Genomic DNA, 43,790 nt, shown 5'->3' on the forward strand with positions numbered 1-43,790 from the left:
GGGCAAGGTCGACGAAGAGCTCAAGCGCCACTTCAAGCCCGAGTTCCTCAACCGTGTCGACGATGTCATCGTCTTCCCGCAGCTGTCGAAGACCGAGCTCGTGCAGATCGTGGATCTGTTCGTCAAGCGCCTCAGCGACCGGCTGCTCGACCGCGACATGACCGTCGAGCTGTCTCAGGCGGCGAAGGAGCGACTCATCGAGATCGGCTTCGACCCGGCGCTCGGCGCCAGGCCGCTGCGCCGTGCGATGCAGCGCGAGATCGAGGACCAGCTGAGTGAGAAGATCCTGCACGGCGAGCTGAACACCGGCGATCACGTGAAGGTCGATGCTGCGAACGGACAGTTCGTCTTCGAGATCACCGAGCGCGGCGAGAAGGTCGCCATCGGCGTCAACACGAACGGCGGCGCGATCTCTGCCAGCCCCGATTTGGCCGCTGCCTCAGGCGAGTAACGCGGTTGTCACGAAAGGGCGGATGCTTCGGCATCCGCCCTTTCGTCGTTCGCGTGCCGAATCTCAGACGGACGTGAGGCGTGTCGGCGTGTCGAGCGCCCGACACGCCGTGAGGGCCGCGAAGCATCTGAAATTCGGCACAGGCGAACACGACGTCGCTATCAGCGAGCGCCCTCGCAAGCCGATTACGCTGGACTTGTGAGCGAGTACACCGTCCGCCCGGCGCGCAGCGCCGACATCCTTGGCATCCACCACCTGCTGGAGCCGCTGGTGGAGCGACGCATCCTGCTCGGCAAGGACCTCGCGGTGCTCTACGGCGCGGTGCAGGAATTCGTCGTCGCCGAGTGGGACGGACAGCTGATCGGATGCGGCGCGCTGCACGTGATGTGGGAAGACCTGGGCGAGGTGCGCACCCTCATTGTGCGCGACGACTGGCTGCGCCGCGGTGTCGGGCGCCAGATCGTCGATGCGCTTGAGGCGCGCGCCAGAGAGCTGGGCCTGCGGCGCCTGTTCTGCCTCACGTTCGAGATGGATTTCTTCACCCGGCGCGGCTTCGCGCCCATCGGCGAGCAGGTCGTCGACCCCGACGTGTACTCGCAGCTGCTGCGCAGCCCGGACGAGGGCGTCGCCGAGTTCCTCAACCTCGCGCACGTCAAACCCAACACACTCGGCAACACACGGATGCTGAAGAACCTGTGATGACAGCGCGTCGCCGCACTGCCGCGAAATATCGTCGTCGTCGCATCGTCGTCTTCGGCGGGTTGATCGTGCTGGTCGCAGCCATCGCGGTGGGAATCTGGCTGGTCATCGCCCAGCCCTGGGCGGATGCCGCGGCCAAGGCCCCGTCCACGCCAGCGCCGACCGCATCCGACACGCCGTCACCCGAGCCGTCGGAAAGCGACAGTCCCTCACCGGAGCCGACAGAGGAAGCGGAGTCGGGGAAACCCGCGCCCTGCGAGGCGCGTGATCTCACCATCGAGGCGGTGACGAATGCTGACACCTACGCGGCCGGTGAGCTTCCTGAACTGTCGATCTCACTGACCAACAAGGGACCGGCGGATTGCACGCTCGATGTCGGCTCGGCCACGCAGACCTTCACGGTGTCGAGCGGATCCGACATCTGGTGGCGTTCGACCGATTGCCAAGAGAACCCGAGCAGCATGGTCGTGACTCTCGCGGCCGGCCAGACCGTGCTGAGTGCGGCGCCCGTGGTCTGGGATCGCACCCGCTCGAGCGTCGACACCTGCGACCAAGACAATCGTCCCCGAGCGCCCGGCGGTGGCGCCTCGTATCACGTCGCCGTGTCGATCGGCGGTTTCGATGGGCCCGTCACGCGGCAGATCCTGCTGTACTGAGCGCAAAAACCGCGGCTCAAGAGGCTGACACACGCGGGCCTTTGGGATACCATTAAGCAACTCTCGAGATTCTCGGTGGAAGCCATCCCCAGTGGCGTCGAATTCAGCGTCCCCAGCGCATCGACAATCACCGTTCGAGAGTTCGAGGGCCCTTTCGAGTACTTCAGTCCCCAATGGAGAACTCGAGAGGGCCCCAATTGTTAGGCTGTGCCAATGGCATCGAAGAAGTCAAAGCGCAAGAAGCCGGCGCCGGAGGAGTTCCGTTCTGAGGCTCTTGCGCAGGCGCTCGAGAAGCAGGACATGGCGGCGGTCGCCCTCGCGCTGCGCCACGGCACGACGGTTGTTCCGCTCATCAGTCCGGGCTCTCGCGACAACCCGCTCGACAGCGGTGAAGTCTGGACCTACCGCGATCCGGCATCCGGCGATGTGGCCCTTCTGCTGTTCAGCGACGCGAAGAACAAGCCGGCCAACCTGCCCCCGGGCGTCGGTATCTATTCCGCGGCCTGGCTGCGCTCGTTTCTGACCACGCATCGCGATACCATCACCACGGTTTTTCTGGACATCGCGGGCCCGCACCCCATGCAGGCTCCGCCGGACGAGTTGCTCAAAGCGCTCGACGCCTGAACGGGGAGAAAACATGAGCGCGGAGAACACCGACGCTCGAAACCTGAAGTGGCGCATCGCCGCCCTCGAGCGGCTCATCTTGAGCGTTTACTGTCTTGCTGTGAGCGTCCTGATCATCGTGGGGCTGTTGACCCCCTTTCTCACGGAGCACGTCGGCGAAGACAACGAGACAAGCTGGTCCGTGCTGAACTACCTCTTCAACCTGCCCACCGACGCCGACGAGGGTCCCGGCCTCCTGGCCGTCGCGTTCATGATCGGATTCATCGGGCTCACGCTGGTGTCGATACTGATCCTGTTCGCGTTCCTGCTGCCGGCTGCCCGGCGAACCCTCACCGAGCGATGGCTCATGATCGGTCGGGTGCTGGTGGCTCTCGGCGTGATCGGTGCGGCCATCGTGTTGCTTTTCAGTCTGTCGGCGCTGGGCACCGTGCGAACTGAGATGGGGGCCGGCAGCATCATTCTTCTGGTCGGGATGCTGGCGCTTGTGCCACTGCTGACCAGCGCAGCGCGTCCGTACATCGTGGATGCGACGATCCGCCCGGACTACATGCGCTGACACAGCTGAGATACGGCTGCTCAGAACGGCGGGATGTCGTCTTCGCGACGCCGGGAGGTACTGCGCGCCCGCACGTCTTTCAGCGCGGCATCCAGCGTCTTCGATCGCTCGTCGACGACCTGCTCGTAGCCCAGCCGCGCCGCCTCTGACCGCCGCTGCTTCGCCTGCGTCACCGCGCGCACCTCGCCGGCCAGACTCAACTCTCCGACTGCCGCGACCGTGCGTGGAACCGAGAACTGCCTGATCGAGCCCGCCACGGCGATCGCGATCGCCAGGTCGGCAGCCGGCTCGGTGAAGCGCACTCCGCCGACGGTCGAGACGTACACGTCGAGCTTGCCGGTCGCGATGCGCCCGCGCTTCTCGAGAATCGCCAGCACCATCGCGACACGCGCGGAGTCGAGACCCGACACGACCCGGCGTGGATTCGGAGCGGGCGATTCGACCGTGAGCGCCTGCACTTCGACAGGCAGCGCACGACGCCCCTCCATCGCGATGGCCACGCATGTGCCCGGCTCGGTCGAACCGTGACCGAGGAAGAGCCCTGACGGGTCGGGAACCTCGGCAATGCCGTCGCCGGTCATCTCGAAGCAGCCCACCTCGTCGGTCGGTCCGAACCGGTTCTTCAGCGTACGGATGAATCGCAGCGCCGTCTGCCGGTCGCCCTCGAAATGACAGACCACATCGACCAGGTGCTCGAGAATGCGCGGCCCCGCCACCTGGCCGTCTTTCGTGACGTGCCCGACGATGATCATCGGCAGCTCACGCTCTTTCGCCACGCGGATGAGAGTCGCGGCGACCTCGCGCACCTGGCTCGGCTGCCCGGCCGCCCCGTCAGACAGAGAGGATGCCACGGTCTGCACCGAATCGACGATGACCAGCTGCGGCTTCACCTCGTCGATGTGGCCGAGAATCGTCGCCAGGTCCGTCTCGCTTGCCAGATACAGCTCGTCATGCAAGGCGTTCGTGCGCTCAGCGCGCAGCCGCACCTGCGCCTGCGATTCTTCGGCGCTCGCATACAGAACGCGGCGCCCGCCTCGAGCGGCCCGCGCCGCGACCTCGAGCAGCAGCGTCGATTTGCCGACGCCCGGCTCGCCGCTGAGCAGAATCGCTGCCCCCGGCACGATGCCGCCGCCCAGCACCCGGTCGAACTCGGTGACACCGCTGCTGCGGCGCGGAGCCTCGGCCGTCGTGATCTGTGTGATCGGCCTCGCAGCACGATCAGCTGGCGGGGCGAGAGGTGTCATCTGCCGCAAGATGCCGGTCTTCGCCGCCTGCTCTTGCACCGTGCCCCACTGCTGACACTCGCCGCAGCGGCCCACCCACTTCGACGTCGTCCACCCGCATTCGGTGCAGGCGAAAGCGGGAGGAGCCGGACGACGGGTTGCCATACAGCCAGGCTATCCGCAGCATCCGACATCTCTATCGCCACCGGGTCGATTTGGTACGTATCGCCCGCGCCCACGGGCGATACTGGAGACAGCGCCAAAGACGTCTCGTCTGGGGGCCGAAACCGGCCCACTCACGGGTGCAGTTCGTGCACCTTCGAGAGAAGGAGTCCTCTGATGGAATGGCTTGACCCGCTGGCCTTGGCCCGCTGGCAATTCGGTCTCACCACGATCTACCACTACCTGTTCGTCCCGCTGACGATCGGCATGGCATTGGCAGCGGCGATCTTCCAGACCGCCTGGGTGCGCAGCGGGAAGATCCAGTACCTGCACCTGACCCGGTTCTTCGGCAAGATCTTCCTGATCAACTTCGCCATGGGCGTCGTGACCGGCATCGTGCAGGAGTTTCAGTTCGGCATGAACTGGTCTGACTACTCGCGCTTCGTCGGCGACGTGTTCGGCGCACCGCTGGCCTTCGAAGGTCTGCTCGCCTTCTTCTTCGAAGCGACGTTCATCGGCCTGTGGATCTTCGGCTGGGACAAGCTGCCCCAGAAGCTGCACCTGGCCACCATCTGGTGCGTCTCGGTCGGCAGCATCCTGTCGGCCTATTTCATCATCGCCGCGAACGCGTTCATGCAGAATCCGGTCGGTTACGAGTACAACCCCGTCACCAACCGCGCCGAGCTCGTCGACATCTGGGCGCTGCTGACCAACCCGGTCGCGCTCGCCGCTTTCCCGCACACCATCTTCGGTGCGTTCATGTTCGCCGCCGGTGTCATCATCTCGGTTTCGGCCTGGCACCTCTACCGGGGCCAGCACACCCACACGATGCGCGTCTCGCTGAAGTTCGGACTGTGGGGGATGCTCGTCTCCACCGCCGGCGTCGCCCTCAGCGGTGACCAGCTCGGGCTCGCGATGTATGCCGCGCAGCCGATGAAGATGGCCGCCGCCGAGGCGACCTTCGACACCGTCTGCGGGGCGGATGCCTCGTTCAGCCTGTTCACCCTCGGCACCCCCGACGGGACCTCTGAGCTGTTCTCCATCCGCGTTCCCTACCTGTTGTCGCTGCTGTCGACGCACACCCTCGACGCCTGCGTGCACGGCGTCAACGATCTCAATGCCGAGTACGCCGTGCAGTTCGCCGACAGCGGCATCACCGACTTCGCCCCGGTGCTGTGGATCACCTACTGGGCGTTCCGCTGGATGATCGGTCTCGGCATGCTGCACGCGTTCATCGCGCTCGTCGGGCTCTGGGTGACCCGCCGCGGGGCGAAGCGCCCGGTTGCGAAGTGGATGTGGAAGATCGCGATCTGGTCGTTCCCGCTCGCGCTCGCGGCGAACATCGTCGGCTGGGTCTTCACCGAGATGGGCCGCCAACCGTGGCTCGTCTTCGGACTCATGAGCACCCGCGACGGTGTCTCACCGGGAGTGGGCGCAGTCGAAGTGCTCATCTCGCTCATCGCCTTCACAGTGATCTACGCCGCCCTCGCCGTCGTCGAGATCCGGCTGATCGTCCGTGCCGCGCAGAAGGGTCCCGACACTACCGAGCAACCCCACGAAGAGACGGCTCAGCTGCCGTCGGCTGTGTACTGAGAGGAGCATCATGGATCTCGCCACGCTCTGGTTCTGCCTCATCGCCTTCTTCTTCGTCGGGTACTTCGTGCTCGACGGCTTCGACTTCGGCGTTGGCATGTCCCTGCCCTTTCTGGGCAAAGACGACGTCTCGCGCCGCCAGGTCATCAACACCATCGGCCCCATCTGGGACCTCAACGAGACCTGGCTGATCGTCGCGGGTGCGTGCCTGTTCGCGTCGTTTCCCGAGTGGTACGCCTCGCTGTTCAGCGGGTTCTACCTGCCGCTGCTGATCATCCTGCTCGCACTCATCCTGCGCGGCGTCTCGTTCGAATATCGGCACCAGCGCGACGACCCTCGCTGGAAGGCGCGGTTCGACCGCATGATCGTGATCGGCTCGGCCGTGCCCGCCTTCCTCTGGGGTGTCGCATTCGCGAACATCGTGCAGGGCGTCGCGCTGGACGAGCGCCACATCTTCGTCGGCAGCGTGCTCGACTTGCTCAACCCCTATGCGCTGTTGGGCGGAGCGGTCACCCTGCTGCTGTTCTTCACCCACGGCGTCACCTTCGTCGCCCTCAAGACCGACGAGCAGTTGCGTTCGGATGCGCGGCGGCTGGCCGTTCGGGCCGGACTCGCGACGCTTGTGGTCGCCGCCGCGTTCCTGGCCTGGACGGTGACGGCGCACTTCTCGGTCGCTGTGCTGGCGCTGGCCGCGCTCGCCGCCGTGTCACTGGTGCTGATGATCGTGACGAACCTACGCGGACGCGAGGGATGGTCGTTCGGTTTCGGCGCCGCGACCACACTGTTCGCCGTTGTCACGCTGTTCACCGCGCTGTTCCCGAACGTGCTGCCCTCGACGATCGATGCGGCCTACAGCCTGACGATCGCGAACGCCTCGAGCACTGAATACACGCTGCAGATCATGACCTGGACGGCCCTGGTCGCCATGCCGCTCGTGCTGCTGTACCAGGGATGGACGTACTGGGTCTTCCGCAAGCGCGTCACCCGTGCGTCGATCGAAGGGGCACCGGCTCACGCATGACCAGCCGCCGCCGTCGTGGGCGCCCCGATCTGCCGAGCGCGTCCCGATCTGCTGACGAATTCTGCAGAAACGTCGGCGAATCGGGACAGGGTCCGCAGAACGGGGCGGGCCCGACGGCCGGAGCGCGCATGAAACCCGTCGACCCTAGACTCTTGCGGTACGCGCGCGCCGCGCGGGGGTTCTTCGCGCTCTCGACGGTGATCGGTGTGCTCCAGACGGCAGTGGTCATCGCCTTCGCCTGGTTTCTGACGGATGCCGTGACCGGTGCCCTCGCGGGGCGATCTGTTGCGGCATCCCTCGTCTGGTTGCTCGCGCTCGCGGTGGCGCGCGGGCTGTTGATTGCGGCATCCGACGCCGCAGGCACGACCGCAGCGGCCCGCACCGGAGCGCAACTGCGCCGCGCATTGATCGACGCAGTCAGCAAGCTCGGACCCGGGTGGCTTGCCGGACGCAACCAGGCCTCACTCGCCGTCACCGCCGGGCACGGACTCGAATCACTCGACGCATACTTCGCGCGCTATCTGCCGCAGCTCGTGCTGACGGTGATCGCAACGCCGGTTCTGGTCACCGTGATGTGGTGGCGTGATTGGCCGAGTGGTCTGATCGCGACGATCACGCTGCCGCTGATTCCGCTGTTTCTCATCTTGATCGGCATCGCGACTCGCACAGTGCAGCGCAAGCAGTGGCAGGCGCTTCAGCGGCTGGCCGCGCGGTTCGCCGATACCGTGCAGGGGCTGTCGACGCTGCGGCTGTTCGGCCGTGATCGACGTGCGGCTGCCCAGATCGAGGTGACGGCCGAGCAGTACCGGCGCGAGACGATGAAGGTGCTGCGCTTCTCGTTCCTGTCGGGGTTCGCGATGGAGCTGCTCGCCTCGCTGGCGGTGGCGCTCATCGCGGTCACAGTGGGGTTCCGGCTGCTGGCGGGCGACATGTCGCTCGAGGTCGGACTCTTCGTGCTGCTGCTCGCGCCGGAGGCATTCCTGCCGATCCGGCAGGTGGGCGTGCAGTTTCACGCGGCGTCGGAGGGGGTCGCGGCGACGGAAGACGTGTTCGAGGTGCTCGATGCGGGTGCGGCGCGGCCGGCCCCGGTGCACAATTCAGCAAAGAACGGGCGCGGTGCGGCCGATCCGGCAGATTCCGGCCCAGAGTCGCCGGATTTTGCCGAGTTGCGCACGGCGCGGACGGGAGCTGACCTGCGGGGCCCGGAGGTACGCACGGGCCTGATCGTCAACGATCTGCGCGTGCGCGACCTGCCGCCGGTGTCGTTCGCCGCGACGCATGGCTCGATCACCTTGATCGAGGGGCCCAGCGGCGCGGGCAAGTCGAGCTTGCTGGCAGCCCTGAGGGGTGCGGTCGATTTCGAGGGTGAAACCGAGGTCGGCGGTAACGATGCGCGCACACTCGCGCCGTCCGACTGGCTCGCCTGGGCCGGGCAGACCCCCGGCCTCATGCAGGGCACAATTGCTGCGAACGTGGCTCTCGGTGATTCAACGCCGGATGCTGACGGCGTCCGTCGCGCCCTCGACTCGGCCTGCGCGGGCGACCTTGACCCCGACCAGGAACTCGGCGTGCAGGGCAGCGGACTCTCGGGCGGACAAGCGCAGCGGGTGGCGGTCGCTCGCGCGCTTTATCGGCACGCGGCAGACCCCACGCGGGTGCTGATGCTCGACGAACCGTCGAGCGCGTTGGATGCGGACACCGAGGCTCGCCTGTGGCATTCGCTGCGTGAGCGAGCGGATGCCGGAGCCACGATCCTGCTCGTGTCGCACCGCCGCACGGCGCGCACGATCGCCGACCAGGTCGTGACGCTCATGGCTCGGCCGCAAGACGGGGTGCCCGCATGAGCCAGCCCGGGTCGTTCCCTGAGCGCCGCGCCCCGCTCCTTGAGCCGGGCCCACGCGCCCCCGAGGCTCCGGGCAGCGCGGAGCGCTGGTTGGAGAGGGGCGTGGGGATCGAAGGGTCCGCCAGCCCCCGCATCCGCGAAATTCTCCGGCTCGCCCAGCCGCCGACCGCACGCTTCCTGCCCGGGCTGATCTGGGGCGTGCTTTCGGCGGGCGCAGCCGTGGCGCTGCTCGCGGTCAGCGGCTGGCTGATCGTGAGCGCGTCGATCGTCGACTCGCTCGTGCCGCTGTCTGTCGCCGTGGTCGGCGTGCGGTTCTTCGCGGTCTCGCGCGCGGTTTTCCGCTATCTCGAGCGACTGTCGGGGCACGACGCGGCGCTGCGCCAGCTCGCGCGTACCCGGTCGGACATGGTGCGCAGACTCATTCCGCTCTCTCCGGCCGGCCTCGGCAGGACCGACCGTGGCCAAGTGCTCTCTGCTCTCATCGATGACGTCGAGAATCTGCAGAACCTGCCGCTTCGAGTTGTGCAGCCACTGGCGGTCTCGGCTGTCGTCGCGCTCGGCGCTGTCGGATTCATCGCGTTCGTCTCGCCTCCGGCGGCGCTCGCTCTGGCCGGGTGTCTGATCGTCACGGCCATCGTGTCGGTCGGTCTCGGCTGGGTGTTCGGCTCGCGCGCCGAAGAGCGCGTTTCCCTTGCGCGGGCTGACGTTTCGGCATCCCTTGTCGACTATTTCGGCAGTCTGGATGTGCTGCTCGCCTACGGCGCCGAGGCGCCGGCGCGTGAGCGAATCGAACGCGCCGACCGGGTGCTGCGCCGCACGCTCACCCGGGCATCCGTTGCTCAGGCCGTCGCCGCGGGAGTCGTCTCGACGCTGGCTGGTGTCGCCTCAGTGGCGACGCTCACCGTGGCGTCGCCGGGCCTGGCGACGGGAGTGATCGATGGCCCGTGGCTGGCGGTTGTCGTGCTCGTGCCGATGGTCGTGTTCGAAGTGTTCGGCGCTGTGCCGATCGCGGCGGCGTCGTGGCGCAGCGTGCGCGCGAGCGCGCGGCGCATCGTCGACGCGCTTCCCGGCGAGCTGCCGGACGAGCTGCGATCGGATGCCGGAATCGCAGAGCCCCCGGCATCCGCTGCTCTTCACCTCCGGAACGTGCACGCAGCGTGGCCGGGAGGAACGCCGGCGTTGCGCGGCGTCGATCTCGACCTCGCCGCCGGCGAACGGGTGCTGGTGTCGGGGCCGAGCGGGGCCGGTAAGAGTTCGCTCGCTTCGGTGCTGGTCGGCTTTCTGCGTGCCGACGTGTCGCGCGCTGGAAGCGAGTTCACCCTGGGCGGGGCGGATGCCGCGTCGCTCAGCGGCCCGGCGCTTCGTGAGGTGATCGGGCTGTGCGAGCAGCATCCGCAGCTTTTCGATGAGGACATCCGTCAGAACCTCCTTTTCGCACGAGACACCGCCACCGATGACGAACTGTTCGCGGTGCTCGAGCGCGTCGGACTCGGCGACTGGGTGCGCGAACGCGGCGGGCTCGACGCACGGGTCGGCGACCGCGGTGCACTGGTGTCGGGTGGTCAGGCGCAGCGCATTGCGCTGGCGCGGGCGATCCTGCGCGGATTCCCGGTGCTCGTGCTGGATGAGCCGACCGCGGGCGTCGATCCCGAGGCATCCGATGCGCTGTTGCGCGACATGATGTCAGCGGCGGGGGAGCAGTCGGTGGTGCTCATCTCGCACGTCTCGCCGCCCGCCGGAACCGTCGATCGCGTCGTGCGGATCGACGGCGGGCGCACGGTGTGAGCTCACGCATCCGATGCGGTCGACGACGTAGCGTGGGCACATGAGCCGAATCGACGAAGCCGCCCGTCTCATCAACGCCTCACCCGAACGTGTCTTCTCCGCGCTGAGCACGGCCGACAGCGTCGCGAAGTGGCTGCCGCCGAGGGGAATGACTGCGACGGTCGAGCATTTCGACGCGACGGACGAGGGTACGTACCGGCTGGTTCTCACCTATGACGACGCGGCGGATGCGCCGGGCAAGAGCAGTGCGAACGAAGATATCGTCGAGGGCCGCTTCGTCGAGGTGACACCGGGAGTGCGCCTGGTGCAGGAGATCGAGTTCGAATCAGACGACCCGCGGTACGCGGGAGTCATGCGCATGACGTGGGAAGTGCGGCCCAGCGGTGCGGGATCTGAGGTGATCTTCCGCGCTGAGGACGTGCCCGCGGGGATCACCGCATCCGATCACATCGAGGGGCTGACCTCGTCGTTGCAGAACCTCGCCGACCTCGTCGAGCGCTGAAGGGAAGGTGTCGAGCGTCAGTTGTAGAGCTCGGCCGGCGGTTCCATGACGATGCCCTGCGCCTCGAAGATGCGGCGGCGCTCTTCGATGCGGCGGTGCATCTCGACCTGGGCGTCTTCGACGAGCTGAGCGTCGAGTTCGACGCTGGGCGGATGCTGGTCGCCATTGTTCGCGGCGATGTACGAGTCGAGTTCGGGGCCCGAGGTCCACGACGTGATCAGCGAGTAGCGCGGTTCGGGTCCCTGGTGCCACACGGCGTGCCAGAAGCGCTGCGTATCGACGATGATGCGCGAGCCTGCCGGGAGGGCGAGGCGGATCTCCGTGGCGGGATCGAAGCGATCCTCGCGCAGAATCAACAGCGAATCGCGGTCATCGGTGAGGTTGAACCAGCCGCGTACGACCCAGCCGGAGCCTTCTTCGTTGAGGCGGTTGTTGTCGTCCTGGTGCAGGTTGTAGATCGCGTCCGCGTAGGTGTTGGGCTGCAGCTCGATGACGCGGCAACGGCCGACGTTCGCGCCTGGCTCTTGCGCGCGGCGGGCGAGGTTCGGCGCCTTCTCGACCTGGCTCGCCACCCACACGCCGTCTCTGTCGGTGCGCGGCGGGGTGTGGTTCCAGAATCCATTGCACTCGATGTCGCCGGCGTAGCTCGCGAGAGGCGCGAAACGGGTGATTCCGGATGAGCGCCAACCGACGTACTCCAGATTCAACCATTCGGTCGGATCAGCTGCCTGCTCGTAATCGTCGAGGACGACGTATCCGGTCTCCTCCAGCGCCTGTGACGTGATGAAGCTCATGGTGCACCTTTCCGGACCGGCGTCTCCGTCCATCCGTATGGCCATCCTAATCAGCGGTGGCCTGTGCGCGGGCGCGGATGCATCGATTCGCGCGATGGCCCCGCGTCGCGTAAACTCTTCCGCGGTGACGTGTCCGAGCGGCCGAAGGTGCAACACTCGAAATGTTGTGTAGGTAACCCCTACCGTGGGTTCAAATCCCACCGTCACCGCCAGAATTAAAGCCCCGCGATCCCTTGTAAACACTGGGATCGCGGGGCTTCTTGCCTTTACTAGGCCAGCGGTAACGCGCGTTTGCGGTTGGGTCTGTTCGCCAACCCGTTTTGAGAGCAGGATGTCAGGAGCGCGCGTCTCCTAGGTAGCCCGCAGAATGTCGTACGGGGACTCCTTCCTGGACCATCTCTAGCTCGGTCTCATCGCGGACTGTCACGGGGTAAGCTCGTCCGTCGGTCAGGTTCATACCGATTTGCGGGCCATGCGGTTGGCGAGCGCCACGATTCCTTCGGAGGCAATCCAATCCAACGCCACCAAACTCCCAACGGAAATGCTTCGGCGGTAGTCCACGGACGCAAGGTCCGCGTAGTCAATGCGCTGAGACACGAGAGATCCGCATCTGATCGTGTCCAATCAGAGTCACCTTAGAGCCAGTGGGCGGCGAACGCCGGGGGCCACATGATTCTGAGGCGCGCCCGTTGGCTAGATAAGCGATTAATGGTTAATCACCGTTTGCACTTCGTTGGGTCATGAACGGGATAGATCCGCGCCAAGGCCTCCGTGACCTTGCCTGCACCGCAGGCCATAGATGCTCTATTTGGATAAAAGAGTCAACGTTTCATCTGCATCCTCTGTTGACAGCGTAATCGACATGACTGTACTCTCGGGCGATAAGTGATTCACAATATGATGATTCCAAATTTACTTAGCGTTGAGTCATTGTGATCGCCCGACGGACCAAAGGAGATTCACATGAGGCGTGTTGCGATTGTCGCCGGAGCCCGGACTCCCATTGGCAAGGCCGGGGGCGCGTACAAAGATGTGCACCCCGTCGAGTTGCTCAGCGTGACAATGCGCGCTGCCGTCGAGAAGACCGGGCGCGACCCTGCGCTCATCGAGCAGATTTTCGTCGGCTGTGTGCAGCAGGTCAACAACCAATCCATGAACATCGGGCGGAATGCGTGGCTGAACGCAGGGTTCACCGAGCGAACTCCCGCCTTCACTCTCGACGCGCAATGCTGCTCGGGGCAGGAAGCGGCCAACCTGGGATTCTCTGTGATTGCGAGCGGCCAAGCAGATATCGTGCTCGCAGGCGGGGTGGAATCGCTCAGCCGTGTGCCTCTCGGCGCCACTCAGGGGCAGGGCGTGAATTTTCCGTATCCGGATTCGCTCTTGGCGCAGTGGGATATGCCGTCTTTGCAGACCGCTGTAGAAGCCGCGGCGATCAAGTACGGCGTGACTCGCGAAGCTGCCGACGAGTATGGTGTGAGATCTCATCTGCGAGCCGCTGCGGCGTGGGACGAAGGACGCTTCGATGACGAAATAACCTTCGTTGAACGAGACGAAGCCGTGCTGCTTTCACAGGACCAAGGCATCCGGCGCGATTCCAGCGTCGAGCGTTCGGCGCAGTTGTCGCCCGCGTACTCGCCAGACGGAATCGTCACCGCAGCAAACGCGTCGCAGTTTTCAGATGGTGCGGCGAGTCTCGTGCTGGCATCGGAGGACGCTTGCGACAGATACGGCTTGGAACCTCTTGCGTGGATTACGGACACGGCACTGGTCGGGAGTGATCCCAATTTCATGTTCGAAGGCCCGCTGGAAGTGACCGATTCCATTTTGAAGCGTGCCGGATTGACGCTCGACGACGTCGACCGCGTTGAGATTCATGAGGCGTTCGCCGTACCGGTGCTCATGTGGCTGAACCGCTACCCGTATGGCGTGGACAAGGTCAACGTTGACGGAGCGGGGATCAGCCTCGGTCATCCGTACGGCGCGACGGGAATCCGGCATCTGGTTCATCTTGCGTACTCCATGAGGCGGGAGTCTTTGCAAGTAGGACTTCAGGTCATGTGCGGTGGGGGCGGACTGGGCAGTGGCACCGTTTTGCGCCGCGATTGATTTCTTGAATAGAACGAGGTGAAGCCGTGAGAGCAGCAGAGTTGCTGGATGACGCGTGCATTCGATGGGCGGATCGCGTGGCGTTTCGGGTGCCGGGGCGCGACGAGCTGTGGAGCTATGAGCGTGTTCGAGTCGAATCGGACGCGATCGCCGTTGGCTTGATTGCGGCGGGAATCGGGCTCGGTTCAGCGGTTGCCGTGCTCAGCCCCAATAAGCCTGAGGCGTTCATTGCTCAACTCGCTGTTCTGAAGACGGGAGCGGCGTATGTGCCGCTCAACGCGAAAGCGAAGCTGAGCGATTGGTTCGGGCTGACAAGGGCGACCAGTGCTACTGGCCTTCTGTTCGGTGCCGAGATGAGCGTTGCTGCCCAGGAGCTCGTGGAACACAACCAGAATCTTGCTGTGCGCTTCTCGATAGGGGAGGTCGATGGCCTCACCTCGCTGGAAGACCTCGTCACTCGTCACCGAGGCGCGGTGCCCCCACGGCTGCCCGACAATAGTGAGGATCCTTCGTGGATCGTCGGATCCGGGGGAACGACCGGGGTGCCGAAGGCCATCTGCGTGCCGCAGCGCGCCCTCGTTCTGCAGACCCTCGCGCTCCAGGCGCATCTACTGGACGCCGCACCGATTCATCTCGTTTCTGCGCCCCTCACGCATGCTGCCGGGGTGCTCACCTATCCGGTGTTCCTCCAAGGCGGCGAGACCATCGTCTTGGACGGCGCTCGCCCGGGGGAGATTCTCGCAGCAATCGAGAAGTATTCGGTGACCCAGATATTCATGCCCCCGACGGCTATTTATGCCATGCTGGCACACCCTCAGATCGGTGATTACGACTACTCCTCGTTGAGGTATTTCATCTACACAGCCGCGCCGATGTCGCCGTCCAAGCTCGAGGAGGCGCTCGAGGTGTTCGGGCCGGTGATGGCCCAGCTCTACGGGCAGGCGGAAGCGCCGACGGTATGCACATGGTTCAGCCCGGCCGAGCATGTGAAGGCCCTGAACGATCCGAGCCTCGCGCACCGGCTTTCGTCTGTGGGGCGGCCGTCGTCGGTCGCTTCGGTGCGGGTCGTCGATGACAACGGTGATCCGCTTCCGACTGGCGAGACCGGTGAAATCGCGGTGAAGACTCAGCTGCGCTTCATCGGTTATATCGGTGCACCGGAGGAGACGGCGAAGCTCGAAGCGAATGACGGTTATATGCGCACGGGCGACATCGGTCATATCGATGCCGACGGTTTCGTCTACATCACGGATCGCGCTCGCGACATGATCATCACGGGTGGGTTCAATGTCTTCCCGAGCAATGTCGAGAAGGTGATCTGGACGCACCCTTCGGTGGAGGACTGTGCAGTGATCGGTCTTCCGCACAGCCACTGGGGTGAGGCAGTGACGGCTGTCATCGAGCTCAAGCCGGGTGCAGAAGAGGCTACTGAAGAGATCATGGCCCTGTGTCATCAGCAGCTCGGCCCCGTTCAGACGCCGAAGTCGGTCATCTATGACTCGCTTCCCCGTAGTGCGGTCGGAAAGGTACTCAAACGAGATCTCCGGCAGAAGTACGCCAGCGGATAGTCCGCTCAAACCACAAATGAATATAAGTCAAAATCAATTTACTAATGCGCGTATCCTATGCGGCTACTTCCAAGACAGTTTGCGGGCATTAGTGAAACTCAATTTACGAGGGTCTCGATGACGATACACTCGTTCCGGGCAGCACATCAACAGTGCCCTGGCCGGCCGAAGGAAAGAGAAGAGCATGCGGATTTCACACATCTTGGGCGGAACGAGCGCAGCGATGGCGCTGTTGCTCCTGACGAGTTGCGCGGGAACAGCGGGGACAGCCGGCGGCGGCGATGACGAGCGTCCGTTGATCGATCTGACGGTCGCCCACCACGTGGGAGAAACTACCCAGGTCGGAGCGGCAAGTCACGCCTTCATCGATGCTCTCGAGGAATATTACGACGGCGAAGTCGCCGTCGAGTGGTACTGGTCCGGTGCTCTCGCGGGTACAGGTCCGGAGATTCTTGACGCACTCGCAGACGGACGCGCATCGCTTTCGACGGTGCCGCCCGCGTACTGGCCGGAGAAGATGCCACTGGCCGAATGGCTCGATCCGCTGCTGGCCACCCCCGGGGCCGCACCGCTTTCACCGGCGCTGGCGTCATTGATCGCGCACACCGAGGCGCTGAAATTGCCGCAGCTTGAGGAGGAGTTCGCCAAAGAGGGCGTGACGATGCTCACTGCGACGACGAACGACTACTACTACCTGTTCTGCAACCGACCGATCAACAACTTGGCCGATGCGAAGGGCGCCATCGTCCGGGCAGGCACGCGCACGCAGGTAGGTGAGATCGAAGCGCTGGGGATGACCCCGGCAACCATCGAATGGGGAGAGCTGTTCGAGGGGCTTCAGCGCGGGACCGTTGACTGCGCCGCGATGCCCATTGCCGGAGCCGCAGACATCGGGGCGTTGGATGTCGCTCCATACGTCATGATGGTGCCGCTTTCGCCCGCCGTCATTCCGGTGTTCATGAACACCGCACAGCTCGAGTCGCTTCCGGAGGATGTGCAGGAGTGGATCCGCACCGAAGGCGCAGCCGTGTATGCGGAGGCATTTGTGGCCGAGCAGATCAATCAGAGCCACGCCGCATTTGCCGAGGGTGGCGCTTACGTGTCGGGAGACGGCGTTGAAGTCATCGTTCCGAACGACATGATCGCCGAGCTGGCGCAATATCGCGAGGATCAGTATGCGACTCTTGCCGAGCTCGCCCCCGCGTCGGTAGAAGACCCGCAGGCCATCGTCGATGGCTACCTGAAGACGGTGGATGACGCGATGGAGCTCTACGCCGACGTGACGGGAATCTCAGCGGAAGATCTCGATACCACGGAAGCGACTATCGCGGCGATCCAGGATATGCCAGCGGAAGCGACGGCCGAGGCCTTCGCCCGCAAGCTTCTAGACGTTCTCAGCTCGCGATAACGGGCCTCGGTCCTTGCCAGGGAGTGGAAATGACCAAGATTCGTGCCGTCCTTCTTCGGATGCTCAGCGCAACCGCGGTGGTGATCACCGGTGTCATGATGGTTCACATCACGGCCAATGCCGTGATGCGCCAATTGCTTCGGGAGCCGTTGCCCTCGACGAACGAGATCGTCGGATACTGGGAGCTACCTCTGGTGGCGCTTCTCGGGTTGCTCGCGGCCCAGCTTCGGCGTGACCACATCGAAGTCTCGCTCTTCGTGTCGAGACTGCCACGCCAGACTCGTACTCAGTTCGCGATTCTGTCATCGCTTCTGGTGGCGTCGCTCAGCGTCGGGTTCGCCTGGTTCGGACTTGTCAAAGCGTTGGAGGATATGACCCTCGGCGTCACAGCAGGCGTCTCTTATCTCCCTATCTGGCCAGTGACCATCTTCGTGCCGATTGTGTTCGCGACCCTGGCTGTGCTGTGCGTCATGGACATCATCGAGCTGCTGAGAGGCGTCAGCGTGTTGAGCGATGCAGATGACGAGAGCATCGTCACCTCCTCGCAAAACGCCGAAGAGAATGCGTCCGAGTTCCCCGTACACGGTTTCGCAGAGGACATCGATCAGTCGAAAGCAGGACGGTGATGGCGTCGACCACTCCTACGCAGCTCGCTCCGGATGCGGAGCACACGGTCAAGACCTCAACTTTCGCGGTTGCGCTCTTCGGGGCACCGGGCAAACGCGGACCCAAGGGAACGATCGCCTGGGTGGTGTTCCTCATCCTCACTGCGGGATCGCTGGCCGCACTGTTCGCGAGCCCGACGAAGCCTCTCGCTGGTGTTGCCGTCATCGCTCTCATGCTCGTGATGCTGTTCTTCAAGATTCCGGTTGCCGTGGCGCTCGCTGTTCCCAGTCTGATCGGGGTATACGCAGTCTCGGGTATCCCGGCTACGGTGAACCTCCTCAGCAGCGCCCCGTACAGCGCGGTGTCGAAGTGGGCAATGGCCGTCGTGCCGATGTTCATCTTCATGGGGATGGCCCTCGGCGAATCCGGGATTACGACGAAGATCTATCAATTCACGGATAAATGGTTCGGCTGGCTCCCCGGCGGCGCTGGAATCGGTACGACCGCGGCGGGCATCGGGCTTTCGTCAGTGAGTGGTTCCACGCTGGGAATGACGTACACGCTGGGCCGGGCCGGTATCCCGGAGATGCTGAGGGCCGGCTATCACCGGAGGATTGCCCTCGGCGTCGTCATCGTGGCCGGACTTCCCGGGATGCTCATCCCCCCGAGCGTTCTCCTTGTGGTTTACGCCGGTATCGCCGAGGTTCCCGTAGGGCCGCAGCTTCTGGCCGGCACTCTGCCGGGGATCCTGCTCGGTGTCACGTTTGCACTCTTCTTGCTGTGCCTGAGTTTGATGAAGCCCGCGTGGGTGGGGCGCGACAAGAGCCAACCGCGCCCTCAGGCGTCGACCATGCGCGAGCGGCTGCTCGCGCTGCGTGACATCTGGGGCCTGCCTGTCATCGTCTTCGTGCTGTTCGGCGGAATGTTCTCGGGGCTGTTCACCGCCACGGATGCGGGTGCTGCCGCCGCTTTCGCCACCCTGTTGCTGACGCTGTGGTTGCGTCGCGGCAACAAGCCATGGGCCGCTGTAGCGAGGGCGGCGGTCTCCACCGTCTCGGCGACGGGTGTGATCTTCTTCATCCTCATCGGTGCGGAGATGCTCACCCGCCTTCTTGCGGTGACAGGTCTCGCGCAGTTGATGACGGACAGCATCACCGGTCTCGGACTCTCACGCGTTGCGTTCCTCGTCATTCTGGTTGTGCTCTACCTCTTTATGGGCATGTTCTTCGACACGTTCTCGATGATGCTGCTGACAGTTCCGATTCTGTTGCCTGTCCTTGCTGAGCTCGACGTAAATCCGCTGTGGTTAGGGGTCTTCGTCGTGCTGCTTGCCGAGATCGGGCAGCTGACGCCGCCGCTCGGAGTGCTCTCGTTCGTGCTGCACGGTCTTGCCCAGGACCCCAAGGTGAATCTCGGCCAGAAGATCACGCTGATCGACGTCTTCGTGGCTGTGCTGTACTTCTTGCCGATCGTGCTGCTGTTCGTCATTGCGCTCATCGCGTTCCCTGAGCTGGCCACCTGGCTTCCAGATCTGGCGCAAGGGGGAATGCCGTGACCGCTCGAAAGCGCGCTATGCCGACTAAAATGACGCGAATGAGTCAGAGCGCAGGGCCGCCGAAACGTCGGCCGCGTGGCCGCAAACAAGACATCCTCGATGCTGCGCGGGGACTCTTCGTCGAATTCGGCTACCCCAACGTCTCGATGGCGACGATTGCCGAGCAGGTCGACATCACGGCCGGGGCGCTTTATCGTCACTATTCGAACAAGGCCGCCCTGTTGGAAGCCGTCTTCGAAGACGGCTTCCAGCTTCTGATTGTGCCGTCGACGAGCGGGAGCATCGATGAGTTCTTCGACGACGCTGTCCGGCGCGACCTCGAGGGCAAGTACATCGCGGAACTCTGGCGGAGCGAGGCCCGTTATCTTCCTGCCGAGTCGCAGGAAGTTTTTCGTGCTCGGCTGCTGAATTGGACAAAGTGTTTTTCGGAGATGTTGCTGCACCAGAGATCGGATCTGTCGCCGATTCAATCGCAGATGATTGCATGGGCCGTGCAATCAACGCTCGTGCGGCCACAGGTCGTGCGCTCTGGCCTGAGCAATGAGCACGCGCGAGAGATGGTACTCGGTGCTCTCGGAGCCATCGGGGACGTCGAGTTGCTGCCGTTCGGCGAACGAGACAGTTCAGGCGAAGAGAACATTCCCGCCGTTCATTCCACACGCGAGCGTCTGCTGTTGGCGGCTGTCCAGCACTTCGGTGAGAACGGGTTCCGCGCGTCCTCGATCATTGAGATCGGGACCACGGCGGGTGTAACCGGACCAAATCTCTATGGCCATTTCGCCGACAAAAAGGCCCTCTTCCTGGAGGCGTTCATGCGAGGTGTGCATGCCTCCTGGATTGCGATGAATCGCGCAGTTACTGCCTCGCAAACCGCTGAGGAGCGCGTGTGGAACGTTGCTCGAGAGCATGTGAACCTCGACAAGCTGTGGACCCAAGTGCGACTGAACGTCACGCTGGATGATGATGCGATCAGGGCTTACATGATCCGCGAGCAGTCCGAATACCTCTCCGAGTGGATTGAGATGCTGCGAACCGCGCGGCCCGAGTTCACCAAGCCTGAAGCGCACTTTCGGGTTCTGATGGCGTTCACCATCGTGGAGGATCTGCAGCGGACGAGGTTTCTCACACAACGCCGGGGGTTCCGTGAGAACCTCGCACGCCTGGTGGCTGCTGTGATGCTTGATCATTACTCGACTGATCGTTAGGCGGACTCGCGCGCGTAGCCCGTGAGCTTGCATCGGATCTCACGTGACCTTCAACGACGCGGAATCGTGAATACGCATTAAGTAAATCGTCACAAACTCGTATCAGGCGAGCTGTGACGCTTCGACTCATTCGATGCATTCGAGTTCGGCTATCGAAGCGCCCTTTCATGTGTAATGCCTGCGGAAAGACGCGCGAAACTCCTCGTTCTGCAGACTTTCCTTCGCCTGGATCGGCGCCGTGCGTTGACATTAAGTTAATTTCAAGTAAGTATGTATGTAGGTTTTGCGCATCGATCGAAGGAGGTCCTCGAAGTGATTGACGTTGTGGTGGGCGGCGTGGGAATGATTCCCTTCACGAAGCCGGGGCGAAGCGAGTCCTACGAGATCATGGGGGCGAAGGCCGTGCGCAACGCCCTCACGGATGCGGGCATCGACTACTCGTCGGTGCAACAGGCCTACGCAGGCTATGTCTACGGTGATTCAACGGCCGGGCAGGTTGCGCTGTACGGCGTGGGGATGACAGGCATCCCCATCGTCAATGTCAACAACAACTGCTCGACAGGCTCGTCTGCGCTGTACTTGGCACGGCAGGCAGTTGCCTCTGGCGCGGTCGAATGCGCCCTCGCCGTGGGTTTCGAACAGATGCGACCGGGAGCGCTGGGGACGCACTGGGACGACCGGACCTCGCCGCTGGGGAGTTTCAGCGACGCGATGGATTCGATTCAGGGTCTCACGCCCGAGGCTCCTATCGCTGCCCAGCTCTTCGGGGGAGGGGGACAAGCGTACATCGATGAGTACGACATGGATCCCTCCGTCTTCGCGCGGATTTCAGTGAAGGCGCGCACTCATGCAGCGAACAACCCCTACTCGGTTTTCCGCGATCCTGTCTCGTTGGACGACGTGCTCAACTCCCCGCAGATCTGGGGGCCGCTCACACGGCTGCAGTGCTGTCCACCCACGTGTGGAGCCGCCGCCGCCATTGTCATGAGCCGGGCATTCGCCGAGAAGCATGGCATCGATGCATCGATCGTGATTCGTGCGCAGGCCATGACGACTGATGATCCCTCGACGTACGAGTCAGGAGACATGCGCAAGGTCGTCGGGTACAACATGACCCAGGCGGCCGCGCGCCGGGTGTATGAAGACAGCGGGGTCGACCCTCTCGACATCCCCGTTGTCGAGCTGCATGACTGCTTCACGACGAATGAGCTCCTGACCTACGAAGCGTTGGGGCTCACCCCGGAGGGGACAGCAGAGAAGTTCATCATGGACGGCGACAACACCTATGGTGGACGCGTCGTCACGAACCCCTCAGGGGGGTTGCTCTCCAAAGGGCATCCTCTGGGAGCGACCGGCCTTGCCCAGTGCACCGAACTTGTCTGGCAGCTGCGCGGTCAGGCGGCCGCACGTCAGGTGGACGGTGCGAAGGTTGCTCTGCAGCACAACCTCGGCCTCGGTGGTGCGTGCGTTGTGACTATGTATGAACACGTAGGCGCGCGCCGGTGAGCGGTCCATACGAATATGCCGTCGGGCGGACGTGGGAGCCGATCTCATTGCAGATCACTCGCAGTCGGCTTCGTTTCTTCGCGAAAGCGACCGGACAGACCGACCCCATCTATACCGACGTCGAGGCTGCTCAACAGGCGGGGCATCCGGACCTTCCCGTACCGCCGACGTTCCTGTTCGGTGTGGACTTTGAAACAGAGGATCCGTTCGCGTGGTACGCCGAGCTGGAGATCGATCTGCGGACAGTGCTGCACGGCGGTCAGGATTTCAGCTATCACAGGCTTGTTCATGCGGGAGAGACCATCACCGCGCATCCGCAGTTGCGCAAGACGTACGACAAGCGAGGCGGGGCGCTCATCTTCCTGGAACGCGTCATCACGTATCGCGACGGCGAAGGAGAGACGGTGGCGGAGGCGACGACCACCGTGATCATTCCGTCGCAGCACACGGTCGAGGAGGCCCTATGAGGGCCACAGATTGGTCGATCGGAAAAGAGATCGGTCCCCTTGCTGTGAAGCCGATTTCTCGGACGACGCTGGCCCTGTTTGCGGGTGCCTCTGGCGACCACAACCCGATTCATATCGACACTGATGTCGCCCGCTCCGCGGGGCTGGACGACGTCTTCGCTCAGGGGATGCTCTCCATGGCATACCTCGGTCGACTTCTCACAGACCTCGTGCCCCAGGAGCAGTTGCGTCGCTTCGTGGTGCGTTTCACCGCGATCATACCCATCCATGCAGCACCGATCTGCCGAGGCGTGGTGCGGGAGATTGAAGAGCGAGACGGTGAACGGCTTGCTCTGCTCTCTCTCACGGTGACGTTGGATAACGAAACGACCGTACTGGTCGGTGAGGCCGAAATCGCGCTGGACTGAGGCGCGGAAGATCATTCACGAACAGCGCAGGCGACCAACGTCGGAGCACTGTGAACGAGGGAAGGAAAGCCCCATGGGCAAGCTTGAAGGAAGAAGCGCGATCGTATCCGGAAGCGGCCGCGGGATCGGACGCGCGATCGCGCTTAAGCTCGCTGCCGAGGGAGCGCGCGTAGTCATCAACGATCTCGACGCGGATCCTGCCGCGGAGGTCGTCGCAGAGATCCTGGCTCGCGGCGGCGAAGCTGTGTCGTGTGTGGGCAACGTCACCGAAGACGGCTTCGCTGAGGCGTTCGTGAACACCGCTGTGGAGAGCTTCGGTGGGCTGGACATCATCATCAACAACGCCGGCTATACCTGGGACGCCGTTATTCAGAAAATGACAGACGAGCAGTGGGATGCCATCCAGGACGTACATCTCAAAGCACCGTTCCGCATTCTTCGTGCGGCGCAGCCCATCCTCAGCCAGGACGCAAAAGCGGAGATCGCCAAGGGCCGCCGAGTTCATCGCAAGGTGGTGAATATCTCCTCGATTTCTGGCCTGTTCGGAAACGTCGGCCAGGCGAACTACTCTTCAGCTAAGGCAGGAATTCTCGGACTGACCCGTGCTCTCGCCAAAGAGTGGGGCCGATACAACGTGAACGTCAACGCTGTGGCGTTCGGAATGATTAATACGCGTTTGACCGAGGCTACTGCCGGTGACTCTTCGATCCAGATCGAGGGCCGCGACTTAAAGGTGGGTATGAACCCGCAAATCGCTGACCGCATGAACGCGATGACACCTCTGGGGCGTGCCGGTGCAGCCGAGGAAGCGGCGGGCGCCGTTGTCATGCTGACGTACCCCGAGGCTGACTACATCAGCGGTGAAATGATTACTGCGGGGGGTGGTTTCCTCGGATGAGGCCGCATCAGAGGAATCTCGAAGATGGGCGCCCGATACACTGCTTCAATGAATCCTGGAAATACGCCCTTCGACACGATCATGATCTTTCTGCCGATCTGGTTACCGGCTCTGGTCGTCGGCATCACGGTTCAATGGATCGTTGCCCGCAGTGCGGCGATCTCGGCGCTACGCAAGCACGCTCGAGACCAGGAGAGTTCTGGGGATCAAGCACAGAACGCGCAGACGCAGACGTCTTAGAGGTCGGGCGCGCTCCCGAGGCGTTCCACGCGCGACGGAGCGGATCCCGGAAGGATCTCCCGGGTTCGCGCTCGCGCGGAGACGGGAAACGCTTCCGGCATCCGATCTCGCGCTCAACAGAGAGCAGCGCGGTGGCGGCGGATCCTGCACTATCCCGCGTTGGTGGCGAGCTTCCCTTCCGATAAACAGAAGAAGTGTGTTTTTTCTCCGCTGATTTGGGTGGAGAACCGATTGTTCTTGCCTGAGAGTGGAGTTATCGCTGACCGCCACCACAGCAAAGGACACATCATGACCGCCTACCAGGACGACATCGACGCCATTCGGTCGCTGAAGGACGAAGCCGGCTCCAGCTGGGATGCCATCAACCCCGAGTCGGTAGCGCGCATGCGCGCACAGAACCGCTTCAAGACCGGGCTCGAGATCGCGCAGTACACCGCGGACATCATGCGCCGCGACATGGCCGAGTACGACGCTGACTCCTCGGTCTACACGCAGTCGCTCGGCGTCTGGCACGGCTTCATCGGCCAGCAGAAGCTCATCTCGATCAAGAAGCACCTCAAGACCACCAACAAGCGTTACCTCTACCTGTCGGGCTGGATGGTCGCAGCCCTCCGTTCTGAGTTCGGCCCGTTGCCTGATCAGTCGATGCACGAGAAGACGTCGGTCCCAGCCCTCATCGAAGAGCTCTACACCTTCCTTCGCCAGGCGGATGCCCGTGAGCTTGACTTGCTGTTCACACAGCTCGACGACGCCAGGGCCGCCGGCGACGACACCGCCGCAGAGTTCGTCCAGTCGCAGATCGACAACTTCGAGACTCACGTCGTGCCGATCATCGCCGACATCGACGCCGGCTTCGGTAACCCCGAGGCGACCTACCTCCTCGCGAAGAAGATGATCGAGGCAGGCGCCTGCGCGCTCCAGATTGAGAACCAGGTGTCGGATGAGAAGCAGTGCGGTCACCAGGATGGCAAGGTCACCGTTCCGCACGAGGATTTCATCGCGAAGATCAATGCCCTCCGCTACGCGTTCCTCGAACTCGGCATCGACAACGGTGTCATCGTGTCTCGCACCGACTCGCTGGGTGCCGGCCTCACACAGAAGCTCGCTGTCTCGAACGAACCCGGCGACATCGGCGACCAGTACAACTCGTTCCTCGACGTCGAAGAGATCTCTGAAGCAGACCTGGGCAACGGGGACGTCATCATCAAGCGCGACGGCAAGCTGCTGCGCCCGAAGCGCCTGGCGAGCAACCTGTTCCAGTTCCGTGCCGGAACAGGTGAAGAGCGCTGCGTGCTCGACAGCATCACGTCGCTGCAGAACGGCGCCGACCTGCTGTGGATCGAAACCGAGAAGCCGCACGTCGAGCAGATCGCCGGGATGATGGACAAGGTGCGCGAGGTCATCCCGAACGCGAAGCTGGTCTACAACAACAGTCCGTCGTTCAACTGGACCCTCAACTTCCGCCAGCAGGCATACGACAAGTTCGTGGCGGAGGGAATGAACGTCGACAACTACGACCGCAGTGCACTCATGAGCGTCGATTACGACGAGACCGAGCTCGCCCAAGTGGCCGACGAGATGATCCGCACCTTCCAGCGGGATGGCTCCGCGAGGGCCGGCATCTTCCACCACCTCATCACCCTGCCGACGTACCACACGGCGGCTCTGTCGACGGATGACCTGGCCAAGGGCTACTTCGCTGACGAGGGCATGCTCGCCTACGTCAAGGGTGTGCAGCGCCGGGAGATCCGCGAGGGGATCGCCACGGTCAAACACCAGAACATGGCCGGCAGCGACATCGGTGACAACCACAAGGAGTACTTCGCCGGCGACGCCGCGCTCAAGGCTGGCGGAAAAGACAACACGATGAACCAGTTCAACTAGGTTTCACCGAAAGGGCAGGCGTTGGCGAGGCGTCAACGCCTGCCCGGACTTGATATCTGCCACGACGGCTGCGTTCGGCTTCCGTTCTCACCGAGTGGAGCGCTCGACCATGCGAACGAGTTGTTCGGCCGCTGCTGCAGTGTCGTAGTCGGGATCTTGGAGTCGTTCCGCGACGATTGCATTGATCGCTCCGCCGATGATGATCGCCGTGTTCTTCGCGTTGCCCTCGTCAGCCGCTCTGACCGGGTGGGCGGCAGCGATGATGTCTGCCAATGGCCGCCACCTCTCAGCTGAGTCGCCGTCGCCCTCATCGTGGGTCATCGCTTCGATGATCATCCGGGTGTGATGAGGATGCTCATGCAGATGACTGATCATCGACCTGATGTAGGCAGCTGGTCCATCACCGACCTCGACCGATTCGACCGCACCAGCGACCTCTTGCACGAGTGCATCAATGACGTGCTCGTAAGCGGCGCGCACGAGATGCGCTTTGGACGGGAAATGATAAAGCACCGCAGCCTTGGTGATGCCGGCGTTCTGCGCGATGCCCGCAAGTGAAGCTCCTGCGTAGCCCCTCTCGGCGACCAGATCGATCGTGGCCGCGATCAGCTGACTTCGTCGTGCTCGCTCTGTCAGAGTCAGTTCGGTCGGGGGTCGAACGCCGCGAGAAGCATCTCTTGCCATGTCGGCCACCTTACCGTACGGTAGAAAATTCTACCGTACGGTAAGGAGATGCATGTCGGGAAGTGTTGCAGTCGAGGAGAACGCTGTCGGTCAAAGTGGAGGCATCAAGCGTCCTCATCGCCCAGGGCGTCGATTTCGGGTTGCACTGGTAGTCGTTGCGGTGCTGACCATAGCAGCGGGCTTTATCGTCCGTTCTCCATCTCCAGTGGGCCACTGGGACAGTGCTCAGGGGCAGGATCGCTTTATGGCGGCCTACGACGAGGCCTTTGCTGAAATGCCCGAGGCTGAGGAATCCGTCGATGTGCGCACCGACTTCGGCATCGTGCGCCTGTACCGGTTCTCGGGCACCGGGGACGCCACCGGCACCGGCACTGCCACCGCACCGCTGATCCTGCTGCCCGGCCGTTCCGCTGCCTCACCGGTATGGGCCGACAATCTGCCGATGCTCCGCGAGATCGGCGACGTGTACACCATCGACTTGCTCGGTGAACCAGGGATGAGCGTGCAAGAGCGCCCAATCCAGAACGACGAGGATCAAGCGGCTTGGCTTCACCAAGCACTCGAAAGCCTGCCGGAGGACCGCTTCCATCTCATCGGGCTGTCAATCGGCGGATGGAGTGCGGTCAACCTCGCCGTGCACGAATCCGAGCTCGTCGCCACGATGTCACTCATCGATCCCGTGTTCGTCTTCGGGGAGATGCCGTTGAGCACCGTGATGCGATCGATCCCTGCCGCCTTTTCGTGGTTGCCGAAGTCATGGCGGGACGACTTCAACTCATACACCGCAGGCGGTGCCCCAGTCGAGGACGTTCCGGTCGCGGAAATGATCGAAGCAGGGATGCAGCATTACAACCTCAAGCTGCCGCAACCCGCGAGAATCAGCGAAGAGCAACTGGCCGCCATTGACCTGCCGGTATTGGCGATTCTGGCCGGAGACTCGGTCATGCACGACCCTCAAGCCGCCGTAGGTACCGCCGAACGCGCGTTATCCGATGGCACAGTGAGTTACTATCCCGGCGCCTCCCACGCGCTCAGTGGCGAACAGCCGGAACAGATCGCGATCGACATCGCCGGGTTCATCTCGGAGAACTCATCCAGCGGCGGCAAGTAGGAGATTCTTCTTTCGGCGCATCCGCCTCCCCGGCATCCGACCCACGCGCACGCTACGGTTATCAGCATGACCCAGGCGCTACGCACCTTCGGGCGCATCCTCGCGTCGCACTGGATCGCGCTCGCCGCCTGGTATCTCGGCGGCGAAGCTCTGCACCAGGTACTCGTGCAGGTCGCCGGCTTCGTCGGCGGGTACACCTCGCTCGGCGGGCTCCTGCTGCTGCCGCTTGCTGTCGCGGCGCGACTGGTGTCGTACATCGCGATGTACCTCACCGTTCGGTCTGCGCTCGCCCACGCCGCTCACCCCGCCGGCGGCGGGGCTCGGGAGTTCTTGGCGGCGACTCTCGCCGCGATCCTCCCGTTCTCGGCGTTCTATGCCGCATGGGGCATGCTGGCCGCCGACCAGAACGAGTTCTTCAACATCGCCGCCGGCATCGCCCTGGCCGAGACGAACTACGAATACGGTGCACTCGGCGATCGCGGCGGTCTGATCTCCGTCGGGGTGCTTCCGGTAGCTGTGCTCGTGATCGCCCTGGCGCTGCGGACGCTGCACGCGCGCTACAGCGAGCGCCTGCCAGCGTGGACCTTCGTCGTCGCGGCATACACCGAGTTGCTGTGGACGTTCATGCTCTTCACCCTCGTCGGCCAGTGGTGGGCAGACGTTCGAGAATGGCTCGCCGGGCGCGCGGTCACAGCCTGGCTGAACGACATCGGTGACTGGTTCGCCGGCAACATCGTTCCGGTCGCCTTTGTCTGGGAAGGTGCGCTCTGGCTGGTCGGGCTGCTGGCAGCCGTGATCGTCGTTCCCGCCGGATGGCTCGCGGTGGCCGGCGTCATCTACGGCACGACCTTCGACACGACCCCGCCGGCGCTTCGCCGCAGCCGCGCGGCGCTCACGGGAACAACGGCGAAGCTCGTCCGCGTGCTGCTCCGACGATTCGAAGACCTGTGGGCGGCCGTCTCGGTGATCTGGCGAGGTGGGCCGTTGCTGATCGGCGCGTTCGTCCTGGCGTACGCGCTGTGGCAACTGGCGACGCAGGCTGGCACTCGCGGCCTGCTGGAGTTGATCGGCGGACACGACAGCTCATTCTGGAGCGCTTATCTGCCGATGATCCTCGTCGCCGTCGCGGCGGTGGCCGAGCCGGTGGGCGTCGCGGTCGTGGCGACAGCGTATGACGCCGTCATCGCCCGCCCGGAGGCGGGACTCGACACAGAACCCTCAGGGCTCGACGACGAAGCGGATCATGCGGTCGTCGAGATCGGGGATGGTGAGGGAGAACGGGCCGGTCGCGTCATCCGGCAGGAGGAAGACAGCGAGGATGTCGTAGGAGAGTGACTCTTCGAGACATGACTGCTCACCGGCATCCGAAGGCACATCGACGTCGCGGTGCGCGCCGAGCCACACGCGAGACCCCTCGATCTCTGCCAGAGTGAACGCCCCGCACCGCGTGGCATCCGCTCCACCCGTCGAGCGCATCGCGACGCTCAGGGTGCGCGAACCGGCCGGAGCGTCGAATTCGTCCCAGCGCACCGTGTCGACCGCGATCGTCTGACCGGCGATCTCGCCGCGCCGTTCCACGTCGACGACCGTCGGCTGCTCTGCCTCCGAAGAGGGCAGCACATCCAGCCAAACATGAACTCCGGCAGCGGCGACCGCCGCCACGACGAGCGCGATCAGCGCCAGCCCCTGCCTGCGCCACCACCTCATGGCGCCCCCAGGTGTGAGTCTTCGATCTCGATGCTCGGCTCGGTAGGGGCGTCGTCCAAGAAGATCGGAAGCACCACAAGATCGTCCAGTCGTGGCGTGGCGTACGTGGTCGACAGGCGCAGCAGCCCCTCGTCGTCGCTGATGCGCTCAGGCACCTCGAAAGCCAGCATCCCGACCGTGTCCGTACCGACGTGAAGATCTGTACGCACGAGCGACGTCCCTGGTCGCTCGCTTGCCTGGAACACCTGCCCATCCACCTCGAGTGTGGCCAGCTCGATGACGGCGTCTACCTCGGTCTGCGGGGCGGATGCCACGACCGTGACGACGATCCAGCGGCCGTCGGCGTGCCAGTCATCGACCGTGACCCGGTCCGCGAAACGGACGTCCGCGGCGGCGGCCGTGAGCGCGCGCGAGCTGACCTGCTCACCCACGGCACCGCTGACGACGAACGGAGCACGCTGGTCGAACGCCGTGGTCGCGACCACAGACACCGCACACGCCGCGACGGCCAGCGCAATGCCCGAGGCCCAGGAGCGTGCCGGAGTCATCGGTCGCCATCCAGTTCGATGCGCGCTGCGAGCTCGCCGCGGCGCCAGATGACCTGATCGGAGGAGATCAGGATCTGTCCGGTCGTCACCTGTGCGTCGTACACATCGAGAGAGACGCCTGCTGCCACGGCATCCGCTGGCACCGTCCACGCGACGCGCAGGGCGCTCGGGACACCCGGCTGCAGAATCACCGAGCCCGCCGACCCGTCCGTGCGCCACGCGAGCACGCTCGTGGTCGGCTCGATGCCGGGGCGCTCGCCCTCGCCGTGTTCGGGGCTGGTCAGGGTGAACAGCGGGTTGCGCGTGTTGACAAATCCGGTGGAGATGCGGTCGGCGCTGGTGGTGAGGCCGATCGGACGGTCTGTCGTGTTCTCCAGTTCCATCGTCACGACCAGAAGAGTCTCACCGGCGTCGGCTTCGAGAAACTGATCCTCCACGGCATCTGTGAACGCGGCGTCGAGCACTGTCACCGTGTACTCCGAGAGGTGCAGCTCATCGCCCATCGCGGTGGCCACTGGCACTGTCTCGACGGCGCGGAGCCCGCCCGAGGCCGTGACCGCGACGATCAGTGCCGCCACGAGACCGATCGCGATCCACAGCAAGGTCGGCACAGCGGCGAGGGCCGAGCCGATCAGGCGCCAGGCGGCACGGAGCGACCCCCGCACCGCTTCGCCTGCTCTGCCCACGCCGCAAGCCTAGCGAGCGACGTGGGGCTGGTGGACGAATTGGTTGACTCTCGGCAATAGTTGACAAATCACAACGACATAAATAAGGTTGTCATTCATCAACTTTCGTTCTGCAGGAGCACCACCCCTTTGACTTCCACCACGCACATCTCACCTGAGCCCACGCGCTCAGCCCGTGAGGTCTTCACCGCGATCTCGGGCCTCATCGTCGCCATGTTCGTCGCCGTGCTCTCTGGCACGATCGTGTCCACGTCGTTGCCGGTCATCATCGCCGACCTCGGCGGCACGCAGTCGCAGTACACCTGGGTCATCACAGCGAGCCTGCTCGCCACGGCCGTCACCACCCCGATCTGGGGCAAGCTCGCCGACCTCGTCAACCGCAAGATGCTCGTTCAGGTCTCGCTGATCATCTTCACTGTGGGCACGGTGATCGCCGGCTTCTCGACCGACACCAACATGCTCATCGTCATGCGCGTCGTGCAGGGCATCGGCGTCGGCGGACTCATGTCGCTCGTCATGATCGCCGTGGCACTGATCATCTCGCCCCGTGAGCGCGGCAAGTACATGGGGGTCGTCGGCGGCATCATGGCGCTCGGCACGATCGGCGGGCCGCTCCTGGGCGGCGTCATCACCGACACGCTGGGCTGGCAGGCCAACTTCTTCGTGGGCGTGCCGTTCGCGATCGTGGCGCTTCTCCTGCTGCAGTTCACGCTGCACCTGCCCGAGCCGCAGGGCATGAAGGTCTCGATCGACTACTTCGGCATCGTTCTGCTCGCCGTCGGCGTCTCGTCGCTGCTGATCTGGGTGTCGATGGGCGGCAGCCAGTTCGAGTGGGACTCGCTGACGAGCTTCGCGCTCGCCGGGATCGCCGCGGTCGCCATCATCGCGTTCATCGTGGTGGAGCTCATCGTGAAAGAGCCGATCGTTCCGATGTCGCTGTTCCGCAATCGAACCTTCACGCTGTCGGTCGTCGCCTCGATCGCCATCGGCGTCTCGATGTTCGCGACCGCGGTCTTCCTCGCGCAGTACTTCCAACTCGCTCGGGGAGCCACGCCGACCGAATCGGGCCTCATGACGATCCCCATGATCATCGGTCAGATGGGCGCGTCGATCATCATCGGCCAGCTCGTCAGCCGCTTCGGCAAGTGGAAGGGGTGGATGGTCACGGGATCCGTGCTCGCGCTCATCGGCGTCACCCTCATGTCGACCCTGCGCTATGACACGCCGTTCCCGCTCGTGGCGACGTACATGTTCGTGCTCGGCGCGGGGCTCGGCATGGTCATGCAGAACCTCACCCTGATCGTGCAGAACGACACCCCGCCCACGCAGCTGGGTGCGGCATCGTCGAACGTCAATTTCTTCCGCACCATCGCCGGCACCATCGGCGTGACCATCATGGGCTCGGTGCTCTCGACCAGCGTCGCCGGCTATATGAAAGACGGCCTTGCGGGCTTCACCCCGACGACGCCCGACGAGATCAGCGCGCTGAAGGGCCTGGCATCCGGCGATGTGCCCGCGGTGTCATCGCTGCCCGAATCGATCCGAACGGTCGTCGAATCCGCATACGGTCACGGCATCGCCGACGCGTTCCTCATCGCGGTTCCGCTCGCTGTCATCGGCATCATCGCGATCGCCTTCATCAAGAACAAGCCGCTGTCGACCAAGAACGCCGCCGAGCAGCTGCGCGAACAGGCCGAGGAATCGGCCATCGAGGTCGCCGAGGCCGAGGTGGGCGCGACGACCGGCACCGGGTCGATTCGCGTCGTCGCAGGCGATGAGGTCAGGCGCTGACATGACCGCCGCCGGGTCGACCCGCTCCGCGCTGGCGACGGATGCCGAGTTCGCCGAGTTCCAGGGTCACCTGAACCTCATCTTCTCGCGAGCGCGCAGTATGTGGAAGGAGTCGGCGGCACGCATCCACCCCGAGCTCCAGCCGTCGGGTTACAAGTTGCTGATGTTCATCTCGCGGGTCGGAAGCTCCAACGCCCACGAGATCGCCGAGCGGTTCGAGATGGACAAGTCGATGATCAGCCGACAGGTGCGGATGCTTGAAGACCTCGGTCTTCTCGAATCTCGGCCGGACGATGACGACGCCCGGCAACGGGTGCTCACCGCGACTCCGGCAGCCAGCGAAGCCCTGGTCGAGCTGCGGACTGATCACGCCCATCGGCTCCGCCGTGCACTGGCCGGGCTGACGAACGAAGAGATCACGGCGGCATCCAAGGTGTTCCGCGCTCTCTCCGAGATGTGAGCGCGGTGCCTGTGCCGGTGAAGGCGCCCGTAAACTGGCGAGCATGACTGACTCGCCCGCGGATGCCGCGACAGCACAGGCCGTCGCACGCGTCGAGCACGAACTGGGGCGGTTGTTCGCCCGCATCCGCGTGGGCTGGCGGGAGGCCGCGGCGACCGTGCACCCCGACCTGCAGCCGCTGGGCTATCAGGTGCTCACCTCGATCGCGAGCGGCAAAGCGACCTCGGCGGGGGCGATCATCGAGCGGCTGCAGACCGACAAATCAGCCGTCAGCCGGCACGTGCGTCAGTTGGAAGAGCTCGGGCTCGTCGAAAGCGTGCCCGACCCCGACGACCGGCGCGCTCGCGTGCTCGTCGCCACCGATCTCGCACAGGAGCGCATCGCTATCGCCCGGGAACGCTATGAAGGTCGGCTCGGCGAGAACCTGCGCTCGTGGACGGAAGGCGACCTCGATCGCTTCGTCGAGATGCTGGGGTCGCTCGGCCGGTGAGCGGCACGGGCGTCGAACGCCCTGCGACAGAGCCGAGTAGCCGGCGACGATGATGCTCCCGGACGCCATTGCAGGCATCCGAGAGCATCATCATCAGGAACTCAGCGTCGGTCGTCGGTCACATCGACGACCCCTTGCGGCGCCGGGTGAAGACGGCCATCCCAGCCCCGAAGGCGAGCAGGAGAACGGCTGCCAGGATGAACGCCGTCGACGCTTCTGCACCTGTGCGCGGCAGCTCGCCGTCCTGTCCGCCTGCGCCCCCGTCATCACCGTCTTGCCCGCCGCCGCTGGCGCCGTCATCGCCGGAGCCGGCGCCCGGGTCGGTGGAGCCGCCACCGTCACCGGGTTCGGGGTCTGGCGCATCCGACCCTTCCACCTGGAAGAGCCCGCCGAACTGCACGAGAGTGCCCGCTTCGGTGCTCGCTTTGATGCTCGCGTCGGTGCTTGCACCGGTGCCCGCTTCCGTGCTGCTGGCTGTCCATGCGTACATCTCGCCCGCGGTCAGGTCGCTCCAGCGAACCGTCGCCGGTGTTCCCGACGGCACCGTCTCGGTGCCGATGACCACGTCGGTCGGCGTCGCGACCACCAGGCCGTCCGTGGCGAACGATGTCGTGCGGGTGCTCAGGTTGATGGGAACCGTGAGGTTGTCCTCCGCGCCGTTGTACCGGTTGATCGGCTCCGGTGTGTTCTTCGGCGAACTGCCGTGGTCGTACGGCGTTGCTCCGAACTCGTCCAGGAAAGGTGAATAGGTGTCGACTGACATCGTGTTCTCCGCGGTGTTGAACTGCAGCATCCGCATGAAGCTGGCGCCCATGGCGAGCTTGTCCGTCGTCAGGTGATCCCACGAGCCATCGCCGTCGACGTCGATCTTGCCCGCATCGTCGCCGGTGCCGAACACGCACTGGGTCGCCGTGTCCAGTCCCGCCGCAGCGCACCGTTCCTTACTGAAGATGGTCTCCGCCGGAACCATGTACCCCTGATAGTCGGCGAGCATCTGAACGACCTTGTGGTTGCTCTGCACGCCCGGGATCGTCTCGACATTCGTGCCGACACCGTGGAAGTGTCCGCCGAGGACGAGGAACACGTTCGCGTTGGAGCGCACGACCTCGTCATACAGCTTGCTGCCATCGGCTCCCACTCGACCGGTGCGACCATCCGGTTCAGACGACGCCGAGACGTATCCGTGAGTGATGAGGATGCCGTTGCGATCGGAGTAGCGCTTGAACACCGAGTCCGCCCAGTCGGATTCTTCCTGAGTCACGCCGTAGGACAGCCCGACCGCGACGAAGTCGAGCCCACCGGCGGAGAACAGCACGTAGCTGTTAGAGCTGTCCTTTCCGCGCGTCGCGACGGCACCCGTGTCGGAATCGGTCACTTCGTCCATGGTGTGGAACGAGGCGCCCGCCGGCCAGAGCTCAGCGGCCTGGTCGTAGTACTCATCGGCGGCGAAGAACGCGGCGAACGGTGACTTCGGGCCGTTGTGCGCGCCGTTGTAGTTGTCGTGGTTTCCTGCGACAGCCTGGTTCGGCACGCCGGACTCCCACAGATCTTCTTGGAGCGAGACAATCGTCTCGAACTCCTTGCCGATCTGCTCCTTGGCGCCGGGGACGGATCCGTCGGAGGTGGTGTAGTCGAACACACTCGAACCGTCGCCGGGGTCGACAGCGTCGGGGTCGAACCGCATGTCACTGAGCGATACGTTGCTGTTGATGACATCGCCGGTGTTCGCGACGTAACTGATCTTGCGCTCGTCTTTGTTCGCGCCGATCCACTGGTTCTGCTCACGCAGCGACTGCGCGAAGACCGCAGACTCCGCTGGCGTGTTCGTCGCGCCCTCGATGTGCTGCCAGGGGAGGCTCGACGCCCACTCCATGTCGCTGCCGGATGCGACCTCGGTCGTGTACTGCGCATCGGTGTAGTGGACGAAGGAGAAATCGTAGTCCTCGGGCGCTTCGAAATGATCCTTCAGCTCGGGTGACCCCGCGGACTCATCGCGAGGCGACAGATCATCGGCGAACGGATCCTCCGCAGTGACGGCCACATGCACCACCGGATCGTTCTCGTCGCTCGAGTCGATCAAACGTGCATGGATCTCGCTCTGGAGATGCGTGTCACCGTCTGCCACGCCCCGCGACTCGTCGACGAGTGACCAGGACTCGCTCGTCTGGTCCCACGCCCAGAGCTTCACGATGCGCGTCGGATCGGCCTGTCCGCTCCACAGCAGCTGCTGCCCGCGCTCGGCATTCGGGAGGTCGATGTCGAACCGCTGGAACGGGAATGCGTCGTGGCTGGCCGGGCTCTTCGTCATCTCGTCATCACCCGGAGCTAGCCCGCCCGAGATCGCGGTGACGTCGTCCGCCTCGTCGGCGAAATCGAGGTCGAGCTCGGCGAGGGAAACGGAGATCGTGCCTTGAACTCCCGCGGGAGCCTCGGTGAGACGCGCCTCGGTGAAGGTCGTGGTGATGCTGTCGGCCACACCCGTCGCGGTCGCCGAGAGGACCGCGGCGTTGTCTTCCGGCCGCGTCTCGGTTCCGCCTGGCAGCGGAATGCGCAGCGACGTGAAGGGAATGGTCCAGTTCACAGATCGACCGAACACATCGGTCGCGAAGATGGCGATCTCGTGGTCGCCGGCTTCCATACCCGCGCCGATCACATCACCGGGGTGGATCTCGGTACCGTCGAGTTCGTACCGCCACCCGGTCGCGAGACCGTGATCCGAGATCGTCACGGCGAACTCCGTCGGGGTCTCCAGCGCCGTGCCGGCGGCGGGGACGGACGAGACGAGTTCGGGTGCCGCTGTGCGATCGCCGAACGAGTCGCGGTCCAATCGCGCTGCCTGATCTGCGTTCAGCGCGGAACTCCAGATACGTGCGTTGCCGATGCTGACGGATGCGGGAGATTCGATGGAACCGCGACCGGCGACGTCGGAACCGAGTGCGAAGTAGCGAACGTACGGCTCGATGGTTGAACCGGCGGTCGGTGCCTTGATCTGGCCGACGGTGCCCGTGGCGTTCGTTCCCACCAGCTTGCCGTCGAGGTAGAGGTCGATCTCGGTGCCGTCGAACGTCGCGACGACGCTGTACCAGACGCCTGACTGAAGGGCCGGCGTGCCGATGCTCTTGTACCCGCCGTTGATGTGCATGGATGCGACGATCGACGAGTTCGACAGGTGCAGCCCGAATCCGCCGGCGCTCTTGCCGGCGCACACGTGAGGCGTGCCGGTGACCGGCAGCGACTGGTTCACCTTGATATCGCACTGCAGGGTGAGGCCGTCGCCCGCCCACGAGTCGTCAGCCCACGTGCTCGTGTCGTCCGTGCGCGGTGCGCCCGTGTCAGCCCACGCATCTTGAAGCGGATAGAAGGCGTGGTCCTTCTGCCCATCTGTCGTGTAGACATTGTGCGGCTGCGTGGTGAAGGCCCTGTCGACGGTGACATCCGCCGTGCCAGTCACCTTCGGCTGGCGGTTCGCGGGCGAGTGATCCCGGAATGCCGCCGCCTCGTCGGAGAAGTCGACATCGAGCACATCGGCAGCTGGCACGTCGACGTTCGGGTTCGGCTCGTCTGGATTCTCCTCGCCCGGGTCATCTCCGGGATCCACTTCCTCGGCCGTTGAGGGCTTCTCCTCGTTCCACAGCATCGCCACTTGGGCTTCGGTGAGAACCGAGCTCCAGGCGCGCGATGCCGCGACCGCGATGTGGGCGGGCTGCGCGAAACCATCTTCGCGCGGGGTAGCGCCGATGCCCCACTTCGGAACGCTGTCGACCCTGAGTGTGCTGTACGGGCTGACGTGGTTGCGGCCGGAGCCAGCTCCGTTGCCGGGTTGCGGCTCGAGTTCCCACGCGGGTGTGCCGTTGAGGTAGAGCTTGACCTCGCCGTCGCCGACGGTTGCCACCGCGTGCACCCATTCTCCCGGCTTGACCGGGATCGGTGCCGTGGCCGTGTTCACGTTCGCCGACGTGGATGTGGCCTTGAACCGGAGGCAGCATCCTGTCGCGGGCAGGTAGAAGGCGTACCCTTCCGGGCCGCCCGCGCACAGCTGACTGGACTGACCACCCGGGACCGGGCTGTCTCCGTCGTAGCGGAAGTAGCATTCGAACGTGCCGCCATCGAGGAGATCGATGCCCTCTGCGTACTCGGGGTCATCCGTCGACCAGGCGTCGCTGATGTCGTAGACATACGCGCCGGTGCCCGTGCTGGTTCGCTCCGTGTCGCCGACGAAATCGGCGATATAGCGCTCCACGGTCTCGTCGTACACGATGTTCGGGGCCGTACCTTCGACACTGACCGGGCGGTCTTTCACATGTTCGACCGGGCCGTCCTCGGTGAAGTCCACGCTGATCACGTCGGCCTGTGGAACGGCGGAAGCCGCGATGGCTGTCGGCGCAGACGATGCGACGTCCGAAGAGATCGCAGCAGCCGCCGGGGCCGAGACCGCCGCACTCGCGGCGACGGCCACGGCAACGGCGATCACACCGGCCTTTCTGACCATGGATGGCCGCCATGCGGCGGGGGTGAACGCCGTCGGTACACGGGTATGGGAACGCACTGATGTCCTCCTCGACTACCTGCGCCGTGCGGTCGCAGGCGCTGACGATGGCGAGTATAACGACATACTTGATTGCACTACAAGAGACGTGTCTTTATGTCGTTCACGCCAGTTTCGATTGAAATAACGGGTAACTCAGGAGAAACCTACTGAGCAGTGGCGACCGAGAGGTTACGTAAATCAAAATACTTGGTAACGCTGCTGGAGTGCGTGCGGCGATGAAGCCGAGTGTCCTTTCACCGGTGACGGGGGTCGAGTATTACGATTGAACGAATCCTCGGCGCTCGCCCGGGATACGGCACGAGCGACAAGGAGGCGCGAATGGCGAAAAGCGCGCGTCTATCGGAAGTCGCGAAGCTCGCCGGAGTTTCCCCTGGGCTCGTCTCGCGATTGATCAACGACGACCCGACTCTGAAGATCCGCGAGGAGACGCGCGAGCGCGTGACGTCGGCGATCGAGATGCTGCAGTACACGCCGCACGCCTCTGCGCGGGCCCTGCGCAGCGCGCAGACCGGGCTGCTGGGCTTTGCCCTCTACCACGTCACTGATCCGATCTATGCGCAGATGGTCGAGAGCGCTGAGACTGCAGCGGCTGCGGCGGGCTACTCGCTCATGCTCCTCAACGCCGCGGAACTCGCAGCCCACCCTGATACCTTTCGCCGACTGACACAAGGTCGCCGGGTCGACGGTCTGCTCATCCAGGGCGGATACTCCGACGATCTGTCATCGTTGCAGGGTGCGAAGTCGATACCGACCGTGCTGTTCAACGCCGACGCGCTCGACGGCTTCCGCACTGTGCGACTCGATGACGCCGGCGCCGCGACGCTGGCGACGCGCCACCTGATCGAGCTCGGTCATCGCAACATCGCCTTCGTCGGGGCGGAGGGCTCATCATCCGAGCGTCGTTTCCAGGGGTATCTGTCGGCGATGGCGGAGGCCGGACTGGCTCCGCACCCGGTCATCGCCGGTGGCTGGGACGCGGGCCCGGCGCGCGAGGTCACCGAGAGCTACTGCCTGAGCCGCGGAAGCGCGACGGGGCTGGTCGTCGTCTCGACCACGAGCGCGTTGGGAGTGCATGCCGGCGTCATCGCCTCGGGCCGGCGGGTTCCGCAGGATGTGTCGATCGTCAGCATCCACGACACGTGGTTCGCCCCGCATCTGAGTCCGGCGCTCACCGTGGCCGCGATGCCGCTCGGCGATCTCGGGCGGGTCGCGGTCGAGCTGTTGCTCGAACAGATGCGCTCCCCGACCGAAGGCGAAGTGATCTTCCGCGAACCAGAGACGCGTATGGTGCTGCGCGCGTCGAGCGCGCCGCCCCCGCAGGGCGCGTGAGTCGTCGTCAGAGCGTGTCGGTCATCCGCGCGACTGCTGCGACGGCCTCGGGCAGCCAACCCGAATCCCACCGGTGCGCACGGTGCCGTTCGTTGTCGTACACGTGCGCGATGCCGAGCTCATCCAGCAGCCGGTGCGCCTCGGAGAGGTGGTCGTGGCTCCAATCCGGTGCGTCCTTGCCGAAGTTTCCATACCCGTGCAGGGCGATCCGCGGGGCGTCGCCCAGTTCGCCGCCGCGGGTGCGGAGCAGGTGGGGGATGGCGAAGTCCTCGAAGCGCTCGGGGCTGGGCCAGTAGTAGGGCATCTCCCACTGATCGGGCTGCGTCTTCATGACGGGTGAATCGAATGCCGCAGCGGCCGCGAAGGCCTGCGGGTAGCGCAGCAGGATCTGGAGTGCCGCCGATCCGCCCTTGCTGTAACCGATCAGCAGCCGGGGGAGAGCGGGGTAGAGGGTGTCGACGAACGGCACGATCTCATCGATGAAGAACATCAGCTGCTGGAACATCGGCTGATCGGGAAGGTCGGTCATCCACGGCCAGTCCGAGTATGTGGGCGCGACGAAGATCAAGCCGTGGCGATTGTGCAGATCACCGCGCAGCGCCTCATCCAGCCCGTCTCCCGAGCGGTGGCTCAGCTCCGGAGTCGAGGGCAGCAGGTAGACGATACGCGGGTTCTCGACGGCCGCGAGATCGTCGGGCTCGAGCACTCGGAGCACGGTCTCGAACTGCTGCCGCGTCGACGTCACAGAGTACTGCAGATAGTTGAGCCGCAGCGGCGCGGAGAAGGTGGCGGGCATGGGCGTCCTTTCCAGAGATCTCGTACTCGGATGCTACGACTTCAGGCCGCCCGCGGTCAGTCCGGAGACCACGTGCTTCTGAGCCAGCAGGAAAACGATGAGCACGGGCAGCACGGAGAGGGTCGTCGCAGCCATCTGCACGTTCCACCGGGGGCCGGCCAGTGCGTCTTCGAAGAGCGTCAGCGCGACCGGGACCGTGAGCATCGTCTGCGAGCGCAGATAGACGAGTGGCTCGAGGAACTGGTTCCAGCTGAACCACGCGGTGAAGACGATCGCCGATGCGATGGATGGGCGGACGAGCGGGAGGAAGATCTGCACCATGGTGCGGGTGCGGCTGGCGCCATCGAGCGTTGCCGCTTCTTCGAACTCTGCGGGGAGGGTGAGGAAGGCCTGGCGCATGATGAACATCGCAACCGGTCCCGTTGACAGCACCGAGGTGAAGATCACCAGCGGGTAGAAGGTATCGACCCACCCGAGGTCAGCGGCCGTCTGGAACAGCGGGATGATCACCGCCTCGGGCGGGATGAAGACGCCGCTGAGCAGGATGATGAAGATGACCGCGGCGCCGACCGGTCGGACACGGGCGAGGGCGTAGCCCGCGGGCACCGCCAGTAGCAGCGTGAGGGCGCAGATCAGGACCATCAGCAGGACGGAGTTCAGGATCTGCCGTCCGAAGGGCTGCAAGGTGAAGACCTGCACGTAGTTCTCCCAGCGGAACACCTCTGGGAAGATCAGCGGGGGATACTTGAGGATCTCTGTGATGGACTTGAACGATCCGCTCACCATCCACAGCACGGGCCCGATGAACAGCAGCGCGATGACGCTCAGGAGTACGTAGGTCGGGATGCGCCGCACCGCTGGCGATCGCAATGCGCTATTCCGCTTCATGGAAGACCATCCTCTTTCGGAACTGCCAGATGACGCCGATGAGCGCGATCACCAGGACGAACAGGAACACCGAGAGCGCGGAAGCGTAGCCGATGTCGTTCAGCCGGAAGGCCTGCCGGTAGATCTCGAAGGCGAGGACCGATGTCTGCACGCCGGGGCCGCCGTTGGTGAGCAGCAGGACGAGCTCGAAGACCTTGAACGAGCCACTGACCATCAGCATGAACACCATGATGATCGCCGAGGAGATCTGCGGGAGGATGACGTGGCGAAAGCGCGTCCAGCGTCCCGCGCCGTCCACGTGCGCTGCGTCCAGCAGTTCCTGAGGCACGGCCTGCAGCGCCGCGAGGAAGATCATCATGTTGATGCCGACGTTCTTCGTGAGCTGAATGACGGCGAACACGGCGAGCGTGAGCCATTCGCCGCGCAACCATGGCAAGGGGCCCGACCCGACGAGTCCGACGATGCCATCCAGCAAGCCGCCGGGCTGGAGGATGAATCCCCAGACGAGAGTCCACGCGACGGTGGTCACCAGTGCGGGGACGAAGATCGCCGCACGGAAGATGTTGATGCCGGGGATCTTCTGGTTCAGTAAGAGAGCGAGGGCGAGGGCGAGTATGGTGCCCCCGATGCTCAGCACCACGACGAAGAAGAAGGTGTTCGACAGCACGACCGCCATATCCGGGTCGCTGAAGATGCGTGCGTAGTTGTCGAGGCCGACGAAGTCACGGGTGCCGGCGAGCACGTTGACGCGCGTCAGACTGAGCTGGACGACGCCCCCGAGTGCGACGAGCCCGACCACCAGCATGCCGAGCGTCTGCGGCGCCAGCAGCGTGTAGCCGAAGACGTTGCGGCCAGCCTCACGCGGGCCGTGTCTCTTCCTGCCGCGCCTCGGCGCCCGGATCTCTCCGGGCGCCGAGGCGGCAGCGCGATGCTGCATTGTCATGATGTTGCGCAGGTCTCCAGATCAGGGAAGGAGTTCGCCGACGTTGCCGCAGACGCTCGTGAGTGCCTGCTTCACGTCGACGCCGGGCTGATAGAAGTACTCATCGAGCGACGAGTTCAGTGCATCAGCGACGACGGCATTGCTCTCTGTCACAGGGAACACCTTGCCATTCTCCTTGACTCCTTCGATGATCGGCACCACTGCCTCGGGGGTGAGAACCTCGGAGTTCTGGGTGAGTACCTCGGGGGTGAGCACGCTTTCGCGGATCGGCGGGAAGAATCCCGAGTACTTCGCCATCGCGTCCTTCGAGCCGAGGAATGCGACGAGCTCGGCGGCTTCGGCTGTGTGGTTGCCTGCGGCGAAGGCGACGATGGAGGCCTGTCCTGTCGCCACGACGTCACCGGCAGGGCCCGCGGGTGTCGGCGCGATGCCCCAGTCGAAGTCGACTTCACCGAGGTTCGCGGCGGAGCCGAGGAAGGCTGACGTCGCCGCGGCGCCGCCGCCCCAGAAGTCGACCTGCTGGCCGGGCACCGGCATCGAACCGTCATCGAAGGTCATGCCGTGGAAGACGGAGAGGGCCTCGACGGCCTCGGGAGAATCGAGCGTGCACTTCGAGGCGTCGTCGCTCCAGGGGGATGCTCCGTAGGCGTTGAGGTAGGGGAGCAGGCGCGTCCAGTTCTTGAAATCGAAGTCGTTGAGCACGTAACCGGGCACGCCAGCTGAATCGGCCAGCTGCTTCGACGTCTCGCGGAAGGTCTCCCACGTCCAGTCGCCGTCGGCGATGAGCTGGCCCGGATCCTTGACACCTGCCTGAGCGTAGAGGTCCTTGTTGTAGTACATGATCAGCGGCCCCGTCGAGAACGGTATGCCGTACACCGCGTCGTCGGCCTCCCACCGCTCGAGCAACGAGGGAATGAAGTCGTCGAAGTCGAAGTCCTCCGTCGCGTCGATGGTCTCGCGCAGATCGACGAGCGCACCCGCCTTGATGTACTCGGCGCTGCTCTCGACCGGCAGCCAGCTGACATCGGGGGCATCGCCGGCGGAGATCTGCGTCGTCACCAGCGTGTCGAGTTGGGCGAGGTCGAAGCTCTCGATCTTGACGCTCGCGACGCGGGGATTCTGCTCTGCGAACTCCGCGCCGAGATCTTCGAAGACACCGACGTGATCGGGGTTCGCCGACCAGATCGTCATCCGAAGATCGACATCGTCTTCGCCGCTCGTGCCGGTGTCAGGGTTTGCGCCGTTGCTGCAGGCGACCACCAGGCTTGCGGCCGCGAGAGCGGCGACAGCGAGTGGTACTCGGGTGCTGGAACGCATTTCTATCCTCCTTGATACATGCGGGCCGCAAGAACGCAGGTGCCCATGGTGGCGAGTATAACGAAGTACCTAAAGGCGGTCAATAAAGCACATAAGCTAGTGAACACAGAAGTAAATCCATATACTTGCGGGCAGGAACATCGCGAAAGGCAATGGAGGCCGAAAGAGCATGTCGAGCGAGAAGAGCGCGCTGTACGTGGCGGAGCCGTCGAAAAGCACCCCGGTCGTCGGTGACTTCGACGTCATCGTCACCGGAGGGGGCCCTGCCGGCGTGATCGCGGCGATCGCCGCTGCTCGTGGTGGGGCTCGCACTCTGTTGATCGAGCGCTACGGCTTCGTCGGCGGAATGTCGACGAGCGCGCTGGTGACTCCGATCAGCGAGTTCCGCGTGGGCGGTCAGCAGCACATCGGCGGTATTCCGCTCGAGCTGATGCGTCGTGCCGCCGAGCTCGGCGGTGCCGAGCTCGAGCGCGACAGTGGCAACTGGCCGGTCAATGATGAGATTCTCAAACTCGCGGCGCAGCGCATGCTGCTCGAGAGCGGGGTGACCCTGCTCTTTCACAGTTGGTTCGCCGACGTCGTCGCCGATGACGGGACCGTGAGTCACGTGATCGTGCAGAACAAGGCCGGGCGCACGGCCTATGCGTGCAAGGTCGTGATCGACTGCACCGGCGACGCCGATGTCGTCCGCGCTGCAGGCCTTCCGACGACGAAAGGCGAAGTGCTGCA

The 43,790-nt window shown here is 64.2% G+C and carries 39 protein-coding genes, 1 tRNA gene and 1 pseudogene; 30 read left to right on the top strand and 11 right to left on the bottom strand.

All coding sequences use genetic code 11. From position 1 onward, the window contains the following. The 5 genes and pseudogenes from Q1J95_RS01135 to Q1J95_RS01155 form a co-directional block, all read left to right on the top strand. A pseudogene (locus tag Q1J95_RS01135) lies at positions 1-451 on the top strand (NDP-hexose 4-ketoreductase); the annotation flags it as partial. Between the two features lie 198 nt (positions 452-649). Further along, on the top strand, positions 650-1,150 hold the full coding sequence (locus tag Q1J95_RS01140; protein ID WP_300265335.1) for an amino-acid N-acetyltransferase: 501 nt from the start codon (positions 650-652) through the stop codon (positions 1,148-1,150). Beyond that, positions 1,150-1,806: a hypothetical protein gene (locus Q1J95_RS01145; RefSeq protein WP_300265338.1), complete on the top strand. Its 657-nt coding sequence runs from the start codon at positions 1,150-1,152 to the stop codon at positions 1,804-1,806. The genes Q1J95_RS01140 and Q1J95_RS01145 overlap by 1 nt, the downstream gene beginning before the upstream one ends. A 213-nt stretch (positions 1,807-2,019) precedes the next feature. After that, on the top strand, positions 2,020-2,430 hold the full coding sequence (locus Q1J95_RS01150) for a dehydrogenase (RefSeq protein WP_300265341.1): 411 nt from the start codon (positions 2,020-2,022) through the stop codon (positions 2,428-2,430). A 13-nt stretch (positions 2,431-2,443) separates the two neighbouring features. Then, the gene (locus Q1J95_RS01155; protein ID WP_300265344.1) at positions 2,444-2,986 is read left to right on the top strand and encodes a hypothetical protein; all 543 of its coding nucleotides are present in this window, start codon (positions 2,444-2,446) and stop codon (positions 2,984-2,986) included. A 20-nt stretch (positions 2,987-3,006) separates the two neighbouring features. Here the strand turns inward: Q1J95_RS01155 and radA are convergent, their stop codons facing one another. Beyond that, positions 3,007-4,374, bottom strand: a complete 1,368-nt coding sequence (gene radA / locus Q1J95_RS01160; protein ID WP_300265346.1) for a DNA repair protein RadA — start codon at positions 4,372-4,374, stop codon at positions 3,007-3,009. Between the two features lie 174 nt (positions 4,375-4,548). On the opposite strand from radA, the gene Q1J95_RS01165 reads away from it, so the two are divergent. From Q1J95_RS01165 to Q1J95_RS01185, 5 genes are all read left to right on the top strand, one after another. Continuing rightward, positions 4,549-5,964: a cytochrome ubiquinol oxidase subunit I gene (locus tag Q1J95_RS01165; RefSeq protein WP_300265349.1), complete on the top strand. Its 1,416-nt coding sequence runs from the start codon at positions 4,549-4,551 to the stop codon at positions 5,962-5,964. A gap of 10 nt (positions 5,965-5,974) precedes the next feature. After that, entirely contained in the window at positions 5,975-6,985 is a 1,011-nt protein-coding gene (gene cydB / locus Q1J95_RS01170; RefSeq protein ID WP_300265355.1) for a cytochrome d ubiquinol oxidase subunit II, read from the top strand. A 128-nt stretch (positions 6,986-7,113) separates the two neighbouring features. After that, positions 7,114-8,829, top strand: coding sequence for a thiol reductant ABC exporter subunit CydD (cydD, locus tag Q1J95_RS01175; RefSeq protein ID WP_300265358.1), 1,716 nt, complete (start codon positions 7,114-7,116; stop codon positions 8,827-8,829). Continuing rightward, positions 8,826-10,613: a thiol reductant ABC exporter subunit CydC gene (gene cydC / locus Q1J95_RS01180; RefSeq protein ID WP_300265361.1), complete on the top strand. Its 1,788-nt coding sequence runs from the start codon at positions 8,826-8,828 to the stop codon at positions 10,611-10,613. The genes cydD and cydC overlap by 4 nt, the downstream gene beginning before the upstream one ends. A gap of 40 nt (positions 10,614-10,653) precedes the next feature. Continuing rightward, positions 10,654-11,115: an SRPBCC domain-containing protein gene (locus tag Q1J95_RS01185; protein ID WP_300265364.1), complete on the top strand. Its 462-nt coding sequence runs from the start codon at positions 10,654-10,656 to the stop codon at positions 11,113-11,115. 17 nt (positions 11,116-11,132) lie between these two features. Here Q1J95_RS01185 and Q1J95_RS01190 read toward each other — a convergent pair whose 3' ends face one another. Continuing rightward, on the bottom strand, positions 11,133-11,909 hold the full coding sequence (locus Q1J95_RS01190) for a hypothetical protein (RefSeq protein ID WP_300265367.1): 777 nt from the start codon (positions 11,907-11,909) through the stop codon (positions 11,133-11,135). Positions 11,910-12,032: 123 nt separating this feature from the next. On the opposite strand from Q1J95_RS01190, the gene Q1J95_RS01195 reads away from it, so the two are divergent. The 13 genes from Q1J95_RS01195 to Q1J95_RS01255 all read left to right on the top strand — a co-directional run bounded on the left by Q1J95_RS01195 (position 12,033) and on the right by Q1J95_RS01255 (position 25,762). Next, a tRNA-Ser gene (locus Q1J95_RS01195) sits at positions 12,033-12,121 on the top strand. Positions 12,122-12,872: 751 nt separating this feature from the next. Beyond that, positions 12,873-14,018, top strand: a complete 1,146-nt coding sequence (locus Q1J95_RS01200; protein WP_300265371.1) for a thiolase family protein — start codon at positions 12,873-12,875, stop codon at positions 14,016-14,018. Between the two features lie 26 nt (positions 14,019-14,044). Beyond that, a complete protein-coding gene (locus Q1J95_RS01205) occupies positions 14,045-15,586 on the top strand; it encodes an AMP-binding protein (protein WP_300265373.1) in 1,542 nt (513 codons plus the stop codon). A 184-nt stretch (positions 15,587-15,770) separates the two neighbouring features. Continuing rightward, a complete protein-coding gene (gene dctP / locus Q1J95_RS01210; RefSeq protein WP_300265376.1) occupies positions 15,771-16,994 on the top strand; it encodes a TRAP transporter substrate-binding protein DctP in 1,224 nt (407 codons plus the stop codon). A 29-nt stretch (positions 16,995-17,023) separates the two neighbouring features. After that, complete coding sequence (locus Q1J95_RS01215) at positions 17,024-17,620, top strand: TRAP transporter small permease (RefSeq protein ID WP_300265378.1); 597 nt, start codon at positions 17,024-17,026, stop codon at positions 17,618-17,620. Further along, positions 17,620-19,155, top strand: coding sequence for a TRAP transporter large permease (locus Q1J95_RS01220; protein ID WP_300265380.1), 1,536 nt, complete (start codon positions 17,620-17,622; stop codon positions 19,153-19,155). The genes Q1J95_RS01215 and Q1J95_RS01220 overlap by 1 nt, the downstream gene beginning before the upstream one ends. After that, complete coding sequence (locus Q1J95_RS01225) at positions 19,152-20,360, top strand: TetR/AcrR family transcriptional regulator (protein WP_300265383.1); 1,209 nt, start codon at positions 19,152-19,154, stop codon at positions 20,358-20,360. Before Q1J95_RS01220 ends, Q1J95_RS01225 begins: the two co-directional genes overlap by 4 nt. Before the next feature lie 312 nt (positions 20,361-20,672). Further along, entirely contained in the window at positions 20,673-21,866 is a 1,194-nt protein-coding gene (locus Q1J95_RS01230) for a lipid-transfer protein (protein WP_300265387.1), read from the top strand. Then, positions 21,863-22,333, top strand: coding sequence for a MaoC family dehydratase N-terminal domain-containing protein (locus Q1J95_RS01235; RefSeq protein WP_300265390.1), 471 nt, complete (start codon positions 21,863-21,865; stop codon positions 22,331-22,333). Before Q1J95_RS01230 ends, Q1J95_RS01235 begins: the two co-directional genes overlap by 4 nt. Beyond that, positions 22,330-22,740, top strand: a complete 411-nt coding sequence (locus tag Q1J95_RS01240) for a MaoC/PaaZ C-terminal domain-containing protein (RefSeq protein ID WP_300265393.1) — start codon at positions 22,330-22,332, stop codon at positions 22,738-22,740. The genes Q1J95_RS01235 and Q1J95_RS01240 overlap by 4 nt, the downstream gene beginning before the upstream one ends. 73 nt (positions 22,741-22,813) lie before the next feature. After that, entirely contained in the window at positions 22,814-23,638 is an 825-nt protein-coding gene (locus tag Q1J95_RS01245) for an SDR family oxidoreductase (RefSeq protein ID WP_300265397.1), read from the top strand. A gap of 48 nt (positions 23,639-23,686) precedes the next feature. Next, on the top strand, positions 23,687-23,878 hold the full coding sequence (locus Q1J95_RS01250; protein ID WP_300265400.1) for a hypothetical protein: 192 nt from the start codon (positions 23,687-23,689) through the stop codon (positions 23,876-23,878). Between the two features lie 288 nt (positions 23,879-24,166). Continuing rightward, positions 24,167-25,762 (top strand): isocitrate lyase, encoded by a 1,596-nt coding sequence (locus Q1J95_RS01255; protein WP_300265403.1) that lies wholly within the window; start codon positions 24,167-24,169, stop codon positions 25,760-25,762. An 87-nt stretch (positions 25,763-25,849) separates the two neighbouring features. Here Q1J95_RS01255 and Q1J95_RS01260 read toward each other — a convergent pair whose 3' ends face one another. Next, positions 25,850-26,446, bottom strand: a complete 597-nt coding sequence (locus Q1J95_RS01260; protein WP_300265406.1) for a TetR/AcrR family transcriptional regulator — start codon at positions 26,444-26,446, stop codon at positions 25,850-25,852. A 52-nt stretch (positions 26,447-26,498) separates the two neighbouring features. Between Q1J95_RS01260 and Q1J95_RS01265 the strand changes: the two genes are divergently transcribed. Together Q1J95_RS01265 and Q1J95_RS01270 are read left to right on the top strand one after the other, a co-directional pair. After that, complete coding sequence (locus Q1J95_RS01265) at positions 26,499-27,557, top strand: alpha/beta hydrolase (RefSeq protein ID WP_300265409.1); 1,059 nt, start codon at positions 26,499-26,501, stop codon at positions 27,555-27,557. Positions 27,558-27,623: 66 nt separating this feature from the next. Beyond that, on the top strand, positions 27,624-28,892 hold the full coding sequence (locus Q1J95_RS01270; RefSeq protein ID WP_300265412.1) for a hypothetical protein: 1,269 nt from the start codon (positions 27,624-27,626) through the stop codon (positions 28,890-28,892). Here the strand turns inward: Q1J95_RS01270 and Q1J95_RS01275 are convergent. From Q1J95_RS01275 to Q1J95_RS01285, 3 genes are read right to left on the bottom strand one after another with little or no spacing between them, the layout of a single operon-like run. Beyond that, positions 28,776-29,264: a hypothetical protein gene (locus tag Q1J95_RS01275; protein ID WP_300265414.1), complete on the bottom strand. Its 489-nt coding sequence runs from the start codon at positions 29,262-29,264 to the stop codon at positions 28,776-28,778. The two genes, Q1J95_RS01270 and Q1J95_RS01275, sit on opposite strands and share 117 nt — an antisense overlap. Further along, positions 29,261-29,812, bottom strand: coding sequence for a hypothetical protein (locus Q1J95_RS01280; RefSeq protein ID WP_300265416.1), 552 nt, complete (start codon positions 29,810-29,812; stop codon positions 29,261-29,263). Before Q1J95_RS01280 ends, Q1J95_RS01275 begins: the two co-directional genes overlap by 4 nt. Beyond that, positions 29,809-30,498, bottom strand: coding sequence for a hypothetical protein (locus Q1J95_RS01285; RefSeq protein WP_300265418.1), 690 nt, complete (start codon positions 30,496-30,498; stop codon positions 29,809-29,811). The genes Q1J95_RS01280 and Q1J95_RS01285 overlap by 4 nt, the downstream gene beginning before the upstream one ends. A gap of 129 nt (positions 30,499-30,627) precedes the next feature. On the opposite strand from Q1J95_RS01285, the gene Q1J95_RS01290 reads away from it, so the two are divergent. Genes Q1J95_RS01290 through Q1J95_RS01300 form a run of 3 tightly spaced genes read left to right on the top strand, consistent with a single transcriptional unit; the run spans position 30,628 to position 33,239 of the window. Beyond that, positions 30,628-32,289 carry an MDR family MFS transporter gene (locus Q1J95_RS01290; RefSeq protein ID WP_300265421.1) on the top strand — a complete coding sequence of 554 codons (1,662 nt, stop codon included), beginning with the start codon at positions 30,628-30,630 and terminating at the stop codon, positions 32,287-32,289. A gap of 1 nt (position 32,290) precedes the next feature. Continuing rightward, positions 32,291-32,749, top strand: coding sequence for a MarR family winged helix-turn-helix transcriptional regulator (locus Q1J95_RS01295; protein ID WP_300265424.1), 459 nt, complete (start codon positions 32,291-32,293; stop codon positions 32,747-32,749). 43 nt (positions 32,750-32,792) lie between these two features. After that, complete coding sequence (locus tag Q1J95_RS01300; protein WP_300265427.1) at positions 32,793-33,239, top strand: MarR family transcriptional regulator; 447 nt, start codon at positions 32,793-32,795, stop codon at positions 33,237-33,239. Between the two features lie 118 nt (positions 33,240-33,357). Here the strand turns inward: Q1J95_RS01300 and Q1J95_RS01305 are convergent, their stop codons facing one another. After that, positions 33,358-37,728, bottom strand: coding sequence for a LamG-like jellyroll fold domain-containing protein (locus Q1J95_RS01305; protein WP_300265430.1), 4,371 nt, complete (start codon positions 37,726-37,728; stop codon positions 33,358-33,360). Between the two features lie 378 nt (positions 37,729-38,106). Here Q1J95_RS01305 and Q1J95_RS01310 point away from each other — a divergent pair, with 378 nt between their 5' ends. Then, positions 38,107-39,117: a LacI family DNA-binding transcriptional regulator gene (locus Q1J95_RS01310; protein WP_300265433.1), complete on the top strand. Its 1,011-nt coding sequence runs from the start codon at positions 38,107-38,109 to the stop codon at positions 39,115-39,117. 7 nt (positions 39,118-39,124) lie between these two features. On the opposite strand, the gene Q1J95_RS01315 is transcribed toward Q1J95_RS01310, so the two are convergent. Genes Q1J95_RS01315 through Q1J95_RS01330 form a run of 4 tightly spaced genes read right to left on the bottom strand, consistent with a single transcriptional unit; the run spans position 39,125 to position 43,061 of the window. Further along, positions 39,125-39,913: an alpha/beta hydrolase-fold protein gene (locus tag Q1J95_RS01315; protein WP_300265436.1), complete on the bottom strand. Its 789-nt coding sequence runs from the start codon at positions 39,911-39,913 to the stop codon at positions 39,125-39,127. Between the two features lie 33 nt (positions 39,914-39,946). Beyond that, a complete protein-coding gene (locus tag Q1J95_RS01320) occupies positions 39,947-40,801 on the bottom strand; it encodes a carbohydrate ABC transporter permease (RefSeq protein WP_300265439.1) in 855 nt (284 codons plus the stop codon). Further along, complete coding sequence (locus tag Q1J95_RS01325) at positions 40,788-41,738, bottom strand: carbohydrate ABC transporter permease (RefSeq protein ID WP_300265442.1); 951 nt, start codon at positions 41,736-41,738, stop codon at positions 40,788-40,790. Before Q1J95_RS01325 ends, Q1J95_RS01320 begins: the two co-directional genes overlap by 14 nt. A 27-nt stretch (positions 41,739-41,765) precedes the next feature. Then, on the bottom strand, positions 41,766-43,061 hold the full coding sequence (locus Q1J95_RS01330) for a sugar ABC transporter substrate-binding protein (RefSeq protein ID WP_300265445.1): 1,296 nt from the start codon (positions 43,059-43,061) through the stop codon (positions 41,766-41,768). A 169-nt stretch (positions 43,062-43,230) separates the two neighbouring features. On the opposite strand from Q1J95_RS01330, the gene Q1J95_RS01335 reads away from it, so the two are divergent. Then, the coding region (locus Q1J95_RS01335; protein ID WP_300265448.1) for an FAD-dependent oxidoreductase at positions 43,231-43,790 on the top strand (560 nt) is incomplete at its 3' end.

This window comes from Microbacterium sp. (genome assembly GCF_029263575.1).
GTDB lineage: Bacteria > Actinomycetota > Actinomycetes > Actinomycetales > Microbacteriaceae > Microbacterium.

Bases quoted from the DNA above. Each gene is read 5' to 3' on its own strand.
- Q1J95_RS01215 (WP_300265378.1), top strand. From the start codon at position 17,024: ATGACCAAGATTCGTGCCGTCCTTCTTCGGATGCTCAGCGCAACCGCG.
- Q1J95_RS01155 (WP_300265344.1), top strand. From the start codon at position 2,444: ATGAGCGCGGAGAACACCGACGCTCGAAACCTGAAGTGGCGCATCGCC.
- Q1J95_RS01325 (WP_300265442.1), bottom strand. From the start codon at position 41,738: ATGCAGCATCGCGCTGCCGCCTCGGCGCCCGGAGAGATCCGGGCGCCG.
- Q1J95_RS01310 (WP_300265433.1), top strand. From the start codon at position 38,107: ATGGCGAAAAGCGCGCGTCTATCGGAAGTCGCGAAGCTCGCCGGAGTT.
- Q1J95_RS01200 (WP_300265371.1), top strand. From the start codon at position 12,873: ATGAGGCGTGTTGCGATTGTCGCCGGAGCCCGGACTCCCATTGGCAAG.
- cydD (WP_300265358.1), top strand. From the start codon at position 7,114: ATGAAACCCGTCGACCCTAGACTCTTGCGGTACGCGCGCGCCGCGCGG.
- Q1J95_RS01315 (WP_300265436.1), bottom strand. From the start codon at position 39,913: ATGCCCGCCACCTTCTCCGCGCCGCTGCGGCTCAACTATCTGCAGTAC.
- Q1J95_RS01320 (WP_300265439.1), bottom strand. From the start codon at position 40,801: ATGAAGCGGAATAGCGCATTGCGATCGCCAGCGGTGCGGCGCATCCCG.
- Q1J95_RS01190 (WP_300265367.1), bottom strand. From the start codon at position 11,909: ATGAGCTTCATCACGTCACAGGCGCTGGAGGAGACCGGATACGTCGTC.
- Q1J95_RS01270 (WP_300265412.1), top strand. From the start codon at position 27,624: ATGACCCAGGCGCTACGCACCTTCGGGCGCATCCTCGCGTCGCACTGG.
- Q1J95_RS01300 (WP_300265427.1), top strand. From the start codon at position 32,793: ATGACTGACTCGCCCGCGGATGCCGCGACAGCACAGGCCGTCGCACGC.
- Q1J95_RS01240 (WP_300265393.1), top strand. From the start codon at position 22,330: ATGAGGGCCACAGATTGGTCGATCGGAAAAGAGATCGGTCCCCTTGCT.
- Q1J95_RS01255 (WP_300265403.1), top strand. From the start codon at position 24,167: ATGACCGCCTACCAGGACGACATCGACGCCATTCGGTCGCTGAAGGAC.
- Q1J95_RS01165 (WP_300265349.1), top strand. From the start codon at position 4,549: ATGGAATGGCTTGACCCGCTGGCCTTGGCCCGCTGGCAATTCGGTCTC.
- Q1J95_RS01145 (WP_300265338.1), top strand. From the start codon at position 1,150: ATGACAGCGCGTCGCCGCACTGCCGCGAAATATCGTCGTCGTCGCATC.
- Q1J95_RS01265 (WP_300265409.1), top strand. From the start codon at position 26,499: ATGTCGGGAAGTGTTGCAGTCGAGGAGAACGCTGTCGGTCAAAGTGGA.
- Q1J95_RS01220 (WP_300265380.1), top strand. From the start codon at position 17,620: ATGGCGTCGACCACTCCTACGCAGCTCGCTCCGGATGCGGAGCACACG.
- dctP (WP_300265376.1), top strand. From the start codon at position 15,771: ATGCGGATTTCACACATCTTGGGCGGAACGAGCGCAGCGATGGCGCTG.
- Q1J95_RS01185 (WP_300265364.1), top strand. From the start codon at position 10,654: ATGAGCCGAATCGACGAAGCCGCCCGTCTCATCAACGCCTCACCCGAA.
- radA (WP_300265346.1), bottom strand. From the start codon at position 4,374: ATGGCAACCCGTCGTCCGGCTCCTCCCGCTTTCGCCTGCACCGAATGC.
- Q1J95_RS01280 (WP_300265416.1), bottom strand. From the start codon at position 29,812: ATGACTCCGGCACGCTCCTGGGCCTCGGGCATTGCGCTGGCCGTCGCG.
- cydC (WP_300265361.1), top strand. From the start codon at position 8,826: ATGAGCCAGCCCGGGTCGTTCCCTGAGCGCCGCGCCCCGCTCCTTGAG.
- cydB (WP_300265355.1), top strand. From the start codon at position 5,975: ATGGATCTCGCCACGCTCTGGTTCTGCCTCATCGCCTTCTTCTTCGTC.
- Q1J95_RS01250 (WP_300265400.1), top strand. From the start codon at position 23,687: ATGAATCCTGGAAATACGCCCTTCGACACGATCATGATCTTTCTGCCG.
- Q1J95_RS01245 (WP_300265397.1), top strand. From the start codon at position 22,814: ATGGGCAAGCTTGAAGGAAGAAGCGCGATCGTATCCGGAAGCGGCCGC.
- Q1J95_RS01260 (WP_300265406.1), bottom strand. From the start codon at position 26,446: ATGGCAAGAGATGCTTCTCGCGGCGTTCGACCCCCGACCGAACTGACT.
- Q1J95_RS01275 (WP_300265414.1), bottom strand. From the start codon at position 29,264: ATGAGGTGGTGGCGCAGGCAGGGGCTGGCGCTGATCGCGCTCGTCGTG.
- Q1J95_RS01305 (WP_300265430.1), bottom strand. From the start codon at position 37,728: ATGGTCAGAAAGGCCGGTGTGATCGCCGTTGCCGTGGCCGTCGCCGCG.
- Q1J95_RS01150 (WP_300265341.1), top strand. From the start codon at position 2,020: ATGGCATCGAAGAAGTCAAAGCGCAAGAAGCCGGCGCCGGAGGAGTTC.
- Q1J95_RS01330 (WP_300265445.1), bottom strand. From the start codon at position 43,061: ATGCGTTCCAGCACCCGAGTACCACTCGCTGTCGCCGCTCTCGCGGCC.
- Q1J95_RS01295 (WP_300265424.1), top strand. From the start codon at position 32,291: ATGACCGCCGCCGGGTCGACCCGCTCCGCGCTGGCGACGGATGCCGAG.